Origin of the sequence: Amycolatopsis jejuensis (assembly GCF_000717335.1) — a bacterium.
In the GTDB taxonomy this organism is placed as follows: Bacteria; Actinomycetota; Actinomycetes; order Mycobacteriales; family Pseudonocardiaceae; genus Amycolatopsis; species Amycolatopsis jejuensis.
Genome location: NZ_JNYZ01000004.1, coordinates 56,710 through 111,349, shown reverse-complemented (window position 1 = coordinate 111,349; position 54,640 = coordinate 56,710). Strand labels below are relative to the sequence as shown.

Annotated in this window: 65 protein-coding genes and 3 pseudogenes (1 of these 68 cut by a window edge); 47 read left to right on the top strand and 21 right to left on the bottom strand. The window is 69.0% G+C overall.

Annotation, left to right across the window (positions count from 1 at the left end; translation table 11 throughout):
- The first annotated feature begins 61 nt into the window (after positions 1–61).
- The 3 genes from OO71_RS05265 to OO71_RS49900 are packed head-to-tail and all read left to right on the top strand — an operon-like array spanning position 62 to position 1,069.
- Positions 62–427, top strand: a complete 366-nt coding sequence (locus OO71_RS05265; RefSeq protein ID WP_033288488.1) for a F0F1 ATP synthase subunit epsilon — start codon at positions 62–64, stop codon at positions 425–427.
- Between the two features lie 25 nt (positions 428–452).
- On the top strand, positions 453–887 hold the full coding sequence (locus tag OO71_RS05260) for a DUF2550 domain-containing protein (RefSeq protein ID WP_033288487.1): 435 nt from the start codon (positions 453–455) through the stop codon (positions 885–887).
- A gap of 20 nt (positions 888–907) precedes the next feature.
- Positions 908–1,069, top strand: coding sequence for a hypothetical protein (locus OO71_RS49900; protein ID WP_156096181.1), 162 nt, complete (start codon positions 908–910; stop codon positions 1,067–1,069).
- On the opposite strand, the gene OO71_RS05250 is transcribed toward OO71_RS49900, so the two are convergent.
- Together OO71_RS05250 and OO71_RS05245 are read right to left on the bottom strand one after the other, a co-directional pair.
- Positions 1,042–2,100 carry an alpha/beta fold hydrolase gene (locus OO71_RS05250; RefSeq protein ID WP_033288486.1) on the bottom strand — a complete coding sequence of 353 codons (1,059 nt, stop codon included), beginning with the start codon at positions 2,098–2,100 and terminating at the stop codon, positions 1,042–1,044. The two genes, OO71_RS49900 and OO71_RS05250, sit on opposite strands and share 28 nt — an antisense overlap.
- The gene (locus tag OO71_RS05245; RefSeq protein ID WP_033288485.1) at positions 2,082–2,648 is read right to left on the bottom strand and encodes a cob(I)yrinic acid a,c-diamide adenosyltransferase; all 567 of its coding nucleotides are present in this window, start codon (positions 2,646–2,648) and stop codon (positions 2,082–2,084) included. Before OO71_RS05245 ends, OO71_RS05250 begins: the two co-directional genes overlap by 19 nt.
- Positions 2,649–2,709: 61 nt before the next feature.
- Between OO71_RS05245 and murA the strand changes: the two genes are divergently transcribed.
- Positions 2,710–3,984 (top strand): UDP-N-acetylglucosamine 1-carboxyvinyltransferase, encoded by a 1,275-nt coding sequence (murA, locus tag OO71_RS05240; RefSeq protein WP_033288484.1) that lies wholly within the window; start codon positions 2,710–2,712, stop codon positions 3,982–3,984.
- A gap of 76 nt (positions 3,985–4,060) precedes the next feature.
- Positions 4,061–4,381 (top strand): annotated as a pseudogene (locus OO71_RS48510) (Uma2 family endonuclease); the annotation flags it as partial.
- Between the two features lie 13 nt (positions 4,382–4,394).
- On the opposite strand, the gene OO71_RS05230 reads toward OO71_RS48510, so the two are convergent.
- Positions 4,395–4,985 (bottom strand): TetR/AcrR family transcriptional regulator, encoded by a 591-nt coding sequence (locus tag OO71_RS05230; RefSeq protein ID WP_033288483.1) that lies wholly within the window; start codon positions 4,983–4,985, stop codon positions 4,395–4,397.
- 90 nt (positions 4,986–5,075) lie between these two features.
- On the opposite strand from OO71_RS05230, the gene OO71_RS05225 reads away from it, so the two are divergent.
- The 3 genes from OO71_RS05225 to OO71_RS05215 are packed head-to-tail and all read left to right on the top strand — an operon-like array spanning position 5,076 to position 7,454.
- Entirely contained in the window at positions 5,076–5,465 is a 390-nt protein-coding gene (locus tag OO71_RS05225) for a nuclear transport factor 2 family protein (protein ID WP_033288482.1), read from the top strand.
- Positions 5,458–6,264 carry a Rossmann-fold NAD(P)-binding domain-containing protein gene (locus tag OO71_RS05220; protein WP_033288481.1) on the top strand — a complete coding sequence of 269 codons (807 nt, stop codon included), beginning with the start codon at positions 5,458–5,460 and terminating at the stop codon, positions 6,262–6,264. The genes OO71_RS05225 and OO71_RS05220 overlap by 8 nt, the downstream gene beginning before the upstream one ends.
- A complete protein-coding gene (locus OO71_RS05215) occupies positions 6,261–7,454 on the top strand; it encodes an alpha/beta hydrolase family protein (protein ID WP_033288480.1) in 1,194 nt (397 codons plus the stop codon). Before OO71_RS05220 ends, OO71_RS05215 begins: the two co-directional genes overlap by 4 nt.
- 6 nt (positions 7,455–7,460) lie before the next feature.
- Here OO71_RS05215 and OO71_RS05210 read toward each other — a convergent pair whose 3' ends face one another.
- The gene (locus tag OO71_RS05210) at positions 7,461–8,087 is read right to left on the bottom strand and encodes a LysE family translocator (RefSeq protein WP_033288479.1); all 627 of its coding nucleotides are present in this window, start codon (positions 8,085–8,087) and stop codon (positions 7,461–7,463) included.
- Positions 8,088–8,310: 223 nt separating this feature from the next.
- Here OO71_RS05210 and OO71_RS05205 point away from each other — a divergent pair, with 223 nt between their 5' ends.
- The 6 genes from OO71_RS05205 (at position 8,311) to ehuA (ending at position 14,298) form a co-directional block, all read left to right on the top strand.
- A complete protein-coding gene (locus OO71_RS05205; protein WP_342669912.1) occupies positions 8,311–8,643 on the top strand; it encodes a DUF6191 domain-containing protein in 333 nt (110 codons plus the stop codon).
- Between the two features lie 50 nt (positions 8,644–8,693).
- Complete coding sequence (locus tag OO71_RS05200) at positions 8,694–10,718, top strand: protein meaA (protein ID WP_084144718.1); 2,025 nt, start codon at positions 8,694–8,696, stop codon at positions 10,716–10,718.
- 534 nt (positions 10,719–11,252) lie between these two features.
- Positions 11,253–12,161 carry an ectoine/hydroxyectoine ABC transporter substrate-binding protein EhuB gene (gene ehuB, locus OO71_RS05195; protein WP_051791027.1) on the top strand — a complete coding sequence of 303 codons (909 nt, stop codon included), beginning with the start codon at positions 11,253–11,255 and terminating at the stop codon, positions 12,159–12,161.
- Between the two features lie 10 nt (positions 12,162–12,171).
- Positions 12,172–12,876: an ectoine/hydroxyectoine ABC transporter permease subunit EhuC gene (ehuC, locus tag OO71_RS05190; RefSeq protein ID WP_033288478.1), complete on the top strand. Its 705-nt coding sequence runs from the start codon at positions 12,172–12,174 to the stop codon at positions 12,874–12,876.
- A complete protein-coding gene (ehuD, locus tag OO71_RS05185; protein ID WP_033288477.1) occupies positions 12,873–13,529 on the top strand; it encodes an ectoine/hydroxyectoine ABC transporter permease subunit EhuD in 657 nt (218 codons plus the stop codon). The genes ehuC and ehuD overlap by 4 nt, the downstream gene beginning before the upstream one ends.
- A 4-nt stretch (positions 13,530–13,533) precedes the next feature.
- A complete protein-coding gene (gene ehuA / locus OO71_RS05180) occupies positions 13,534–14,298 on the top strand; it encodes an ectoine/hydroxyectoine ABC transporter ATP-binding protein EhuA (RefSeq protein WP_033288476.1) in 765 nt (254 codons plus the stop codon).
- A 4-nt stretch (positions 14,299–14,302) separates the two neighbouring features.
- On the opposite strand, the gene OO71_RS05175 is transcribed toward ehuA, so the two are convergent.
- Positions 14,303–14,848, bottom strand: a complete 546-nt coding sequence (locus tag OO71_RS05175) for a cysteine hydrolase family protein (RefSeq protein WP_033288475.1) — start codon at positions 14,846–14,848, stop codon at positions 14,303–14,305.
- 72 nt (positions 14,849–14,920) lie between these two features.
- Here OO71_RS05175 and OO71_RS05170 point away from each other — a divergent pair, with 72 nt between their 5' ends.
- Both OO71_RS05170 and OO71_RS05165 read left to right on the top strand, forming a co-directional pair.
- Positions 14,921–15,919, top strand: a complete 999-nt coding sequence (locus OO71_RS05170; RefSeq protein ID WP_033288701.1) for a GlxA family transcriptional regulator — start codon at positions 14,921–14,923, stop codon at positions 15,917–15,919.
- On the top strand, positions 15,892–16,665 hold the full coding sequence (locus tag OO71_RS05165) for an enoyl-CoA hydratase-related protein (protein ID WP_033288474.1): 774 nt from the start codon (positions 15,892–15,894) through the stop codon (positions 16,663–16,665). Before OO71_RS05170 ends, OO71_RS05165 begins: the two co-directional genes overlap by 28 nt.
- Positions 16,666–16,764: 99 nt before the next feature.
- Here the strand turns inward: OO71_RS05165 and OO71_RS05160 are convergent, their stop codons facing one another.
- On the bottom strand, positions 16,765–17,304 hold the full coding sequence (locus tag OO71_RS05160) for an NUDIX domain-containing protein (protein WP_033288473.1): 540 nt from the start codon (positions 17,302–17,304) through the stop codon (positions 16,765–16,767).
- A gap of 87 nt (positions 17,305–17,391) precedes the next feature.
- Between OO71_RS05160 and nucS the strand changes: the two genes are divergently transcribed.
- Positions 17,392–18,051 (top strand): endonuclease NucS, encoded by a 660-nt coding sequence (gene nucS / locus OO71_RS05155; protein WP_033288472.1) that lies wholly within the window; start codon positions 17,392–17,394, stop codon positions 18,049–18,051.
- A gap of 15 nt (positions 18,052–18,066) precedes the next feature.
- Here nucS and cutA read toward each other — a convergent pair.
- The 3 genes and pseudogenes from cutA to OO71_RS05145 all read right to left on the bottom strand — a co-directional run.
- Positions 18,067–18,189 (bottom strand): annotated as a pseudogene (cutA, locus tag OO71_RS48505) (divalent cation tolerance protein CutA); the annotation flags it as partial.
- A 58-nt stretch (positions 18,190–18,247) separates the two neighbouring features.
- Positions 18,248–18,493: a hypothetical protein gene (locus OO71_RS05150; protein WP_156096180.1), complete on the bottom strand. Its 246-nt coding sequence runs from the start codon at positions 18,491–18,493 to the stop codon at positions 18,248–18,250.
- A 214-nt stretch (positions 18,494–18,707) separates the two neighbouring features.
- Entirely contained in the window at positions 18,708–19,136 is a 429-nt protein-coding gene (locus tag OO71_RS05145; protein WP_033288470.1) for a hypothetical protein, read from the bottom strand.
- Between the two features lie 285 nt (positions 19,137–19,421).
- Between OO71_RS05145 and OO71_RS05140 the strand changes: the two genes are divergently transcribed.
- A complete protein-coding gene (locus tag OO71_RS05140) occupies positions 19,422–21,119 on the top strand; it encodes a sodium:solute symporter family protein (RefSeq protein WP_033288469.1) in 1,698 nt (565 codons plus the stop codon).
- Between the two features lie 10 nt (positions 21,120–21,129).
- Complete coding sequence (locus tag OO71_RS05135) at positions 21,130–21,393, top strand: hypothetical protein (protein WP_033288468.1); 264 nt, start codon at positions 21,130–21,132, stop codon at positions 21,391–21,393.
- On the opposite strand, the gene OO71_RS05130 is transcribed toward OO71_RS05135, so the two are convergent.
- Entirely contained in the window at positions 21,390–22,574 is a 1,185-nt protein-coding gene (locus OO71_RS05130) for an acyl-CoA dehydrogenase family protein (protein ID WP_033288467.1), read from the bottom strand. The genes OO71_RS05135 and OO71_RS05130 overlap by 4 nt on opposite strands.
- Before the next feature lie 146 nt (positions 22,575–22,720).
- Between OO71_RS05130 and OO71_RS05125 the strand changes: the two genes are divergently transcribed.
- The 5 genes from OO71_RS05125 (at position 22,721) to OO71_RS05105 (ending at position 27,964) form a co-directional block, all read left to right on the top strand.
- Positions 22,721–23,722, top strand: a complete 1,002-nt coding sequence (locus OO71_RS05125) for a DUF3558 domain-containing protein (protein ID WP_033288700.1) — start codon at positions 22,721–22,723, stop codon at positions 23,720–23,722.
- A 65-nt stretch (positions 23,723–23,787) separates the two neighbouring features.
- Positions 23,788–24,789, top strand: a complete 1,002-nt coding sequence (gene dhaK / locus OO71_RS05120) for a dihydroxyacetone kinase subunit DhaK (protein WP_033288466.1) — start codon at positions 23,788–23,790, stop codon at positions 24,787–24,789.
- On the top strand, positions 24,789–25,409 hold the full coding sequence (dhaL, locus tag OO71_RS05115; protein ID WP_033288699.1) for a dihydroxyacetone kinase subunit DhaL: 621 nt from the start codon (positions 24,789–24,791) through the stop codon (positions 25,407–25,409). Before dhaK ends, dhaL begins: the two co-directional genes overlap by 1 nt.
- On the top strand, positions 25,406–26,083 hold the full coding sequence (dhaM, locus tag OO71_RS05110; RefSeq protein ID WP_033288465.1) for a dihydroxyacetone kinase phosphoryl donor subunit DhaM: 678 nt from the start codon (positions 25,406–25,408) through the stop codon (positions 26,081–26,083). Before dhaL ends, dhaM begins: the two co-directional genes overlap by 4 nt.
- Before the next feature lie 114 nt (positions 26,084–26,197).
- On the top strand, positions 26,198–27,964 hold the full coding sequence (locus OO71_RS05105) for a 3-hydroxyacyl-CoA dehydrogenase family protein (RefSeq protein ID WP_033288464.1): 1,767 nt from the start codon (positions 26,198–26,200) through the stop codon (positions 27,962–27,964).
- Here the strand turns inward: OO71_RS05105 and OO71_RS05100 are convergent.
- From OO71_RS05100 to OO71_RS05090, 3 genes are all read right to left on the bottom strand, one after another.
- Positions 27,958–28,395, bottom strand: coding sequence for a GNAT family N-acetyltransferase (locus OO71_RS05100; protein ID WP_033288463.1), 438 nt, complete (start codon positions 28,393–28,395; stop codon positions 27,958–27,960). The genes OO71_RS05105 and OO71_RS05100 overlap by 7 nt on opposite strands.
- A 21-nt stretch (positions 28,396–28,416) precedes the next feature.
- Positions 28,417–28,599, bottom strand: a complete 183-nt coding sequence (locus tag OO71_RS05095; RefSeq protein ID WP_033288462.1) for a hypothetical protein — start codon at positions 28,597–28,599, stop codon at positions 28,417–28,419.
- Positions 28,600–28,667: 68 nt separating this feature from the next.
- Positions 28,668–29,222, bottom strand: a complete 555-nt coding sequence (locus tag OO71_RS05090; protein ID WP_245633568.1) for an Lrp/AsnC family transcriptional regulator — start codon at positions 29,220–29,222, stop codon at positions 28,668–28,670.
- 59 nt (positions 29,223–29,281) lie between these two features.
- Here OO71_RS05090 and OO71_RS05085 point away from each other — a divergent pair, with 59 nt between their 5' ends.
- On the top strand, positions 29,282–30,394 hold the full coding sequence (locus OO71_RS05085; RefSeq protein ID WP_033288697.1) for a trans-sulfuration enzyme family protein: 1,113 nt from the start codon (positions 29,282–29,284) through the stop codon (positions 30,392–30,394).
- Here the strand turns inward: OO71_RS05085 and OO71_RS05080 are convergent, their stop codons facing one another.
- Positions 30,395–30,604: an FmdB family zinc ribbon protein gene (locus OO71_RS05080; RefSeq protein ID WP_033288461.1), complete on the bottom strand. Its 210-nt coding sequence runs from the start codon at positions 30,602–30,604 to the stop codon at positions 30,395–30,397. It lies immediately after the preceding gene.
- Positions 30,605–30,650: 46 nt separating this feature from the next.
- Between OO71_RS05080 and OO71_RS05075 the strand changes: the two genes are divergently transcribed.
- The 3 genes and pseudogenes from OO71_RS05075 (at position 30,651) to OO71_RS51960 (ending at position 33,061) form a co-directional block, all read left to right on the top strand.
- Positions 30,651–31,775: an alkaline phosphatase family protein gene (locus OO71_RS05075; protein ID WP_033288696.1), complete on the top strand. Its 1,125-nt coding sequence runs from the start codon at positions 30,651–30,653 to the stop codon at positions 31,773–31,775.
- Positions 31,776–31,792: 17 nt separating this feature from the next.
- Positions 31,793–32,554: pseudogene (locus OO71_RS51965) on the top strand (SDR family NAD(P)-dependent oxidoreductase).
- A gap of 201 nt (positions 32,555–32,755) precedes the next feature.
- Positions 32,756–33,061, top strand: a complete 306-nt coding sequence (locus OO71_RS51960) for a hypothetical protein (RefSeq protein ID WP_084144716.1) — start codon at positions 32,756–32,758, stop codon at positions 33,059–33,061.
- 263 nt (positions 33,062–33,324) lie between these two features.
- On the opposite strand, the gene OO71_RS05065 is transcribed toward OO71_RS51960, so the two are convergent.
- Positions 33,325–33,888 (bottom strand): GNAT family N-acetyltransferase, encoded by a 564-nt coding sequence (locus tag OO71_RS05065; protein WP_051791025.1) that lies wholly within the window; start codon positions 33,886–33,888, stop codon positions 33,325–33,327.
- Here OO71_RS05065 and OO71_RS05060 point away from each other — a divergent pair.
- From OO71_RS05060 to OO71_RS05040, 5 genes are all read left to right on the top strand, one after another.
- Entirely contained in the window at positions 33,887–34,621 is a 735-nt protein-coding gene (locus tag OO71_RS05060) for an alpha/beta fold hydrolase (RefSeq protein WP_033288460.1), read from the top strand. The genes OO71_RS05065 and OO71_RS05060 overlap by 2 nt on opposite strands.
- 480 nt (positions 34,622–35,101) lie before the next feature.
- Positions 35,102–36,874: an aa3-type cytochrome oxidase subunit I gene (ctaD, locus tag OO71_RS05055; protein ID WP_033288459.1), complete on the top strand. Its 1,773-nt coding sequence runs from the start codon at positions 35,102–35,104 to the stop codon at positions 36,872–36,874.
- A 222-nt stretch (positions 36,875–37,096) separates the two neighbouring features.
- The gene (gene serB, locus OO71_RS05050; protein WP_033288458.1) at positions 37,097–38,326 is read left to right on the top strand and encodes a phosphoserine phosphatase SerB; all 1,230 of its coding nucleotides are present in this window, start codon (positions 37,097–37,099) and stop codon (positions 38,324–38,326) included.
- Positions 38,323–39,096 (top strand): aminoacyl-tRNA hydrolase, encoded by a 774-nt coding sequence (locus OO71_RS05045; RefSeq protein WP_033288457.1) that lies wholly within the window; start codon positions 38,323–38,325, stop codon positions 39,094–39,096. The genes serB and OO71_RS05045 overlap by 4 nt, the downstream gene beginning before the upstream one ends.
- The gene (locus OO71_RS05040) at positions 39,093–39,494 is read left to right on the top strand and encodes an OsmC family protein (protein ID WP_033288456.1); all 402 of its coding nucleotides are present in this window, start codon (positions 39,093–39,095) and stop codon (positions 39,492–39,494) included. Before OO71_RS05045 ends, OO71_RS05040 begins: the two co-directional genes overlap by 4 nt.
- Before the next feature lie 324 nt (positions 39,495–39,818).
- On the opposite strand, the gene OO71_RS05035 is transcribed toward OO71_RS05040, so the two are convergent.
- The 3 genes from OO71_RS05035 to OO71_RS05025 form a co-directional block, all read right to left on the bottom strand.
- Complete coding sequence (locus OO71_RS05035) at positions 39,819–40,151, bottom strand: hypothetical protein (protein ID WP_033288455.1); 333 nt, start codon at positions 40,149–40,151, stop codon at positions 39,819–39,821.
- 58 nt (positions 40,152–40,209) lie between these two features.
- A complete protein-coding gene (locus OO71_RS05030) occupies positions 40,210–42,261 on the bottom strand; it encodes an ATP-dependent DNA helicase (protein ID WP_033288454.1) in 2,052 nt (683 codons plus the stop codon).
- A gap of 83 nt (positions 42,262–42,344) precedes the next feature.
- Entirely contained in the window at positions 42,345–42,935 is a 591-nt protein-coding gene (locus tag OO71_RS05025) for a biotin transporter BioY (protein ID WP_033288694.1), read from the bottom strand.
- Positions 42,936–43,232: 297 nt separating this feature from the next.
- Here OO71_RS05025 and OO71_RS05020 point away from each other — a divergent pair, with 297 nt between their 5' ends.
- Positions 43,233–43,898: a hypothetical protein gene (locus OO71_RS05020; protein WP_051791024.1), complete on the top strand. Its 666-nt coding sequence runs from the start codon at positions 43,233–43,235 to the stop codon at positions 43,896–43,898.
- Positions 43,899–43,956: 58 nt separating this feature from the next.
- Here OO71_RS05020 and OO71_RS05015 read toward each other — a convergent pair whose 3' ends face one another.
- Complete coding sequence (locus OO71_RS05015; protein WP_033288453.1) at positions 43,957–44,532, bottom strand: isochorismatase family protein; 576 nt, start codon at positions 44,530–44,532, stop codon at positions 43,957–43,959.
- Between the two features lie 10 nt (positions 44,533–44,542).
- Complete coding sequence (locus tag OO71_RS05010; RefSeq protein ID WP_033288452.1) at positions 44,543–45,847, bottom strand: nicotinate phosphoribosyltransferase; 1,305 nt, start codon at positions 45,845–45,847, stop codon at positions 44,543–44,545.
- A gap of 74 nt (positions 45,848–45,921) precedes the next feature.
- Between OO71_RS05010 and clpS the strand changes: the two genes are divergently transcribed.
- From clpS to OO71_RS04995, 3 genes are read left to right on the top strand one after another with little or no spacing between them, the layout of a single operon-like run.
- Positions 45,922–46,221 (top strand): ATP-dependent Clp protease adapter ClpS, encoded by a 300-nt coding sequence (gene clpS / locus OO71_RS05005; protein WP_033288692.1) that lies wholly within the window; start codon positions 45,922–45,924, stop codon positions 46,219–46,221.
- Positions 46,218–46,775, top strand: a complete 558-nt coding sequence (locus OO71_RS05000; RefSeq protein ID WP_033288451.1) for a DUF2017 domain-containing protein — start codon at positions 46,218–46,220, stop codon at positions 46,773–46,775. Before clpS ends, OO71_RS05000 begins: the two co-directional genes overlap by 4 nt.
- Positions 46,772–47,764 carry a P1 family peptidase gene (locus OO71_RS04995; RefSeq protein ID WP_033288450.1) on the top strand — a complete coding sequence of 331 codons (993 nt, stop codon included), beginning with the start codon at positions 46,772–46,774 and terminating at the stop codon, positions 47,762–47,764. Before OO71_RS05000 ends, OO71_RS04995 begins: the two co-directional genes overlap by 4 nt.
- A gap of 8 nt (positions 47,765–47,772) precedes the next feature.
- On the opposite strand, the gene OO71_RS04990 is transcribed toward OO71_RS04995, so the two are convergent.
- Positions 47,773–47,958: a hypothetical protein gene (locus OO71_RS04990; RefSeq protein WP_051791023.1), complete on the bottom strand. Its 186-nt coding sequence runs from the start codon at positions 47,956–47,958 to the stop codon at positions 47,773–47,775.
- A 157-nt stretch (positions 47,959–48,115) separates the two neighbouring features.
- Between OO71_RS04990 and OO71_RS04985 the strand changes: the two genes are divergently transcribed.
- The 10 genes from OO71_RS04985 to OO71_RS04945 form a co-directional block, all read left to right on the top strand.
- Complete coding sequence (locus OO71_RS04985; protein ID WP_033288449.1) at positions 48,116–48,523, top strand: M67 family metallopeptidase; 408 nt, start codon at positions 48,116–48,118, stop codon at positions 48,521–48,523.
- A gap of 66 nt (positions 48,524–48,589) precedes the next feature.
- Positions 48,590–48,868 carry a MoaD/ThiS family protein gene (locus OO71_RS04980; protein WP_033288448.1) on the top strand — a complete coding sequence of 93 codons (279 nt, stop codon included), beginning with the start codon at positions 48,590–48,592 and terminating at the stop codon, positions 48,866–48,868.
- A gap of 3 nt (positions 48,869–48,871) precedes the next feature.
- The gene (locus OO71_RS04975; RefSeq protein ID WP_033288447.1) at positions 48,872–49,822 is read left to right on the top strand and encodes a PLP-dependent cysteine synthase family protein; all 951 of its coding nucleotides are present in this window, start codon (positions 48,872–48,874) and stop codon (positions 49,820–49,822) included.
- 181 nt (positions 49,823–50,003) lie between these two features.
- Entirely contained in the window at positions 50,004–50,678 is a 675-nt protein-coding gene (locus OO71_RS04970; protein WP_425388651.1) for a rhomboid family intramembrane serine protease, read from the top strand.
- Positions 50,675–51,475: a glutamate racemase gene (gene murI, locus OO71_RS04965; RefSeq protein ID WP_033288445.1), complete on the top strand. Its 801-nt coding sequence runs from the start codon at positions 50,675–50,677 to the stop codon at positions 51,473–51,475. The genes OO71_RS04970 and murI overlap by 4 nt, the downstream gene beginning before the upstream one ends.
- A 37-nt stretch (positions 51,476–51,512) precedes the next feature.
- Entirely contained in the window at positions 51,513–52,280 is a 768-nt protein-coding gene (locus OO71_RS04960) for an MBL fold metallo-hydrolase (protein ID WP_033288444.1), read from the top strand.
- Positions 52,281–52,317: 37 nt separating this feature from the next.
- A complete protein-coding gene (rph, locus tag OO71_RS04955; protein WP_033288443.1) occupies positions 52,318–53,094 on the top strand; it encodes a ribonuclease PH in 777 nt (258 codons plus the stop codon).
- Positions 53,091–53,699, top strand: coding sequence for an RdgB/HAM1 family non-canonical purine NTP pyrophosphatase (rdgB, locus tag OO71_RS48495; protein ID WP_084144715.1), 609 nt, complete (start codon positions 53,091–53,093; stop codon positions 53,697–53,699). The genes rph and rdgB overlap by 4 nt, the downstream gene beginning before the upstream one ends.
- Before the next feature lie 173 nt (positions 53,700–53,872).
- Positions 53,873–54,550, top strand: coding sequence for a response regulator transcription factor (locus OO71_RS04950; RefSeq protein WP_033288442.1), 678 nt, complete (start codon positions 53,873–53,875; stop codon positions 54,548–54,550).
- Positions 54,540–54,640, top strand: partial view of a sensor histidine kinase gene (locus OO71_RS04945; RefSeq protein ID WP_033288441.1) — the beginning only. The gene runs 1,675 nt beyond the window's last position; the window shows 101 of its 1,776 coding nt (coding positions 1–101); the start codon lies at positions 54,540–54,542; the stop codon falls past the right edge of the window. The genes OO71_RS04950 and OO71_RS04945 overlap by 11 nt, the downstream gene beginning before the upstream one ends.

Below are 54,640 nucleotides of genomic sequence, written 5' to 3'. Positions count from 1 at the left end.
CTCGTAACCGAAGCAAGACCTATTACACTCGGTGGTGACACCCCGAGCGAAGGAGTGCTACGTGGCTGAGATGTCCGTGGAGCTGGTGGCCGTCGAGCGCCGGCTCTGGTCGGGTACCGCCACCTTCGTGGTGGCGCAGACCACCGAGGGCGAGATCGGCATCATGCCGGGCCACGAGCCGGTGCTGGGCCAGCTCGTCGAGGGTGGCGTGGTCAAGGTCAACACCACCGGCGGCGACGTGCTCACCGCGGCCGTGCACGGCGGGTTCCTGTCCGTCACCGGCACCGGGGTGAGCGTGCTCGCCGAGAGCGCCGAGCTGTCCGACGAGATCGACGTGGCCGCGGCGAAGGAAGCCCTCAGTACCGGCGACGAAGCCGAGCGGACGAGGGCCACGGCCCAGCTCCGCGCGGCCGGGCAAACGGTCTGACCGGACGACGAGCAGGAGCCGGGCCGTGAAGATCGCAATCGTGGTGCTCGTGCTCCTGATCGTGCTGGTCGTCGTGGTCGGCTGGTACGGCCAGCGGTGGATCCGGATGCGCCGCGGCGGTGGCGTGAGCGTCGCGCTGCGGTGGCGTCCGGACAACCCGCGATCGAGCTGGCATCTGGGGCTCGGCCGGTACGAGGGCGAGAAGTTCGTCTGGTACCGCGTATGGAGCCTGCGGACCGGCCCGGACCGCGTCTTCCAGCGGGAAAACATGCAGATCGCCGACCGGCGCGACCCGTCCGGCTCCGAGGCGTACGCCGTGCCGGAAGGGTCCACGGTGCTGCGGTGTGAGTCGTCCGCCCAGGAGGCGATCGAGATCGCGATGGGGCCGGGTGCGTTGACCGGGTTCCTGTCGTGGCTGGAGTCGGCACCGCCCGGTCGCCGTCTGCCGCGAGCGTCCTGAGCGGCGTTATCCTTGGCGGTATGGACGCCCTCGAACGCGAAGACCGCGCGCGGCGGTGGGGGAAGCTGCCCGAGCCGGTACGGCCCGAGGACTTCACCACTACGCAGGCGGCCGATCCGGGCCGTGACTCCACGTGGGACGTCGATTACGAGCGTTACTGGGCCACTCGCGAATCCAACTGACGGTCCTTGATCGCGCGTACCACCTCGGTGAACTGCGTGGGTTTCTCGCCGTGCACGTTGTGGCCGCTGTCCACTCGCACCACCTCGACGTTGCTGATCAGGGACGCGATCCGCTGTGCGTCGTCGGCGTCGATGGCTCCCTGCAGGACGCCGTCGTCGCCGTACTTCCAGTTTGCGTGGATCAGCGTGGTCGGCGCTTCGATCTTGCGCAGGGTGGCCTCGTGGTCGAAGCCCTCGTCCCAGGTTCCGGTGTAGAACGCGTTGCCGAAGTGCGGGTCGTAGCTTTCGAGCGCGCGTTGCATGTCGTTCCAGCTCGGCGGCATGAACAAGAGCGTGATCGGCCGGTCCGGATGCTTTGCGTGCCGCGCCAGCCCGCCCCGGACGATGCGGGCCGCGCCGTCGCCGAAGAAGTCCCACAGCTTCTGGTGCGCGAAACTGTATGCGGGCCAATCGGTTTCGCCGGATTCCAGGTACGTGTGGCAGGTGGTGGCCAGGTCGACCCAGTTCCACGTTTTCTCCGCGCGCGGCAGGAGCGTGGTGAAGAGCGGTGGGTCTTCGAGCACGGCCGCGCGCACGAGGTCGGGACGGTGACCCGCGAGCCAGGCCGCCAGCTGCCCGCCGGACGAGTGCCCGGAAACGACGACCCGCGCCCGGATCACGTCCTCGACGAACCGCGCGAGGTCGGAGCCGATCGCCTCCGCCGTGTATTTCGACGGTGTCCGCGCGGATTGGCCGTGCCCATGGACGTCGACGGCGTACACCGTGAAGTCCGTTGCCAGCGCGGGCAGCACCCGGGCGTAACTACGCCAGTCGACGCCCTGCCCGTGGATCAGCAGCAGCGGCGGATTGGGCCCGGCCGGGCCTTCGGCGTAGTGGATCGTAGACCCGTTGATCACGGCTTGTTTCTCAGTGAAACCGGCGCGGCGGGTGCGGGCCAGCGCGAGGTCGTACGTTTTCAGGTTGCGCGCGGCCCAGCCACCGGCGAATGCGAGTGCCGAGAGGCCGAGCGCTGTCAGCCCCCGGGCTGCCACAGCACGTCACCTTCCGGGTTGGCCAGCCGCGCGAGGATGAACAGCAGGTCGGAGAGCCGGTTGAGGTACTTCGCGGCGACCGGGTTCGTGGTGTCCGGCTCGGCTTCCAGCAGTGCCCACGCCGAGCGTTCCGCGCGCCGCGAGACCGTGCGGGCCTGGTGCAGGTACGCCGCGCCGGGGGTGCCGCCGGGCAGGATGAACGACGTGAGCTTGGGCAGCCGTTCGTTGAAGTCGTCACACCAGCCTTCGAGCCGCTCCAGGTACGCCTCGGTGATGCGCAGCGGAACGTAGGGCGGGTTTTCCTGGATCGGCAGGCACAGATCGGCGCCGACGTCGAAGAGGTCGTTCTGGATCCGGCGCAGCACGCCGGTGATCTCGTCCGGCAGCGAACCGAGCGCAACCGCCAGGCCCAGCACGGAATTCGCCTCGTCGGTGTCGGCGTACGCGGCGAGCCGGGCGGACGTCTTGGGCACGCGGGAACCGTCGCCGAGGGCTGTGGTGCCGCTGTCGCCGACCTTCGTGTAGACGCGGTTGATGCGAACGACCATGGTCTCGACTCTACCGGCCCCGGTTCGGGCAAAAGCAGGCGAGAGGGCATGATTGGCGGCCATGAGCGAGCACTTCGACGTGCACGGCGGGGCACAGCTGGTCGGTGAGGTCGACGTCGTCGGCGCCAAGAACAGCGTGCTGAAGCTGATGGCCGCGGCACTACTGGCGGAGGGCACCACCACCATCACGAACTGCCCGCAGATCCTGGACGTCCCGCTGATGGGTGACGTCCTGCGCAGCGTGGGCTGCGAGGTGGAGATCGACGGCGACACCGCGCGCATCACCACGCCCGCCGAGCTGTCGCACCGCGCCGACTCGCCCGCGATGGGCAAGCTGCGGGCGTCGGTGTGCGTACTGGGTCCGCTGGTCGGCCGTCTGAAGCAGGCGGTCGTGGCGCTGCCCGGCGGCGACGCGATCGGCTCGCGTCCGCTCGACATGCACCAGAACGGCCTGCGCAAGCTCGGCGCGACGAGCACGATCGAGCACGGCTGTGTCGTCGCGAAAGCGGAATCGCTGGTGGGCGCCCAGATCTGGCTCGATTTCCCGAGCGTCGGCGCCACCGAGAACATCCTGATGGCGGCGGTGCTGGCCGAGGGCACCACGGTGATCGACAATGCCGCGCGCGAGCCGGAAATCGCCGATATCTGCACGATGCTCACCGAAATGGGCGCGAAAATCGAAGGCGCGGGCACGTCCACGCTCACCGTCCACGGCGTCGACCGCCTGCAGCCGACCGAACACCGCGTGATCGGCGACCGGATCGTAGGCGCGACCTGGGCGTTTGCCGCATCGATGACCCGCGGCGACCTCACTGTGCGCGGCGTGAACCCGCACCACCTCGACCTGATCCTCGACAAGCTCCGCCTGGCCGGCGCCGAGGTGACGACGTACGGGGAAAAGGGCTTCCGCGTGGCCCAGCCGGAACGCCCGAAGGCAGTGGACTGGGTGACCCTCCCGTACCCCGGCTTCGCCACCGACCTGCAGCCGTTCGCCGTCGCGCTGTCCGCGGTGTCCGAGGGCACGTCGATGATCACGGAGAACGTGTACGAAGCGAGGTTCCGCTTCATCGAAGAAATGATCCGGCTTTCGGGGGACGCCCGCACGGATGGCCACCACGCGGTGGTCCGGGGAGTGGAGAAGCTGTCGAGCGCCCCGGTCTGGGCGTCGGACATCCGCGCCGGCGCGGGGCTGGTGCTGGCGGGCCTGTGCGCGGACGGGATCACGGAGGTGTGGGACGTGTTCCACATCGACCGGGGGTATCCGCACTTCGTGGAGAACCTGAACCGGCTGGGCGCCCGGATCGAACGGGTGACGGGCGAACCCGAACGGGCATGAGGACCGGGGTCAGCGCGGCGGATTATGCGGCGTGGCCCGAGGAGCATTGCCGTGACATCGAAATCGTCGACGGAATGGTCCGGACCTGGTCGTCTACGACGCCGCGCTACCGCCGGACGCGGTGTTGCGGCCTGAGCATTGCCGTCTCGTGGTCGAGGTGATGTCGCCCGGATCGATCACCGTCGACCAGATCGACAAGCCCGCCGAGTACGCCGCTGCCGGGATTCCGCAGTTCTGGCGGATCGAGAACACCACCGACGACGCCGACGGGCTCGCCGTCTTCTGCTACCGCCTCGATGCGACCACGCATTCCTACGTTCCGACCGGTGCGCACCAGGGCGCACTGACCGTCACCACCCCGGTCCGCGTATCCCTCGATCTCGCGACCCTGCTCTGACCCAATACGCGCCTCACGCACCCAAAGCGCGCAGCAGCAGCTCCGTCACCTCGTCCAGATACCCCTCCGACGTCGGGGCCCGGCGGACGATCAGCCGCCAGTAGATCACGCCCGCGGCCAGGTCCTGGGCCAGTTCGATATCGGTGTCCGGCGGGATTTCGCCGCGGTCCAGTGCTCGGGTGAACATCGCGCGGTTGATCGTGCGGCGGGGGCCGCCGATGGTTTGGCGGGCGAATTCCGCCAGTTCCGGGTTGCGGCCGGCTTCGGCGATCAGGTCGGGCAGGATCCGGGAGAACCGCGGGTGCATGATCCACTCGAGCAGGGCGTCCAGGCTCGCCCGGACGTCGCCGCGCAGGGTGCCGGTGTCCGGGTCCACCGCGCGGGTCACGCTGAACTCCGCGACCACCGCGCCGACCATCTCGTCCTTCGACGGCCACCGCCGGTACAGCGCGCTCTTGCCGACCCCCGCGCGTTTCGCCACCGCTTCCATCGACAGCCTGCCGAAACCTGCCTCGGCCAGTTCGTCGAGGACGGCTTCGGTGATCGCGTTGGTGACCTCGGGCTGCAGGACCGCGGCCCCGGTCGGCGTCCGGCGTGATGTCATGTCCGGATTCTAACGGGTGGACGGGACGGTCCCGTCTCGTGTACCTTCACGTCGAGACGGTACCGTATCGTCCATTCCTGAGGAGTCACCGTGATCGACCGAGCTCTCGACCTGCTGGTCCAGCACGACATGACCGGTTTCACCGCCCTGTTCGCCGAGGACGCCGTGCTCGAGTTTCCGTTCGCCGCGCCGGGGCAGCGGGAGCGGGTGGCGGGCCGCGCCGCCCTTGCCGAGTACCTGCGTGGCTACCCGGACCTGCTCGACGTCCGCGAGGTCGTCGCGAAGACGGTGCACGAGACCGCCGACCCGGAGGTGTCGATCGTGGAGTTCGAGCTGGCCGGGATCGTGGTCGCCACCCAGCGGCCGTACCGGATGCGCTACCTCGCGGTGCTGACCGTCCGCGACGGCCTGATCCAGCACTACCGCGACTACTGGAGCCCGCTCGCCGCTGCCGAGATCCTGGGGACCACCGGTGTCTGACGTCCTCGTGCTGGGCTCCACCGGCACCACCGGCAGCCGGGTCGTAAGAGGCCTCAAAGCCCTTGGCGTGCCGGTACGAGCGGCCACGCGCACCCCGGCGCAACCGGGGCAGATCCGCTTCGACTGGGCCGACCCGGCCACCTACGGCCCGGCGCTCGACGGCGTGTCGGCGGTCTACCTCATCGTCCCTGCGGTGGCCGACCCGCGGCCGTTCGTCGAGTCGTTCCTGGACCACGCCCCGCGCACGCGGGTGGTCCTGCTCAGCTCGTCGTCGGTGCACGAAGACACGCCGGTGCTGGGCGCGCTGCCCGGCCTGGTGCGGCAGCGGCCGGGCTGGACGGTCCTGCGGCCGTCGTGGTTCATGCAGAACTTCGCCGGTGACCACCAGGTCGCGCAAGGCGTCCGGGCCGGTCGGATAGTCACGGCGACCGGCGACGGCCGCGTCGCGTTCGTGGACGCCGGTGACATCGCCGCGGTGGCGGTCCGAGCGCTCACCGACCCGGAGCCGCACAACACCGACCACCTGCTCACCGGCCCGCGCGCGCTCAGTTACGCCGAGGCTGCCGCGATCGTCGCGCACCACCTCGGCCGCCCGGTCGCGCACGAACCGGTTTCCGCAGGCGAATACACGCAATTCCTCGTCCGCGACGGGATTCCCGGGCAGTACGCGGCCATGCTCGCCTCGCTCGACGAGGCGATCCGCGGCGGCGCGGAGGACCGCGTCACCGACACCGTCGAGCGGGTCACCGGACGGCCCGCCCGTGATTTCGTCACGTTCACCCACGAGGAGATCCGATGAAGCAGCTGCTGTTCCACGACGACCCGCAGTTCTGGTTCGAAACACTGGCCGCACTCGGCCAGATCACCTACGGCGGCGCGGATTTCGGCGAGGTCATCGCCATCGCGTCGAAGATCGAGTCCGGAAACTACGACAGCTGGTACGACGCCTGGTTCGCGGGCGCAGAACGGCTTTCCGCGGAAGCTGCCAAGGCACACCCGATCAGCGCCCGCGACGCGTATCTGCGTGCCTCGACCTACTACCGCCGGGCCGAGTTCTTCTTGCACGGCAACCCGGAAGACCCGCGGATCAACGAGGCGTACGAGCGCAATGTCGAGTGTTTCCAGCGGGCGCTGGAGACGATCGACGGCGTCGACCCGATCGAGATCCCGTACGACGGCCAAGTGCTGCGCGGCTACTTCTACCGCGCCCCGGGCACCGGCCCGAAGCCGCTTGTCCTGGTGCACAACGGTTTCGACGGGGCAGCGGAGGACCTGCACTTCGGCGGCGCGACCGGCGGCCCGGAGCGTGGCTACCACGTGCTGACCTTCGACGGCCCCGGCCAGCCCAGCGCCGTCCACCGCGACGGGCTGAAGTTCCGGCCGGACTGGGAGCACGTCGTAAGCCAGGTGATCGACTACGCGATCGCCGACCCGGACGTCGACCCGGAGAAGATCGCACTGGTCGGCTGGAGCCTCGGCGGGATGCTGGCGCCGCGCGCGGCCGCGTTCGAACCCCGGCTGTCCGCGGTGGTGGCGGTGGACGGGCTCTTCGACGCGGCAGCTGCCGTCACCAAGCACCTGCCGTGGGACCGGGCGGAGGTCGTGCGGCGCGCGAATGCCCCGGCGGACCCCGAGCTCGACGACCTGCTGGCCGCCGGACGGGCAACTAGCCCCACCATGCGCTGGGCGTTCGGCCACGGCCGTTACGTGATGGGCGGCGCGACCGACCGCGAGTTCCTCGCGAAGTACCTGGAGTACCACCTCGGCGACGGCGTGGCCGAGCGCATCACGTGCCCGGTGCTCGTGTGCGACGCGCCGGAGGACCTGTTCTTCACCGGCGAGCCGCGGCGGCTGTACGACCACCTCACCGGCCCGAAGACGCTGCTGGAGTTCACGTCGGAGGAAGGCGCGGAAGCCCACTGCCACGTCGGCGCGCTGCGGCTCGCGAACGCCCGCATCTACGACTGGCTGGACGACGCGCTGCGGTAAGGCGGGTCAGGACTCGACGGCCAGCGCCGCACCGAACCCGACCAGCGCGGCGCCGGTCACCCCGTCCATCGCCCGGCGCACCCGGCGGCGGCTGAGCCAGGTACGGACCCGGTGCACGAAGAACAGCAGGATCAGCAGCCAGAGCGTGCCCAGCACGGTGACCGTGTATGCGAGCAGCAGCGCGTCCCACGTGGTGGTGCGCACCGGGTCGAGGAACTGCGGCAGCACCGACAGGTACAGCACCAGCACCTTCGGGTTCGTGATGTTCGACAGGAACCCTTCGCGCCACCGCCGGAAACCGCTGGCGCGCTTGCGCTGGACGTCCTCGACGGCGGCGTAGTTGCCGCGCCAGGCGCCGCGCAGTGCCTGGAAGCCGAGGAAGAGCAGGTACGCCGCGCCGACCCACTTGAGCGTGAGGAACACCGGTTGCGACCGCGCAATCACCACACCCAGCCCGAGCGCCGCGGCCGTACCCTGCACCGCATTGGCCACGGCGATGCCCGCCGTGGCGAGCAGCCCGCCACGCCCGCCGCCGGACAGCGCGTTCTTCAGCATCACCATCGTGTCCGGCCCGGGCGCGAGCACGATGAAGACCACGATCAAGAGATAGCTGCTGTACCCACTCCACGTCACAAATGCCCACGGTAGAACCCGGCAGGGGCTGCCGTCTCGCGGATTTTCGTCACAGCGGTGCGGCAACCTGAGCGGGCCGCGCTGGGTGTGGTTCGCCGACAGATACCGGACGCTGCCGCCGAGGTACCCGATCCTGCCGGAGCTCGTCGCCATCCACGGCGCCGGTCGCGTGGCGGACCTGATCGCGCGGAACGCTCCGCACCGTTCGGCCGTTGGGTGAAACATGCTGCTCACTCTGCTCGGCCTCGCGTTGCCGTTCGCGACCCTCGCACTGGTGGCGGTCGGCGTGTGGGAGCTGCGCCGGAAGCGGCGGCCGTCGCGGCTCAAGGCGCGGCTTTCGGCCACCTATCTCGACGAGGTGACCGCGTTCCTCTACGGTACGAAGCGCAACGAGCTGGAGCATCGCGACTCGGTGGAGATGACCCTCGACCAGGACGCGCAGGGCGCACCACCGCTGGGCAACGTGGACCTCGAGCGCGGGGTCGTCGTGTTGCATCCGGACCGCCCGTCCGAGTCAAGCTCATCCGACCGTGGCCGACTCCACACCGCAGAATAAGTTACCCACCCGTAGAATCGGTCGGTCGTCTCGGCGAAGAGAGGTGCCCTGTGCCGTACCCGACCGACCACGAACGCGACCGGCCGTGGGTGATGCGCACCTACGCGGGGCACTCGTCGGCCGCCGCGTCCAACGAGCTCTACCGGCGCAACCTCGCCAAGGGCCAGACCGGCCTGTCGGTGGCCTTCGATCTGCCCACCCAGACCGGGTACGACCCCGACCACGTGCTCGCCCGCGGCGAGGTCGGCAAGGTCGGCGTGCCGGTTTCGCACCTCGGCGACATGCGCCGGCTCTTCGACGGCATCCCGCTCGCCGAGGCCAACACGTCGATGACCATCAACGCACCCGCGATGTGGCTGCTCGCGCTGTACGTTTCGGTGGCGCGCGAACAGGCCGAGGCCGAGGGTCGCGACGTGGACGAGGTGCTCGCCAAGCTCACCGGCACCACGCAGAACGACATCATCAAGGAGTACCTGTCCCGCGGCACCTACATTTTCCCGCCGGGACCGAGCCTCCGGCTGATCACCGACATGATCGCGTGGACCGTGCACCACGTGCCGAAGTGGAACCCGATCAACATCTGCAGCTACCACCTGCAGGAGGCGGGCGCGACGCCGACGCAGGAGGTCGCGTACGCACTGTGCACCGCGATTGCCGTGCTCGACGCGGTCCGCGATTCGGGTCAGGTCGACCATGCCGACATGGCGAAGGTCGTCGCGCGGATTTCGTTCTTCGTCAACGCGGGTGTGCGTTTTGTCGAAGAAATGTGCAAGATGCGCGCGTTCACGCAGTTGTGGGACGAACTCACGCGGGACCGTTACGGCGTCGAGGATCCGAAGGCACGGCGGCTGCGGTACGGCGTGCAGGTGAACTCGCTCGGGCTCACCGAAGCGCAGCCGGAAAACAATGTGCAGCGAATCGTGCTGGAAATGCTGGCGGTTTCGCTTTCCCGTGGCTCGCGGGCGCGCGCCATTCAGCTGCCGGCTTGGAACGAGGCGCTCGGCCTGCCCCGGCCGTGGGACCAGCAGTGGGCGTTGCGGATGCAGCAGGTGCTCGCATTCGAGACGGATTTGCTGGAGTACGAGGACATTTTCGACGGCTCGCACGTCGTACAGGCCAAAGTGGACGAAATCGTGTCCGGCGCCCGCGAGGAAATTGCGCGGGTACAGGATCTCGGCGGCGCGGTGGCGGCGGTCGAGAGCGGGTACATGAAATCGCAGCTGGTTTCCTCCCTTGCGGAATACCGCCGCGGGATGGAGAACGGCGAGCGGATTCTGGTGGGGGTCAACAAGTTCGAGACCACCGAGCCGTCGCCGCTGCAGGCCGAGGGCGCGAAAGCCATCGAGACGATCGACCCGGCGGTGGAGAAGGCCGCGATCGCGGCCATCGAAAAATGGCGTGCGCAACGGGATGACGCGGCAGCGGCCGCGGCGCTCGATGCGTTGAAGGCCAAGGCGTCCACTTCGGACAACCTGTTCGAGGCCACTGTGGACTGTGCTCGCGCGGGCGTCACCACCGGCGAATGGTCGGGTGCGTTGCGCGAGGTGTTCGGCGAATACCGGGCGCCCACCGGAGTTTCCGCCGCGGTGGCGGCCGGAACCGGTGACCCGGAGCTGGAACGCGTCCGCGCGCTGGTCCGCCGTACCGAGTCCGAGCTGGGCGAGCGGCTGCGCATCCTGGTCGGCAAACCCGGTCTCGACGGGCATTCCAACGGCGCCGAGCAGGTCGCCGTGCGGGCCCGCGACGTCGGTTTCGAGGTCGTCTACCAGGGCATCCGGCTTACCCCGGACCAGATCGTCGCGGCCGCGGTGCAGGAAGGCGTGCACGTGGTCGGGCTGTCCGTGCTGTCCGGTTCGCACCTGGAGGTCGTGCCGCTGGTGGTCGACGGGCTGCGGGCCGCCGGTGCCGGGGACGTCCCGGTGATCGTCGGCGGCATCATCCCGCCGGACGACGCCGCGCTGCTCACCGAACGCGGAATCGCGCGCGTCTTCACGCCGAAGGACTACGAGCTCACCGACATCATGGCCGGGATCGTCGACCTGATCCGCGAACGCCACGGGTTGAGTGGGAAATAGCTGCTACTCTGCAATAGGCGGTGAATAACCCACATGCGTGAGTTGGAGTCGCCCCTGCGGATCGGTTGAACCCTCAAGTGAATGCGATGCAGGTCACGGCCGTACGGAATGAGTTGCGGCCGCCGGAAAGGCGACGGAAATTGACCAACGCAGCGCTGCTGCGTACGTCCCCCTGATCGGCCGTTGCCGCGCGCTGAACGGGGCATTGTTAGCTGAACGTGATCGTCACTGTTTGTGTTTTTCAAGTCCACTGTGGACAGTCAAAGCGGCCGGAAAACCTTGCATGAGCTGGAATTTCTCCGCGCGGCCCCGAGTGAGAATGCGGGAAAATCGGCCCGATCGTGCATCTCTAATCGGTAACAGAACCGTTCGGGTGCAGGAGAATCTTTGACCGCAAAGCCACCGGCACCTACGTTCGAGTCCTGTCGGCATCACCGCCGCCAGCTTCGCGGGGTGGGGTCCCTGGCCGGCGTGTGACCGGAAATCGCAGGTCGCGGACGAGTGACCCGATCAAGGGCGTAAGGGGCCGCAGACATGGTGCACGACGAGTGGAAGCGCCGGGATTTCTTCCGGCTGGCGGCGACCGGAGCGGTGGTGCTGGGCGGTGCGTCCTTCGTCGCCGCGTGTACCGAGGCGCCGCAGACCGGCGGCCAGGGCGCGGGTGGCGCGCTCGAACGAGCGAAAAAGGCGGGCACGATCAAGGTCGGCATCGCCGGGGAGATCCCGTACGGCTACACCGACGGCGGCAACGTCACCGGTGAGTCGCCGGAGGTCGCCAAGGCGGTGTTCAAGAGCCTCGGCATCGCGAAGGTGGACGCGACGCAGGTCGAGTTCAAGCAGCTCATCCCGGCACTCGCCGCCGGGCAGTACGACATGGTCGCGGCCGGGATGGCGATCCTGCCGGAGCGGTGCAAACAGGCCGCGTTCTCCGCGGTCGACTACGTCACGCCCACGGCTTTCCTGGTGCCGAAAGGCAATCCGAAGCAGGTGCTGAGCTTCGAGGACATCAAGGCGAAGGACCTCAACGTCGCGGTGCTGTCCGGCACGATCGAGCAGCAGGTCGCGAAGGCGTCCGGGGTCCCGGACAGCCAGCTGCAGACCTACGACGGCCAGCCGCAGATGTTGCAGGCGCTGCAGGCGAACCGGGCGTACGCGGGTGCGCTCACCGACATTTCGCTGAAGGCGCTGCTCAAGCAGAACCCGGGCGCCGCGCTTGAGGTCACCGCCGGTTTCGTGCCCGAGGTGCAGGGCAAGAAGCAGGTACAGGCAGGCGGGTTCGTGTTCCGCAAGAACGACAGCGACCTGGTGACCGCCTTCAACACCGAGCTCGCGAAGCTGCACCAGAACGGCCAGTGGCTCGAGATCGTCAAGCCGTTCGGGTTCACCAAGGACAACCTCCCGCCCGCCGACGTCACCACCGAGCAGCTCTGCTCGGGTTCCTGACGGGAGCCCGATGTTCGGCAACTTCGGACTGTTCGTCTCGACCATCGCCGACGGCCTGCTGCTGACGGTCGAGGCGACAGTCGGGGGCATCCTGCTCGCCACCGTCCTGTCGTTCCTGGCCGGGCTCGCGATGCTGTCGCGGTTCAGGGTGCTCCGCACGGTCACGCGGGTTTACGTCGAGGTGTGGCGCGGGACGTCCGAGGTGGTCCAGCTCTTCTGGATCTACTTCGTGCTGCCGGTGCTCACCGGGTTCCAGATCCTGCCGCTGTGGTCCGGGATCGTGGTGCTGGGCCTGAACTTCGGTGCGTACGGCGCGGAAATCGTGCGGGGTGCGGTGCAGGCGGTGCCGCGCGAACAGAAGGAAGGCTGTGTCGCGCTGAACTTCACGCCGGCGCAGCGCATGCGGCGGGTCATTCTCCCGCAGGCATTCGTCGACATGGTGCCGCCGTTCAACAACCTCTTCATCCAGCTGCTCAAAGGCACCGCGCTGCTCACGTTCATCACCGTGCCGGAGATGACGTACCAGGCGAGCCAGGTGCTGGTCACCAGGTTCACCGGGCAGGCCGCGCTGATCTGGACCATCGTGCTCGTCTTCTACCTGGTGCTGTCGCTCCTGATCACCGCCGGGATGAAGGTGCTGGAACGGCGGGCGGCGGCGCGGGTCGGGCGTGCGCCGGCGCGCCGCGCGGCCGTGCTCAGCGGGGCGGGGACATGAGCTGGGACTGGAACTACCTGTGGAAGGTACTGCCCTCGGTACTGGACGGGCTGCTGATCACGTTCGAGGCGACCGTCCTCGGCGCGCTGGTCGCCTACGTGCTGGGGCTGGTTCTCGCGATGCTGCGGCGGTCGCGGATCCGGCTGGTGAGCCGGATCGTGTGGCTGATCATCGAATTCGTGCGCAGTACGCCGCTCCTCGTCCAGCTGTTCTTCCTGTTTTTCGTGCTGCCGCAGTTCGGGCTCACGCTTTCGCCGCTCGCCGCGGGGGTGATCGGGCTCGGCCTGCACTACGCGACTTACTGCGCCGAGGTGTACCGCGCCGGGATCGACGCGGTCCCGAAAGGACAGTGGGAAGCCGCAGTGGCGCTGAGCCTGCCGCGGGCCAGGACGTGGTTCCGGGTCATTCTGCCGCAGGCGATTCCGCGCGTGCTCCCGGCGCTCGGCAACTACACCATCTCGATGTTCAAGGAAACGCCGCTGCTGCTGGCCATCGGGGTGCTCGACCTCGCGGGTGCGGCATTCGAGGTCGGTTCCCTCAATTTCCGGTACGTCGAACCCCTCACCCTGGCCGGCGTGCTCTTCCTCGTGTTGAGCTATCCGGCCTCCCTGCTCGTGCGATTCCTGGAGCGTCGTTTTGGCCTCAGCAGATGAACCGATGATCCGCTTCGACCGGGTGGTGAAGAAATTCGGCGACAACACGGTCCTGCGCGAGCTGGATTTCACCGTCGCGCCGGGGGAGTTCGTTTCGCTGATCGGGCCGAGCGGTTCGGGCAAGACCACCATTCTGCGCTTGCTGATGACCCTGGAGAAGGTCGACGGCGGCACCATCGAGGTCGGCGGGCAGCCGCTCAGCCACATGCCCCGCGGCGGTAAACTGGTCGCCGCCGACGAGAAGTACCTGCGCGAGGTCCGCCGCCGGATCGGCATGGTGTTCCAGCAGTTCAACCTGTTCCCGAACATGAAGGTACTGCAGAACATCACCGAGGCGCCGATCCGGACCCTCGGACTGTCTGCAAAGGACGCCGAGGCACGCGCGGTGGAACTGCTGGAAATGGTCGGCCTTGCGGAAAAGGCCGATGCGCATCCGACGCAGCTTTCCGGCGGCCAGCAGCAGCGCGTCGCAATTGCACGGGCATTGGCGATGCGCCCGGAAGTCCTTTTGCTGGACGAGGTCACGTCCGCACTGGACCCGGAACTGGTCGCCGGGGTACTGCGGGTACTCCGGGAAATCGCTACCACCACGGACATCACGATTCTCTGCGTAACGCACGAAATGCAGTTCGCCCGCGAGGTTTCGGACCGGGTGATGATGTTCGACCACGGCCAGGTACTGGAAGACGCGCCGCCGGAAAAGCTGTTCACCGACCCGGACCACGAACGCACGCGCGAATTCCTGCGCGCGGTCGTGGACCGGGAATGACCGGCTAGCCCAGGATTTCCCCGGTCGATTTCACCGTCGCGAACCCGCCGCCGTGCAGGTTGGTGGCGGTGGCGCGGCTGAGCTCGCCGGCGGTGAGGAGCGTGCCGTCCGGGCCTTCGAGGTCGAAGGTGTACGTGGCATCGAGGGCGAAAGTCACGTCGTAGCCGAGGTTTCCGCCCATCCGGGCGGTGGTTTCGCAGCAGAAGTTCGTCTGGATTCCGGCCAGCACGAAGCTGTCGATGCCGCGGGTTTTGAACCACGCGTCGAGGTCGACGTCCCCGAGGAACGCCGAGTTCACCTTCTTGCCGAACACCAGGTCCGGACGGGCGCCGTCGAGTTCGGCCTTGAAATCGTTGCCCGGCTGGCCGGGGCGCAGCGGCGAGCCGGGCTTCACGGAATCGTGGTGCACGAGCACGACCGGGTCGCGCCGGTCCTGCCATGCCTGCAGGAGGGCCTTGATGTTCGCCTCCGCGGCGGGATTGTTGCGCGGGCCCCAGAAGGACGTGTCGTCGAAGCCGCGCTGGACGTCGATCAGCAGAAGTGCGGTCATGACGTGCAGTCTGGTCCGGAATCACGCCCGCAGGGGAGTGGCAGAAGACGCGCTATGCGGTACTTTTCTGCCATGCGAACGATCGGGGTGCTGCTCCTGCCGGGCAGCCGGATGTTCGACCTGGCGGTGATCGCCGAGGTGTGGGCGCAGGACCGCACCGACAGCGGCATCGGCCCGTTCACCGTGCGCGTATGCGCGCCCGGGCGGGAACGCGCACGGGTGTCGCCGTTCGGGGAAGTCGTTGCCACGCATGGGCTTTCCGGGCTCGACGGCTGTGACCTCGTCGTCGCGCCGGGTCGCGACGACCCGCTCGCCGACGTCCCAGCCGCCGCTCGGGCCGCTCTCCGCCGGGCGCATCGATCCGGCGCGACGGTCGCGGGCCTGTGCTCCGGCGCCTTCACGCTCGCCGCGGCCGGGCTGCTCGACGGGCGCCCCGCCACCACCCACTGGCGAGACCTCGACGCGCTGGCCGAGGTCGCGCCGGCCGCAGACCTCCGCCGTGACGTGCTGTACACCGAACAGGACGGGGTGCTGACGTCCGCCGGAGTCGTCGGCGGGCTCGATCTGTGCCTGCACCTGGTCCGCCGCGACCACGGCGCGGAGGTCGCCGCCCGGCTCGCGCGCCGGCTGGTGATGCCGCCGGTCCGCGAGGGCGGCCAGCGGCAGTACACGGAATCTCCCTTGCCTGCCGGGAGTTCCCGGCCCGGTATTGCGTCCACAATGGACTGGGCGGTCGGCAGGATCGGTGATGACATCGGCGTACCCGACCTCGTCGCGCACGCCGGGATGAGCCCGCGGACGTTCCACCGCGAGTTCGCCGCCGCCACCGGCAGCACGCCCGGGCGGTGGCTGCTGGTACAGCGGGTGCAGCAGGCGCAACGGCTGCTGGAGACCACGGACCTGCCGGTCGCCCGGGTGGCCGAGCGGGCGGGGCTGGGCAGCGCCGCGAACCTGCGCCGGCGGCTGCGCGCGGAGGTCGGCGTGGGCCCGGACACGTACCGGCGGACTTTCCGCATCCCCGGCGGCGGGGTTACGGTCGGAGCATGGGCGAGTACGAGCACATCCTCGTGAAGCGGGACGGGGACACGGTCACCATCACGATGAACCGCGCGGCGCGGCGGAATTCACTGTCGGCCGAGCACCTGAGCGAGCTGCTGACGGCGTTCCGGGAAGCAGGCGAGTCGGACGCGACCGGCATCGTGCTGGCCGGGGCCGGCCCGGTGTTCTCGGCGGGCCACGACTTCGGGGACGTCGCCGCGCGGGACCTCATGGGGGTACGCGAGCTGCTCACCCTGTGCACCACCTTGATGCGCACGATGGAGTCGGTGCCGCAGGTGGTGATCGCGCGGGTACACGGGCTGGCAACGGCCGCGGGCTGTCAGCTGGTGGCGTCGTGCGACCTCGCGGTGGCCGCGGAATCCTCCGGTTTCGCCCTGCCCGGCGGCAAGGGCGGCTGGTTCTGCCACACGCCCGCGGTCCCGGTGGCGCGCGCGATCGGCCGGAAACGCCTGATGGAACTCGCGCTGACCGGCGACGTGGTGGACGCCGCGACGGCCCTCGACTGGGGCCTGGTCAACCGCGTGGTCCCGGACGCTTCCCTGGACGACGAAGTCGCCGCCCTGCTCGCCCGCGCGACTCGCGGCAGCCGAGCGAGCAAGGCGATGGGTAAGCAGACCTTGTACGCCCAGCTGGACCGCCCGGAAGCCGACGCGTACGCCATTGCGGTGGAGGTGATGGCGTCGGCTTCGCAGCTGCCCGGCGCGCGCGAGGGGATGGCGGCGTTTTTGGAGAAGCGAAAGCCCGACTGGACGGACTGATCCCCGGTCCCGCTACCCCAATGTGGCATTGGGTGCATCTGACGCACCGAACGCCACATTGGGTGCGTCGCATGCAACCAATGCCACATTGGGGCGCGTTCAGCGGCGTTCGTGGAGTAACAGGAGCGCGTACGCCGCTACTGATTGGGCGTCCGAGATTTCGCCGGTCGTGATCATCTTCTCGACCTCCGCGCGCGGGAACCATGCCGTGCGCATGTCCTGTTCCTCGTGTTCCCGTTCGGGTTCGCCCTCGGTGAGGCCGGTGGCGAGGTACACACGGCCGCGCTGGCTGCTGAGGCCCGGGGCGACGTCGAGCAGGCCGAGGTCCGTGATCGTGTCGGCGCGCAGGCCGGTCTCCTCGCGCAGCTCGCGGCGGGCGAGGTCGGCGGGCGCCGTTTCGGCGAGCCCGGGTGCGGTGCCCTGCGGAAACTCCCATCGCCGCAGGCCGAGCGGGTAACGGAACTGCTCGACGAGCTGCAGCCGGTTGCCGTCGAGAGGGATGACGAGGGCATAGGTCGGTTTGTCGACCACGCCGTAGACGCCGTCGCTGCCGTCGGCGCGGCGGATGGCGTCCTCGCGCACGGTCATCCAGTTGTTCCGATACACCTCACGGGTCGCGACACGCTGAATGGGGTCCACCTCACCAGTATCACCGAGCCTGTCCTACCCTCGGCGGGTGCGTCCAGTGCTCGCTTCGCCACAGATCGGTCCCGGGGGGTGGGCCCGGTGAGGCTCGTCGTCGCCCGCTGCCAGGTCGACTACGTCGGCCGGCTCACCGCGCATCTCCCGATGGCCAACCGCGTCCTCATGGTCAAGGCGGACGGCTCGGTGCTCGTCCACTCCGACGGCGGTTCGTACAAGCCGCTGAACTGGATGTCGCCGCCGTGCTGGCTCATCGAGGACCCGGACATCTGGACGGTGCAGAACAAAGCCGGGGAGAAACTCGTGATCACCATCGACGAGGTGATGCACGATTCGAAGCACGACCTGGGCGTCGACCCGGGCCTGCAGAAGGACGGCGTGGAAGCCCACCTGCAGGAACTGCTCGCCGAACACATCAAAACCCTCGGCGACGGCTACACCCTGGTCCGCCGCGAATTCCCGACAGCCATCGGCCCGGTCGACATCATGGCCCGCGACGCCGACGGCCGCTCGGTAGCAGTGGAAATCAAACGCCGCGGCGAGATCGACGGGGTGGAGCAGCTGACCCGCTACCTGGAACTCCTCAACCGGGACCCACTGCTGGCCCCGGTACAGGGGGTGTTCGCGGCCCAGCTGATCAAACCGCAGGCGCGCACCCTGGCGGAGGACCGGGGAATCCGCTGCGTGGTACTGGATTACGACGCTTTGCGGGGGACGGATTCGGACGAGTTCCGGCTGTTTTGATCGGCTGGGCACGTTCTACGCCGCCTGATGCCACTCAGCGGTTTCCATCCACCGCAGGTAGTCGGCAGAACCGCGCGCCAGCTCGACGGCGGTCACCTCCGGCTTGTCCCACGGATGCTCCGCGCGGATGTGCGCCTCGGCCGCGCCAACCTCGCCGAGGTGTCAGAAGTACGAGACCACCGGGCGGTGCCCGGTGCTATTTCCGGGCCAGCGCCGCCGCCGTGACCAGTGCCTGGCCGATCGCCGCCGCCTCGGACACCGTCATCCGGATCGGCAGCGGCCGCTCGTATTCTCCTTCGTCCACGTCCTTGGTGCCGCCGGACCAGTCCAGGAACACGGTCGGGGCGGCCTCGGTCACGAACTGCCCCACGCAGACCTCAGCGGTCAACGGGCGCACGTCCGTTTCCCAGTCCCGGCGCTCGGCCGCCGGGTACCGGGACATCCGGATCTCACTCCGATACTTCGACCAGTGCCGGCGATCCGGCACCGGATGGTCGTCGGAGTGACCGCCGGCGCACCACACCGGGCACGGCCGGGGCTGCCAGATCGGCGATCTCCTCGTCTTGCTCATGAGGTCGGACCTCTCATCTGATCAAGGCACCTCGGATGGTGATCCGAGAACGGCCAGGGTCGCGTCAGCTCAGCCGTCCGGCACCTCACGCCCCCGAATCGGCACCCCGCCGTTGATAAGCCTTCGCGTCGAACCACGACCGCACCGTGTCGTGGAACAGCGTCGATACCACCAAACCCGCCAGTACCAACCCGATCACCGCTTGCGGGCTGCCCGAGAACAGCGTGATCAACCCGCCGATTGCCGACAGTCCTTCGAACACCAGTAGCGGCCACCGGCCCCAGTCGTAGCCCAGCGTGATTGCCAGCCCGGACACCAGCAGGCCCACCGCGAACACGTACGACAGATACTCCGCGAGGTACAGCGCACCCATCACCTCCTGGCCGTGGTCTTGCCGGCTGCTGATCTCCACCTGTGCCAGCACCCCGAACGCGCCGTTCAGGAGAGCCTGCACGAATACGAACACGAGGGCGGCACGCAGCCGTCCGGGCATGGGCATGCGGAGTTCGGTCATCGCGGCGGGTCCTTTCCGATGTCACCGACAGTGCTCGCACGGTAAGCCCGCGGTGGCGGGACCCCTCCCGGAACGGGTGATTTCCGGGTTCCGGTGAGTGGTTCACCGGGGAAGCGACCACAACCGCACACCGGGCCGGAAACCTGGGGAAATCCACAGGTCGGATGCAGGTTGGTGAAAAACCGCGGTGTCGGGGTGACCTCTCGGAATCCATGCAGTACTGTGCCGCTCTGACGGGAACGATGGTGTTTCCTGTGGGAGAATGTTTGATTCGGAGGTAGCCGGGTGCCGATCCTCGCCGACGCGAACTTGCGGCTCGATGCGAGCCCGATCGACTACATCGAGCTGGCGTTCTACTTCGTGCTGGTGCTCGGCATCGGGTACCTGGCCCGCAGGCAGGTGTCGAGCAGTCTCGACTTCCTGCTGTCCGGCCGGTCGCTGCCCGCGTGGGTCACCGGCCTTGCGTTCATCTCCGCGAACCTCGGCGCGGTCGAGGTCATGGGCATGTCCGCCAACGGGGTCCTCTACGGCCTGCCGACCGTGCACTACTTCTGGATCGGCGCCATCCCGGCGATGCTGTTCCTCGGCATCGTGATGATGCCGTTCTACTACGGCTCCAAGGTCCGCAGCGTCCCGGAGTTCATGCGGCGCCGGTTCGGCCCGGCCGCGCACCTGGTCAACGGCATCAGCTTCGGCGCGGCGCAGATCCTCATCGCGGGCGCGAACCTGTTCCTGCTGGCCAGCGTCGTGAATCTGCTGCTCGGCTGGCCGCTGTGGGTGTCGATCGTCGTCGCCGCGGCCATCGTGCTCGCGTACACCGCGCTCGGCGGCCTCTCCGCCGCGATCTACAACGAGGTGCTGCAGTTCTTCGTGATCGTGGTGGCGTTGCTGCCGCTCACCATCGTCGGCCTGGTCAAGGTCGGCGGCTGGCAGGGACTGGTCGACAAGATCACGAACAGCCCCGGCGGCACCGCGCAGCTGCATTCCTGGCCCGGGGACAACCTCACCGGCTTCGGCAACAACTTCCTGTCCGTCCTCGGCATCGTGTTCGGCCTCGGCTTCGTGCTCTCGTTCGGCTACTGGACCACGAACTTCGTCGAGGTACAGCGCGCGATGGCGTCGAAGAGCATGTCGGCCGCCCGGCGGACCCCGATCATCGGTGCGTTCCCTAAGATGCTCGTGCCGTTCATCGTGATCATCCCCGGCATGATCGCCGGGGTCGTGGTGCCGGAATACCTGCGGGACAAGGGAATCCTGCTCGAGGGAGGCACCGCGCCGAGCGGCGTCACCGCCAACAACGCGCTGCTCCTGCTGATGCGCGACCTGCTTCCCAACGGCATCCTCGGCATCGCGATCGCCGGTCTGCTCGCGTCGTTCATGGCCGGGATGGCCGCGAACCTCAGCTCGTTCAACACCGTCTTCACCTACGACATCTGGCAGACGTACGTGAAGAAGGACAAGCCCGACGGCTACTACCTCAGCCTCGGCCGCAAAACCACGGTCGGTGCCACCGTGCTGGCCATCGGCACCGCGTTCGTCGCGTCGCAGTCCTCGAACATCCTCACCTACCTGCAGGACCTGTTCTCGTTCTTCAACGCGCCCCTCTTCGCCACGTTCATCCTCGGCATGTTCTGGAAGCGGATGACCGCGGCGGCCGGGTGGATCGGCCTGGTGGCCGGCACCGCGTCGGCGATCACGATCTGGGGCCTGTCCCAGGCGGGCGTGCTGGGACTGTCCGGACAGGGCACGAGCTTCGTGGCCGCCGGGACGGCGTTCGCGGTCGACATCCTGGTGAGCATCGGGGTTTCGCTCGCCACCCAGCCGAAACCGGAAGCACAGCTCACCGGCCTGGTGTACTCGCTGACCCCGCGCGACGCGCTCCGGCACGACGCCACCGGCGAGAACGCGGGCTGGTACCGCAAGCCCGGCCTGCTGGCCGGCATCGTCCTCGTGATCACCGTCGCTCTCAACATCATCTTCTGAGGAGGCCCGCATGTCCGAGAAGTCCTCGCGGCCGCGCAAGGCGGGCGCCTTCGACATCCGGCTGATCATCGCGCTGCTGCTCGGCGTCTACGGCGTGATCCTCACGGTCATGGGCGCCGGGTTCACCAGCGACGCGGACCGCGACAAGGCGGCCGGGGTCAACATCAACCTGTGGTCCGGGATCGGCCTGCTCGTCGTGACGGCGTTGTTCGTGCTGTGGGCGGTGCTGCGTCCGCTCGTGGTGCCGCCCTCCACCGAAACTGCCGACGACTAGCGGTCCGCGTCCACCAGGTCGAGAAATTCCCAGTGCCCGCCGGGTTGTGCGCCGCTGAGCCATTTCCCGCAGTTCTGCAGGGCGATCGGGCCGGACGTGATGTGCTGCGTACCGGTGGCGAGGTCACGCAGGAACCGGTCGATCGGGCCCCGCCGGATCGCGGTCGTCGCGGCCCAGCGGTGCACGGTCTGGCCCACCTCGTGTGCGGTCCGGGTCGTGTGGTTGAGCACCAGCCGGACCAGGGTTTCCTGCTCCGTGTCCAGCAACCGGCCGGAATCCAGGGTGGCTTCGTTGTCCTGCCAGACGTCGAGTGCCCACGCCCGTGCCGCGCGTAACCGGGCTTCGGCTGTCGCGTACTCGGCGTGGAACTGTGCGGTGTCGACGATGGCGCCCCGCGTGCCGAACCTGGTCGCCGCGTAGCGCTTCAGCTCGTCGAGGAGCCGCCGTCCGACCCCGAGCGCCCAGCCGGTGTGCACGACCGTGGTCATGTTCGCCTGGCCGATGCGGTAGAGCGCACCGCCGCTTACGGGATCCGTGATCGCCGCAGGGTAGGTGTGGGTTTCGGGGACGAACACGTCGGTGCAGTGGTAGTCGATGCTGCCGGTCGCGCGCAGGCCGAGGACGTCCCAGTTGTCGACGAGCGTCACCTCTTCCTTGGGCATGGCCAGCATCCGCATCTCGCGGGTGCCCTTGACCACGATCGCACTGTAGATGTGGGTGGCCAGCGCGATGCCGGAGGCGAACTGCCAGTTCCCGCTCACCAGGTACCCGCCGTCCACCGGGACCGCCCGGCCGGGCCGGCTGCCTTGGCCCGCCAGCACAGCGTGCTTGCCGTTTGCCACGTCGGCGAACAGGGCGCCCGCCACCTCGTCGCCTAGGTAGGCCGCGGTGGCTCCGGTGGCTCCCTGCAGCGCCATCATCGTCCACCCGGCAGACGCGTCGTAGTAGCTGAGCCGCTCGATCGTCCTGATCACCTGCCGTGGCGAGAACTCGTGACCGCCGAGGCTTTTCGGCAGTCCGGCCCGGACGAGCCCGGCCGAGAGCAGCGCTTGCGCGGTCTCGTCGGTGAGCGTTGCGAGCTTCTCGGCTTGGTCGGCGGTTGCTTCGATGGATGCACCGAGGGCATCGATCCGTTCGAGCAGGACCGGAAATTCGTCGCTGACATTGAGCTGGGTCGCCATGGGACGAGTTTGTCCCTTGCGGCCGGTGAAAGTGCCGCGTCCGGCCGGATCACGGGCGTCGTTACCCCGAGCGGTGCCCGAAGATCACTCGTGGATTCCGGAGTATCGGCACAAGACAGCCGCGACAATCGACTAGGTTGCCGGACGTGGTGCACGATCACCGGGCTGCCCGGTTCCCGAAGTTGTCCGCCCTGGTCGCCGTGGGTGCGCTGGTGCTGTCCGCGTGCGGCGGGCCGGATCTGGGCAAGGAGAACTTCGCGCGGACCACCGTTCCCGCGGCCGGGGACGGCGCCGCGACGTCCGGTCCGATCTCCGATCCCGCGGTCACCGTCGCCGTGTTGCGCGAGGTCCAGCCCTGTCAGTTCGTGGACCAGGGTGCGCTCGCGCAGCTGGGTACCGCGCAGGGCGATCCGGTCCCGTCGACCGTCCGGTTCGACGAGTGCCGCGGCAAGGCCGCCGATCCGGGCGGGAAGGTGATCACGGCGAACGTCGAGGTGGGCGGCATCGTGCTGTTCGCCTCGAACAAGACCACCGGCGCGGTGGGCGGGTTGCCGCAGGTCGAGGTGCCGGACCCGAGCGGCACCACCGGGTGTTCGGTCAGTGTCCTCACCGCGCGGAACCCGGACCTCGGGGTGTCCTTCCGCATCGACTACCCCGGCGGCGACGCGTGCGCGGCCGGGCGCAAGCTGGTCGCTTCGGCGGTCGAAAAACTGCACGGCAGCCCGCAGAAGTACCCGTCCAACGCCGGGTCGCTGCTCCCCGTCGACCCGTGCACGGTGCTCGACCCGAGCGCGGTCGACGCCGTCGTGATGGGGGCCAAGCCGCGTCCGGCCGGGTTGCATGCCTGCGAATGGGGTTCGGTGGACGGCCTGCGCGTGACGATGTTCCCCGGCGTCCAGCCGCGCGAGGGGGACGGCTGGCTCAAGGCCGACGTCGGCGGCATGAGCCAGGCGTACGCGAAGCAGGGCACCAGCAGCGGGTCGAGCTGCCAGGTCAAATGGCAGCACCGGCTGTGGGCGCCGGAGCGCGCCGAGGTGGTCCAGCTGGAGTACCGGAACCCGGACGTCCAGCCGGCGCAGGACGATCCGTGCGGCAAGGCGACCGGCCTCGCGAAGCAGCTGGCCGGGAAACTGCCCCGCCCGTCGTGAGTGCCTTCCCGGCGGTCCGGCACTAGGTTGGGGGCATCGACGACGCCGAGGTGCCGGAGGTCCGCATGAAGAAGATCATCAACGATCCGGCGGCCGTCGTCGCCGAATCGCTCAGAGGGCTCGCGGTGGCGCATGCGGACCTGCTGCGCGTGCAGGACGACCCGGCGGTGGTGGTCCGCGCGGACGCGCCGGTGGCAGGCAAGGTCGCGGTGGTTTCCGGCGGCGGGTCCGGGCACGAGCCGCTGCACGGTGGGTTCGTCGGCCCCGGCATGCTCGACGCCGCGGTGCCCGGCGCGGTCTTCACGTCGCCCACTCCGGATGCGGTACAGGCAGCTGTCACCGCGACCACCGGACCGGCGGGTGCGCTGCTGATCGTCAAGAACTACACCGGTGACGTGCTCAACTTCGAGACCGCCGCCGAACTGGCCGCCGCGGAAGACCTCGACGTGCGCAGCGTGGTCATCGACGACGACGTCGCGGTGAAGGATTCCACGTTCACCGCCGGGCGGCGCGGCGTCGGCGGCACCGTGCTGCTGGAGAAGATCACCGGCGCCGCGGCCGAGCGCGGTGCCTCGCTCGACGCGGTGGAAGCGTTGGCGCGCAAGGTGATCGGCCAGGTCCGGTCGATCGGGGTGGCGCTCACCGCACCCACCGTGCCGCACGTCGGCGAGCCGAGTTTCGACCTCGGCCCGGACGAGGTCGAGTTCGGCATCGGCATCCACGGCGAGCCCGGCCGCGAGCGGATTCCGGCCGAACCGGCCGACGCGCTGGTCGCCCGCATGGTCGAGGCGGTGGTGTCCGACCTGCCGTTCGAGGCGGGGGACAAGGTGCTGCTGTTCACCAACTCGATGGGCGGCACGCCGCAGCTCGAGCTGTACCTCGCGCACGGCATTGCCGAGCGGCTGCTCGCCGAACGCGGGATCGTGGTCGAGCGCAGGCTGGTCGGCCCGTACATCACGAGCCTCGAAATGCAGGGCATCAGCCTGACCCTGCTGAAACTGGACGACGAGCTGACGCAACTGTGGGACGCGCCGGTGCGCACCGCCGCCCTGCGCTGGGGGATGTGATGGGCTGCACCGCCGAAGGGCTCGCGGCCGCGTTGCGTGCCGCCGCCGAGGTGATTGCCGAGCATCGCACCGAGCTGATCGAGCTCGACCGCGCAATCGGCGACGGCGACCACGGCGAGAACCTGAGCCGGGGCTTCACCGCGATCGTCTCGGCGCTGGAAACGCAGGTCCCGGCGACCCCGGCCGCTGTCGCGAAACTGGCTGCCACCACGTTGATCTCGAAGGTCGGTGGCGCGGCGGGACCGTTGTACGGCACGGCTTTCCTGCGGGCGTCGGCAAAACTGGGTGACGCGGCCGAGATCGATGTGCCGCTCCTGCTGGACGCCTTACGGGCGGCGCTGGAGGGTGTACAGGCGCGGGGCAAGGCGGTCGGCGGCGACGCGACGATGGTCGATGCGCTGATCCCGGCGCTGTCGGCAGCCGAAAGCACGGGTGGCTCGGTCGCTGACGTGCTCGCCGCAGCTGCCGACGGAGCAGACCGCGGCGCAGAGTCCACAGTGGACTTGATACCGCGTAAGGGCCGGGCGTCGTACCTCGGCGAACGCGCGGTCGGGCACATGGACCCCGGTGCCCGCTCGACGGCGTTGCTGCTGCGCGCCCTCGCGGAGGCGGCCCGGTGACCGTCGGAATCGTTCTCGTGTCGCACAGCGCGAAACTGGCCGAGGGGCTGGCCGAGCTGGCTGCCCAGATGGCGCCGGACGTCCGGATCGTCCCGGCCGGTGGGCTGCCCGACGACGGCGGTATCGGCACCGACTACGACGAGGTCGTCGCGGCTACCCAGCGCGCCGACTCCGGCGACGGCGTGGTGCTGCTGTACGACCTGGGCAGCGCGCAGATGACCGCTGAGCTGGCGGTGGAGTCGCTGGCCGGGCCGTCGGCGGCGGTGGTCGTGGACGCGCCGCTGGTGGAGGGCGCGGTGGCGGCGGCTGTCGCAGCGCAGGGCGGGGCAGATCGCAAGGCAGTGGGCGAGGCCGCGGCGAGTGCCGGGTTCGCACCCGACCTGGAGCTGGCGGAGCCGGCCGGGGAAGGCCTGGTGGAGAAGGAGTTCACGCTCACCAACGACGTCGGGCTGCATGCGCGTCCGGCTGCCGTACTGGTGCGTAGCTTGGCGGCGTTCGAGGCCGAGGTCTCGGTGCGGCTGGGTGAACAGGAGGCCGACGCGCACAGCGTGCTCGCGCTGATGTCGCTCGGTGCCCGCCACGGTGACCGGATCGTGGTCCGCGCCAGTGGCCCGCAGGCGGGTGAGGCGGTCGCAAAGGTGGCCGAGCTGGTGGAGACGAACTTCGGCGAGTGACCCGGGTTGCCGACCGGGTGACTTCGGCCGGACTGACTCGATTCGGTAGTGCTTTCGGGGGTCCCGCGTGGCACAGTGAGCGGAAACTACCAGCGGGTAACCTCCGGAGGCCTTGTGGCACGGGAAATCTCGACGGTCGGCGTCGTCGGTCTTGGCACGATGGGGGCAGGCATCGCGGAGGTGCTCGCGCGCAGCGGGCTCGACGTGGCCGCCGTGGAACTCGACGAGGCCGGGGTCGAGCGCGGCCTCGCGCACCTGCGGCATTCCACCGAACGGGCGCTTGCGGGCGGGAAGCTCGACGCGGCCGCGCGGGAGCAGCTGCTCGCGCGCGTGCGGTGTTCCACGTCGCTCGCCGATCTGTCCGAAGTGGACCTGGTGGTCGAGGCGATCCCGGAGAACCTCACCGCGAAGGCCGAGGTGTTCGCCCAGCTGGACAAGGTGACGCGGCCGGACGTGGTGTTCGCGTCCAATACGTCGTCGCTGTCCATCACCGAGATCGGCGTGCACACGGCGCGGCCCGGCAAGGTCGTCGGGATGCACTTTTTCAACCCGGCGCCGGTGCTGAAGCTGGTCGAGGTCGTGCGCACGGTGGTGACCGAGCCGGACGTCGTCGCCGACGTCGTGGAATTCGCGCAGCGGCTGGGCAAAGCGCCGGTGGTGATCGGCGACCGGGCCGGTTTCATCGCAAATGCGCTGCTGTTCGGCTATCTCAACCACGCGGTGCGGATGTACGAGCAGCGGTACGCGACCCGCGAGGACCTCGACGCGGCCATGCGGTTCGGCTGTGGGTACCCGATGGGCCCGCTCGCGCTGCTCGACCTGATCGGGCTGGACACGGCGTACGAAATCCTCGATACGATGTACCACCAGTCCCGCAACCGGCTGCACGCGCCGGCGCCGCTGCTGAAGCAGATGATCACCGCGGGGCAGCTCGGACGCAAGAGCGGGCACGGTTTTTACGCCTACGATGCGCCGGATTCGCCCGTGGTGGTGGATTCCGCTTCGGCGTCCACTGTGGACTCTTCGGACGCGCGTGAGGTGCGCTCGGTCGGCGTGATCGGCACCGGGACGATGGCCACCGGCATCGCTGAAGTGTTCGCGAAGCGCGGTTTCGACGTCGTACTGCGCGCGCGGAGCATGGACAAGGCCGAAGCGTCGGTGGCGAAGGTGAAAAAGTCGCTCGACAAGGCTGTGGTGAAGGGAAAACTGTCCGAAGAGGACGCGGTGGCCGCGCTTTCGCGGATCCGGCCGGTGACCGAGTTCGAGGAACTGGCCGACGTCGACCTCGTGGTGGAGGCGGTGGCCGAGGAACTTTCGGTGAAGCAGGCGGTGTTCGCGGCGCTGGACGACGTCGTCCGCCCGGGCGCGGTACTGGCGACCACCACGTCGTCGCTGCCGGTGATCGAATGCGCGGCGGCGACGTCGCGGCCCGGTGACGTGGTCGGCCTGCACTTTTTCAACCCGGCGCCGGTGATGAAGCTGGTGGAGATCGTGTCCACGATCGCGACCGCGCCGGACGTCACGGCGACCGCGACGGCCGTGTGCGCCGCGGTGGGCAAGCATCCGGTGCATTGCGGCGACCGCGCGGGATTCATCGTGAACGCGCTGCTTTTCCCGTATCTCAACGACGCGGTGAAAATGCTGGAGGCGCATTACGCCGAGGCGGACGACATCGACACGGCGATGAAGGTCGGCTGCAGTTTGCCGATGGGGCCGTTCGAACTGCTGGACGTGGTCGGGCTGGACGTTTCGCTCGCGATTCAGCGCACGTTGTTCAACGAATTCCGCGAGGAGGGTTTCGCTCCCGCGCCGCTGCTGGAACACCTGGTGACGGCGGGTCGGCTCGGGCGCAAAACCGGCAAGGGCTTCAAGGATTACTGACGGCGATAGGTGTAGAGGATCAGGCCCGGGTGGAATTTCCCCACCCGGTCATACAATTTGCGGGCCGGGGCGTCTTCGAGGGTGTTCCAGTAGAGCGCCGGGAAACCGTGCTCCTCGGCGTCCCGGGCCACCCACTCCACCAGTGCCGTCGCAACACCTTGCCGCCGGACTTCGTCCGTGACGAACAAATCCGCGAGATAACACCGCCCGGTCTTCCAGATACTGGCGTGGAAGAGGTAATGCGCGATGCCGACCATTGCGCCGTCCAGCCGGGCGCCGATCCCGCGGATGTGTTCGTCGCCGAGCAGGCGGCGCCAGGTTTCCGCGTAACTGTTGTCGCTGCGTTCGACGTCGAAATAGGCGTCTTTGCCGCGCGCGAGCTTTTCCCAGCCGGCGCGGTCGGATTCGGTCAGGAAGCTGATCTCTGCCACCCGGCCGATTCTGCCCTCTCGTTACCTGGCGGCCAAGCTGATTCCCAGCCAGATCGCGCCGATCACCGCGGCTCCGGCGAGCGCGGCGAGCAGGAGCAACCAGGTGGCCGGTGCGCCGGGCCTGCTGGGCAGCCGCAGGGGTTGCGTCGGCGGTCCGAGGTATTCCGGGGAATGGTGTGCGGCCGGTCCGGTCGTGCTCGTCATCGCGGTTCCTCCGTCCTTCGACCGGCGAATCCTTCGTGGTGGGCGAGTCGCATTCCCGGCGAATTCCGTTACCGGTTCCGGCGGCGGATTCCGGCGCCGCCACCGGATCGAGAGAAATCGTCGCGCTCGGTGCGCGCATGGTGCTGCGGAGTCGCCGGTGGCAGCAGCGGACCGCCTTGCCAGTGCTGGAAAACGAGGTTCGTGTGGACCCGGGCGACCTCGTCGCGCGACGTCAGCTCGTCCAGTACGAGCCGCTGCAGTTCGGCAGCCGACGTGGTGGCCACGTGCGCGAGGAAATCGTCCGGACCGGTGAGGTGGTAGACGGCGCGGATTTCCGGCAGCGCCAGCAGGTGCTGCACGAACTGCTCGACCAGCGGCCTCCGGTGCGGCCGGACCTGCACGAACAGGAAAGCCTCCAGTGGGCGGCCCAGCTTCGCGGCGTCGACCTGCGCGTGCTGGCCGGTGATCACGCCGGTCTCGCGCAGCCGTGCCACGCGGTCGAGACACGTCGAAGGCGCCAGGCCGACCGCTGCCGCCAGCTCCTTGTTGGACGTCCGGGCATCGTTCTGCAGCACCCGCAGGATCTCGAGATCAACCGGACTGAGTTCGACTTGGTCGGCCATTGCCGAATTCTATCCGATCATGTTGCGTCCGGCCCGGTGATTGACCGACCGTGGCGACCATGACTTCCGCCTTGCGCACCCGAGCCGTCCACGCCGGTCGCGACGATCTCGCCGACCTCGGCCTGCACGCCGTCCCGCTCGACTTCTCCACCACCTACCCCGCGCGGGACAGCGCGGCGGAGGCTCGCCGCATCGACGAGTTCGCCGCGGGCGCGGACGTCACCGGTATTTACGGCCGGATCGGCAACCCGACCGTCGCGCGCTTCGAAGAGGCGCTCGCGGAACTGGAGGGCTTCGACCACGCGGTGGCGTTCGCGAGTGGCATGGCTGCGGTGTCGGCTTGCTTGCTTTCCGCGGTGTCGCAAGGGAAACGGCACGTCGTCGGGGTACGGCCGCTGTATGGCTGCACGGATCACCTGCTGACGACCGGCCTGCTCGGCACGGAGGTCACCTGGGCTTCTCCGGACGAGGTGGCAGCTGCGCTCCGACCAGATACCGGCCTGGTTTTCGTGGAGACCCCGGCGAACCCGACGTTGAGCGAACTCGACATTGCCGCGCTGGCTGAGGTGGCCGGTGACGTTCCGGTGCTCGTCGACAACACCTTCGCGACACCGGTGCTGCAGCGTCCAGGGCGGCTCGGCGCGCGGATGGTGTTGCACAGCGCCACGAAGTTCCTCGGTGGACACGGTGACGTGATGGGTGGCGTGGTCGCGTGCGACGCGGAGGAAGCTGCGCGGCTGCGGTCACTGCGCTTCGCGACTGGCGGCGTACTGCATCCGCTGGCCGGGTACCTGCTGCTGCGAGGGCTGTCAACGTTGCCGCTGCGCGTGAAAGCCGCGTCGGAGACGGCTGCCGTGCTGGCGTCGCGGCTGGCTACGCATCCCGCGGTGCGCGTCGTGCATTATCCGAAGCTGGGCGGACCGCTGGTCGCCTTCGAGGTGACCGGCGATCCGCATGCGGTGGTGGGCGCGGTCCGGCTGATCACGCCCGCGGTGAGCCTGGGCAGCGTCGACACGCTGGTCCAGCACCCGGCGTCGCTGACGCACCGGATCGTGGCCGAGGACGACCGCACCGGCTCCGGGATCACGCACGGCCTGCTGCGGCTGTCGGCCGGGCTGGAGGACGTCGAGGATCTGTGGCTGGATCTGGATCAGGCGTTGAAGAGTTCTTGATCAGCCGCAGCAGCCGCCTCCGCAGCAACCACCGCCGCCTCCGGACGGGGCGGGGGCGGCCGACGCGCCGGTGAGCGCGACGGTGGTGAGCAGCTTGACCGTGTCGGTGTGGCCTTCGGGGCACCGCGCCGGCGCGCTCGACTCGCTCATCGGACGCTGCAGTTCGAAGGTGCCGGTGCAGTCGCGGCAGCGGTACGCGTAGGTGGGCATGGTGGTGATTATCGCTGCCGAGGCGGGTTGGTGGGAAGCTGTGTGGGTGGATGTGCCCCAGTTCGCGGATCTCCCGCACCTCGGCCAGGTCGTTCCTGCACTGCTCGGCTCGCTCGGCGTGCCCGGCGAAGGGGGTGGGCTGGAGCTGCCGGAAGCGAGAAGCGCGTGCGTGCTCCTGATCGACGGCCTCGGCTGGCAGCTGCTCGCCGAACACGCCGCCGACGCGCCGGTGCTCACCGAACTCGCCCGCCGCCCGCTCCGGGTCGGCTTCCCGTCGACGACGGCGGCCGGGCTCGCGGCCATCGGCACCGGCTTGGCGTCGGGCGAGCACGGGATGGTCGGGTACACCTTCGAGGTGCCGGGCGCGGGGGTGCTGAACGCGCTGCGCTGGCGCTCGCACGAAGACGGCAGCGACCTGCGGGGCGCGCTGCCACCCCGCGAGGTCCAGCCCCTGCCGACGACGTTCGAACGCGCCGCCGCGGCCGGGCTCGACACTGCCGTGGTGTCGTCCGCACACTTCGCCAACACCGCCATGACTCAGGCGACGCAGGGCGGTGCGAGGTACGCCGGAGTACACGCGCTGGGCGACCTCGCCGCACGGACGTTGGAAGTCCTGTCGTCACGGGCGTTTTGCTATGCGTACCACAGCGAACTCGACCTGCTGGGGCACCTGTACGGCCCGGGCTCGCTCGCGTGGCGGATCCAGCTGCAGCACGTCGACCGTCTGGTGGAGTCCATTGTGGACGGTCTGCCCGCCGGTGCGTTGCTTGCGGTGGTCGCGGACCACGGAATGGTGGCGGTGTCGGAAAAGCTGAACTTGGAAGACACGCCCGACCTGCTGGAAGGCGTCCGAGCCTTCGGCGGCGAGGTACGGGCCCGCCATGTGTACACCGAGCCTGGCGCAACGCCCGACGTCCTCGCCGCGTGGCGCTCGGTGCTGGGCCCGCGAGCGTGGGTGCTACCGCGAGACGAGGCAATCGCCGCAGGCTGGTTCGGCACCTCAGTGAGCGACCGAGTACGCCCGAGAATCGGCGACGTCGTCGCAGCGGCGACGGGGACGTTCGGCATGGTCCGCGAGCTGGCGGAGGCCATGGAGTCAAGCCTGATCGGCCAGCACGGGTCACTGACCGAGGGGGAGCAGCTGGTACCACTCGCGCTTGCGCAGGGCTGATCTTTGCCATTTCGGCAATGTCCTTTGCCGATCTTCGCTGTGATGGTCTTTCGTGGGGTTCGTCCCGGCTTCGATTGGAGATCCACCGTGCCCCCGGTAGCCCTGGTCACCGGCGCCACCGCGGGCATCGGCCGAGTCATACTGGCTGCTCGAGGGATTGGACGTCTTACTCCACGGTCGCGACCCCGCGCGTGGCCGGAATCCTCCGCGAGGATCCGTTCCGCTGTGCCCGCTTCGAACGCGCCGACCTGGCCGCCCCGGCGGAGGTCCGCCGCTTGGCCGCCGCAGCCGGTGAGGTCGACGTCCTGGTGAACAACGCGGGGATCTTCCGCTTCGCCTCCACCGCAGACACCTCCTTCGACGACCACGTCGAGGTCAACCTCTGGTCACCGTTCCTGCTGGTACAGGCATTGGTGCCAGGCATGGTCCGCCGAGCTCGCGGCGCAGCGGTGAACGTGCGCAGCGGCGCGGCATCGGTCCCCGGCGCGGGAAACGGGGTGTACGGCGCGTCGAAGGTCGCTCTCTGGAGTCGCTGACGAGGACGTGGGCAGCAGAATTCGGCCCGTCCGGAGTATGCGTGACGCCGTAACAGCCGGCCCGACGCGCAGGCAGCTTTTGGAGACGCCTTCGAAGCAGCCGGCTGAGCGGTAGCCCTGCAACGCCTGGCCGAGGCCCAGGAAATCGCCGAGGTGATCGCCTTCTTGGCCTCCCCGAACGCGAGTTACGTGAACGGCGCAGTCCTCCCGGCACTAGGCGGCATGGCAGCGTTGGGTGGTTGACGGACCCGTCCCTCCGGTGGGTGGGCGGTCTCCGTCGCCTTTTGCTCGTGCCGTCGTTCTCTTGCCGCCCACCGCACCGTGCCTTGGCGGGCCACTTTCCTCGGCCAGCTATTCCCTCGGCGGGCCGTTCCCTCAGTCAGCCATTCCCGCACTTGTTGGCCCACCCCACCCCATGATCGACGGCCGGTTACCGTTTTACCCGTGCCCCGACGCAATCTCCCCGGCCGCGGCCGTCGCAGCCGGGACGAACGCCCCGACCCGGGCACAACCAGCGGCTGGGCACAAGCCGAATCGGGCCCGGACGGCGACTGGCTGGTCCGGACCGTACCGGGCTCCCACGCCACGAAAACCTACCGCTGCCCAGGCTGCGACCACGAAATCCGCCCGGGCACCCCACACGTAGTCGTATGGCCCGCCGACGAAACCGGCTCGGTCGCCGACCGCCGCCACTGGCACCGCCCTTGCTGGGACGCCAGAACCCGCCGCCGCCCCAACCGCCGCCGGTGAACGGTGCAGTGCCCGGAGGCGATGGTTGCCCCATCCCGGCCGCGACCTCGGCCCGGCCGCAGCCCCGGCTCAGCCCGGCTCTGCGGCAACCCCGACCCGGCCGCAATCCCAGCCCAGCCCGGCTCTGCGGCAACCCCGACCTGGCTGCAATCCCGGCTCAGCCGGGCTCTGCGGCAACCCCGGCCCGGCTGCAATCCCGGCTCAGCCCCAGCCATGCTCAGGCGACACCCCAGCCCAGCCACAACCCGATCCACCGCAAACCCTCACCGGCGGAAATGCCGCGAAAGTGCCCCCTCGTAGTCCTCCTCCACGTACTCCCTGAAGCCCAGCTTCTCCACCACTCGCAGTGACGGCTTGTTCGCCACCGCGACACTGATCAGCACCGGCACCCCCGCCACCTCGCGTTCTGCCCACTCCACCGCCGCTCGCGTGGCCTCCTCCGCGTAGCCCTTTCCCCACGCCGACGGGCGGAAGCGGTACGCCAGGTTCAGCACCTTCTCGCCGTGGAAGTCCCGCACCCGGACTCCCGTCATGCCGATCACGTCAGCCCCGTCCGGAACCTCCGGACTGCCTCGTTCCCGGACTGCCAGGTACCCGTACCCGAACTCCGCCCAATGTGCGAGCCAGCTGTCGAAAACGAGCAGCGTGCCCGCGACGTCCGGCGGGTCCGGGTTGAACCGGTTCGTCCGCGGGTCGGTCTGGATGTCCACCACGGCCTGCCGGTCGGCTTCCACGAACGGCCGCAGCACCAGCCGTTCCGTCACGATCTCCCTCACCCCTCCGACCCTAACCACGACCACCGACAAAAACCGCCACAATGCCGCCATGACCGAACTGCCGTTGGTGCTCCTGCACGCCTTCCCGCTCGACGCCCGCATGTGGGACCCGGTCCGCGCGCCGCTCGCGGAACGCCTCCGGGTCATCACACCGGACCAACGAGGCCTCGGCCGGAGCCCGCTACCCGACACCACCGCCGAACCGGACCTCGCCGACGCGGCCCGCGACGTTGTCGCGCTTCTCGACAAGCTCGAGCTCGACCAGGTCGTCCTCGGCGGCTGTGCGATGGGCGGTTACGTCGCGATGGCCGTCCTCCGCGCGGCGCCCGAACGCGTCGGCGGTCTCGTCCTCATCGACACCAAAGCCACTGCGGACACGCCCGAGGCCGCGCAGACCCGGCTCGACGTAGCGGACCGCGTCGACGCCGAAGGGACTGCCTGGCTCGCCGACGCCAACCTGCCGATCCTTGTCGCCGACAGTGCGCCCGAAGCCGTCGTAGCGCGCGTACGCGAACTCATCGACTCCCAACCACCCACAGGTGTCGCCTGGGCGGCCCGCGCGATGCGTACGCGTCCCGATTCCGTCGACCTGCTTCGCGAGACAGCCGTGCCAGCGCTCGTGATCGTGGGGGAGCGTGACGCGACCACGCCGATCGAGGCCGCGAACACGATGGTCGACGCGCTGCCCGGAGCAACGCTCGTCGTGCTGCCTGACGTCGGCCACATGACGCCGCTGGAAGACCCGACCGGCGTGGTCGAAGCGATCCTCGGCTGGTACCCCTGAAGTACGCGTCCGGCAAATCACCATGATCCGGATCGCGCGGCATCCAGTGCCAGAGCGTGACCGGTCGCCCCGCGACGAAACAGTGCCCGGCCGGGGGATCCACGGCAGGTGAGACGACGCGCACACCACGCTCGGTGACGAAGGCCGAGGCGACGACATCGTACGAGAACCGGGTCGCCGCAGCAGCCGCCTCACCGCGGGTACGCGCGCCGCCAGCGGACCCATCCTCACCAGCACGTTCGAGTGCTCACGGATGACCTCCGCGGAACCGGCAGGCAGTCCGCGCACCCGGCCGGTGGCGAGCGCGGCGGAGACCGCCACGGCGTGGAATGGGGCTGCCATGCGGTGATCTGAGCAGCCGGTGCGAGCGACTGTCGGTACCGAGGGCTACGATCCCCCTAACCGCCCGGATCCAGGCCCGCCTGGCCCCGAGCGACCCGGACGATTGACCACCACAAGGTTGCAGTGTTGGAGGCAGGAGTGACGGCCGTAGCCCCGAAGCCGATCGCCACGCGCCCGTATCCCGCGCGCGAGTCGGTAAAGGGTTCGTACCTGCTGCGGTTGTTCCGCACGACGGACCACAAGCAGATCGGGATCATGTACCTGGTCGCGTCATTCGCCTTCTTCATGGTCGGCGGCGCGATGGCCATGCTGATCCGCACGGAGCTCGCCCAGCCGGGGCAGCAGTTCCTGTCGCAGGAGCAGTACAACCAGCTGTTCACCATGCACGGCACGGTGATGCTGCTGCTGTACGCCACGCCGAGCCTGTTCGGCTTCGCGAACTTCATCCTGCCGCTGCAGATCGGCTCGCCGGACGTGGCGTTCCCGCGGCTCAACGCGTTCTCGTTCTGGCTCTTCCTCTTCGGCAGCCTCATCGTGCTGTCCGGCTTCCTCACCCCGGGTGGTGCCGCCGACTTCGGCTGGTTCGCCTACACGCCACTATCGGACGCGATCCATTCGCCTGGCGTCGGCGCTGATCTATGGATTGCCGGGCTGGCGGTGTCCGGTCTAGGCACAATCCTGGGCGCCGTCAACATGATCACGACAGTGGTCTGTCTGCGCGCGCCCGGCATGACGATGTACCGGATGCCCATCTTCACCTGGAACATCCTCATCACGAGCATCCTGATCCTGCTCGCGTTCCCGATCCTCACCGCGGCGCTCTTCGGGCTTCTTGCCGACCGGCATCTGGGCGCGCACGTCTTCGACCCGGCCAACGGCGGGGTCATCCTCTGGCAGCACCTCTTCTGGTTCTTCGGCCATCCCGAGGTGTACATCGTCGCGCTGCCGTTCTTCGGGATCGTGTCGGAAATTTTCCCGGTCTTCAGCCGAAAACCCGTGTTCGGGTACAAGGGCCTGGTCTTCGCGACGCTGTCGATCGCGGCCCTGTCCGTTGCCGTGTGGGCGCACCACATGTACGCCACCGGCGCGGTGCTGCTGCCGTTCTTCTCCTTCATGACGTTCCTCATCGCGGTGCCCACCGGCGTGAAGTTCTTCAACTGGATCGGCACGATGTGGAAGGGCCAGCTGTCCTTCGAGACGCCGATGATCTTCTCGATGGGCTTCATCGTCACCTTCCTCTTCGGTGGCCTCACCGGCATCATGCTGGCCGCGCCCGCGATCGACTTCCACGTGTCGGACAGCTACTTCGTGGTGGCGCACTTCCACTACGTCCTCTACGGCACGATCGTGTTCGCCACCTTCGCCGGGATCTACTTCTGGTTCCCCAAGATCACCGGCCGGATGATGGACGAGAAGCTCGGGAAGTGGCATTTCTGGACCACGTTCATCGGCTTCCACACCACCTTCCTGGTGCAGCACTGGCTCGGCGCGGAAGGCATGCCCCGGCGGTATGCCGACTACCTGGCCAGCGACGGGTTCACCACGCTCAACACGATCTCCACGATCGGCGCGTACATCCTCGGGGCGTCCACGCTGCCGTTCCTCTGGAACGTGTTCAAGAGCTACCGGTACGGCGAAATCGTCACGGTCGACGACCCGTGGGGCTACGGCAACTCGCTCGAATGGGCCACGTCCTGCCCGCCGCCGCGGCACAACTTCACCGAGCTGCCGCGGATCCGGTCCGAGCGCCCGGCGTTCGAGCTGCACTACCCGCACATGGTCGAACGGCTCCATGCGGAGGGCGAGATCGGCTTCTTCGGCAAGGCCAAGCACGTCGCCGCGCCGTCGCAGAAGCTGGTCGACGCCACGATGCCGGGTGACCACAGCAAGGACAACGCGAGCGAGCAGTAAAGCCCGCACGAGTTCCAGGCGCGTGCCCGGTCGAGGCTTCCTCGGCCGGGCACGCGCCTTTTTCCTGCCCCGAGCCGGTCCCGGGTCCCCCGTTCGTGGTGCTCCCGGTGTGAAGCAGGGCACGCGGGCGTTCTGCCGCCGCGTCCGGGAGGCCAGACTGGGCGGTGCCGACTCGCCGTGGCCGGAACGTCGGTACCGAGACGAACGAGGGATAGCGAACCAGTGACCCAGACTCCCGTCCTCATCACCACGACCGGTCCGGACAAGCCCGGCGTCTCGTCCGTCCTCTTCGCCGTGCTCACGCGGCACGACGTGGACGTGCTCGACGTCGAGCAGGTCGTGATCCGCGGGCAGCTCGTGCTCGGCGTGCTCGCGGGCGTCTACCGTGACCCCGAGGGGCTCCAGGAGTCCGTGGAGCAGGCGATGGCGACGGTCGGCATGCAGGTCGAGGTGCGGATCGGCGACGCCATCGGCGTGGACCCCTTCGCGCTCGGCCGGCGCGATTCCTCGCACGTGCTGGTGGTGCTCGGCCGTCCGGTCACTGCCAGGGCGTTCTCCGAGGTCGCGCGGCGGCTGGCCGGGGTCGGGGCGAACATCGACTCCATCCGCAGCGTCGCCGACTACCCGGTGACCGGCCTGGAGCTGTACGTTTCCGTCCGCGAGGACACCCAATCCGCCGACGCCGAGCTCCGCTCCACCCTCGCCGACGCGGCGTCCGAAGCCGGGATCGACGTCGCCGTCGAACGCGCGGGCATTACCCGGCGGGCGAAGCGGCTGGTGGTCTTCGACGTCGATTCCACGCTCGTACAGGGCGAAGTAATCGAGATGCTCGGCGCGCACGCCGGGGTCGAGGACCAGGTCCGCGAGATCACCGACGCCGCGATGCGTGGTGAGCTGAACTTCGCCGAATCGCTGGAGCGGCGCGTATCCCTGCTGGCCGGGCTGCCCGCCACGGTGCTGGACGAGGTCGCCGCGGCCATCGAGCTGACCCCGGGTGCCCGCACGACCGTCCGCACGCTCAAGCGGATGGGTTTCCAGTGCGGCGTCGTGTCCGGTGGGTTCACCCAGGTCATCGACCATCTCGTCGACGATCTCGGGCTCGATTTCGCGGCCGCCAACGAACTGGAGGTCGTGGACGGCAAGCTCACCGGCCGGGTCGTCGGCGACATCGTCGACCGAGCCGGAAAGGCGACCGCGCTGCGCCGGTTCGCGGACGAGTACGGGATTCCGCTCGAAGCGTGTGTTGCGGTCGGCGATGGGGCCAACGACATCGACATGCTCGCCGCGGCCGGGATGGGCGTCGCGTTCAACGCCAAGCCCGCGCTCCGGGAGGTCGCCGACACTGCGTTGTCGCATCCGTATCTGGACGCGGTGCTGTTCGTCCTCGGCGTCACGCGTGCAGAGGTGGAAGCGGCAGACGCGGCCGACGGGCTCGAATTGGTCCGCCCGTGAGTTCCGTTCTCGAACCACTGCGCAGCCGGTACGCCTCGTGGCTCGGCCTGCCCGCGGAGGCCACGGCCGACACCTCCGACGAGGACCCGGACGAGGTCCGCGCCATGCCGGTGATCCTGCGGATCGAACGGGCCGAGCCGCCGGGCCGCACTGCGCTGCTCGAAGCGGCAGCCGCGGCGGCGCTGGCGGCGTGCCTCGACGAGCGTTCTGCACCCGGCGGCGAATGGTCCGAGCCGGTGCACGCGTGGCTCGACAACCGCATCCGCAAGGTCGCGCGCCGGGCCCGCGGTGCGCATTGGCAAGCCGTGCTCGACCTGCCGGGGATCACCGTGAACGTCGACGGCGCCGAAGCGCGAGCGCTGGTCCCCGGGCTGGTCAAGGATGCCCCGAAAGAGGTCTCGCGCCTGCAGATCTCCGGCAGCGAACTGCCCGCCGACACTCCCGGCGCGCCGCCGTCCGACGTACCGCTGCTGATGCTGAACCCCGACGTCCCGATGACAGTCGGGAAAGCGTCCGCACAGGTCGGACACGCGACGATGATCCTGGCGTCGTTGCTGTCGGACGCCGAGCTGGCGACGTGGGCGGACCGCGGCTACCGCGTCGCGGTGCGCACGCCCAGTCCCGGGCGGTGGAAGGAACTCTGCCCGATCGACGACCCGGAAGCGGGCTGGCGCGAGAACCGGGTGGTCGCCGTGCGCGATGCGGGTTTCACCGAGGTCGACCCCGGCACGATCACCGTGCTGGCACAGCAACCTGGAGGGCACCGATGACCCTGGAAGTACAGCGCGAGGGCACGCACAGCTTCGTCGGCCGCAACGAACGCGGCGCGGAGGTGCGGATCGGTCGCCGCGGCGCGGAAGGTGCCTTCTCCCCGGCGGAACTCCTGCAGATCGCCGCGGCAGGCTGCGCGGCGGTGACGGCGGAAGAGCTGATCACGCGCCGGGTCGGCGAGGACGCGAAGTTCCGGGTGGGCGTGACGGCGGACCGGCGGGAGGGTGCGTCGGAGCTGGACGCGGTGCATCTTGCGTTCGACGTCGACGTGTCCGCGCTGGACCCGGCCCAGCGGGAGGCGTTGGCGGGCGCGGTGGATCGGGCGATCGAGCGGTTGTGCACGGTGAGCCGGACGCTGAAGAAGGCCATCCCGGTGACGGAGACGTTCCCCGGCTGAGCGGCGGAGCAATCTGCCCTTCGACCTGGCTTGAGCGCCGAATCCGGGCTGCCGCACGGCGCAGCGTGGGCGGCGGGTCAGTTTGGCGGCGTGACGTTGCTTGAGCGGCGGATCGGTCTGCCGCCCGGCGCAGCGTGAGCGGCAGTTCAGCTTTGCCGCGCGGCGGATCGGGTGTCCCGCACGGCGCAGCGTGAGTGGCGGTTCAACTTTGCCGCGCGGCGGATCGGTCTCCCGCACGGCTCAGCGTGGGCGGCGGTTCAGTTTTGCCACCCGACATACCTTGAACGGCAGATCAAGCCAGCCACCCGAAGCAGCAGTGGCAGCTCAGCTCTGCCACACCACGTAAGCCTGATCCGCGTCCGTCGTCATCGCTTCGATGAACTTCTCGTTGTCGAAACCGGGCAGGGTCTGCAGGCGTTCGATGAGGGCGTCCGCGGCCGGGTCGCCGCTCGGGACTGCCGTGCCCTTGCCGTCGTTGCCTACGAGCATGAAGAAGACGTCTTCGTTCCAGGGGCCGTCGGGGATGACTCTCACCATGACGGACTGCAGCTCCGACCACGTCACAGCCTCTTCGCTGCCATCGGCGAGCGTGCGCCGCACCCCGGTGTCGTCGACACTGACGGTCCGGGATCGTGCGCTGGACGAATCCTGGGTCAACCGGTGCTCCCTGTCGTGAACGTTTGGTTCACCGTACCCGCCTGCCTCGTGCCCTTCCTCACGCGGGCGCGGCCGCGTCGAGTCGTTTCAGTGCATCGCGTGCGACCTGCGGATCCGTGGTGGGCCAAAAGGGTGGCAGCGACGCGCGCAGGAATCCGCCGTACCGGGCGGTGGCCAGCCGGGAATCCAGCACCGCGACCACCCCGCGGTCGGTGACCGAGCGGTGCAGCCGTCCGGTTCCCTGCGCCAGCAGCAGCGCCGCATGCGTGGCCGCGACCGTGAGGAATCCGTTGCCGCCCCTTGCTTCCACTGCTCGCTGGCGGGCCGAGGACACCGGGTCGTCGGGGCGCGGGAACGGAATCCGGTCCACCACCACGAGCTGCAGCGACGGCCCCGGCACGTCCACGCCCTGCCACAGCGTGAGCGTGCCGAACAGGCAGGTGCGCGGGTCTTCGGCGAACTTCCGGACCAGCAGTGGCGTGGCGTCGTCGCCCTGGCACAGGATCGGGTGGTCGAGCCGTTCGCGCATCGCCTCCGCGGCCTGTTTTGCCGCGCGCATCGAGGAGAACAGGCCGAGCGTGCGCCCGCCTGCCGCCTCGACCAGCTCGGCCAGTTCGTCCATTGTGGACTCGGCGAGACCGTCGCGGCCCGGCGGCGGCAGGTGTTTCGCGAGGTACAGGATTCCGTTGCGGCGGTGGTCGAACGGCGAACCCACGTCGAGGCCGGTCCACTTCGGCCCGGTGTCCTCGTCCGACGGCGCTTCCTTGTCGGTGGCCGTGCCCGGCGATTTCTCGACGCGGGCGCCACCCGGCGGCAGACCCCATTGCCGCGCCATCGTGTCGAACTCGCCACCGAGGGTGAGCGTGGCCGACGTGAGCACCGTGGTGTGCTGGTTGAACACGCGTTCCCGCAACAACCCGGCCACGCCGAGCGGCGCTACCTTCAACGCGGGCGGCCGCGGGTTCGAGGAGTAGCGATCCCCGGTGACCCACACGACGTCGCGCTGGTGCGCCAGATCGTCGTCGTACGCGTCGAGCAGCCGCACCGCGGTGTCGTGCACCTCATCGAGCAGCGACCGCGCCAGCTTGCGCGCGGTGGCCTCGCCGACCTCCTCCTTGCGATCCGACCCCAGCGCGGTGAGACATTCTTTCGCCGCGTCGCGCACCGCCGGAATCGCGCCCTGCAACGGCCGCGGCAGTGCGTCGAGCCGCCCGGCCGGGATGTCGTCGAGGATCAGCGCGAGCCCGTCGGACGACTCCAGCAGCCGGTCGGCGATCGCCGCGTCCATCAGCTTTCCGCACCGGCGCGCGGCGGCCGACACCATGGAGCTGGTGAGCTCGCCGGTGGCGACCGACGTGACCCGGTCGACCAGGTCGTGTGCCTCGTCGATGACCACCAGGTCGTGGTCGGGCAGTACCTGGTAGCCCTGCAAGGCGTCGATGGCCAGCAGCGCGTGGTTGGTGACGACCACGTCGGAGCGCCCGGCCTCGGCCCGCGCGCGTTCGGCGAAGCAATCGGTGCCGATCGGGCACTTCGCGGCACCGAGGCATTCCCTTGCGGTGACCGAAACCTGCCGCCACGCCTGCTCGGACACGCCGGGGACGAGCTCGTCGCGATCGCCGGTTTCGGTGTCCGACGACCATTCGTGCAGCCGCGTGACTTCCTTGCCCAGCCGGGACACCACGAACGGGTCGAACAGCTGCGCGTCGTCGGGCTCCTCCGGCGCGCCGGTGTCGAGCCGGTGCAGGCACAGGTAGTTGCGGCGGCCCTTGAGGATCGCGAACGTGGGCTCGCGGCCGAGCATTTTCTTGAGCGCCTTCGCGAGCCGCGGCAGATCGCGGTCGACCAGCTGGCGCTGCAGCGCGATGGTGGCCGTGGAGACGACGACCGTCTTGTCTTTCTCCACCGCGTGCCGGATGGCCGGGACCAGGTACGCCAGCGATTTGCCGGTGCCCGTTCCGGCTTGCACGGCGAGATGCTCGCCGGTGCGGATGGCGTGGCCGACGGCGTCGGCCATCTTCACCTGGCCGGGGCGTTCGGCGCCGCCGACGGACTCCACCGCGTGGGTGAGGAGTTCGAGGACGCCGGGGAAATCGGTTCGGGCGGGCACAGGCAGACACGATAGCCGCCGGGTCCGACAGGATGTTCGATCCCGGCGCGAACGGGCCGTTCGCGCCGGGATCGGCTACCGGCTCAGTCTTCCTTGCGGAACCGCGAAACCGCGACCCACACGAGCGGCAGCACACCCGCGGCGACCACGGTCTTCAGCACGTCACCCACGAGGAACGGCACCACGCCCTTGCTGAAGGCGGTGGCGAGATCGAACCCGGTGACGGCCATCAGCCACGGCACGCCGAACGCGTAGATCACGATGTTTCCGGCCACCATGGTCCCCGCCGTGCGCAGCGGGGTGCGGTCACCACCGCGGCGGGCGAGCGCGCCGACGAGCGCACCGGCGAACACGAACCCGACGATGTACCCGGCCGAAGCGCCGGACAGCCCGGACGTCCCGCCCTGGAACCACGGCACCCCTACCGCGCCCACGAGCAGGTACAGCAGCAGGGACGCGGCACCGCGGCGCATGCCCAGCGTCGCGCCGACGAGCAGCGCGGCGAACGTCTGGCCGGTCATCGGGACCGGCGTGCCCGGGATCGGGATCACCAGCTGCGCGGCCGCGCCGGTGAGCACGGCACCGCCTGCCACCAGCGTCAGATCGCGCACCAGCGCGCCGGGCACGAGGTCGGCCAGCACCTGACGGCGGCCGGCGAGGGACAGCGTGGACACGGGACCTCCAACCACGAAAAACGGACGTCCCGGCAGGCTATCGCCGACCGGCCGGACGGAACCGGACAAGTTGCGTTCCTCACCAAGCCGGACCGAGCCGAGCCGAGCCGGACCGAGCTGGACCGAGCTGGACCGAGCCGGATCGAGCCGGACCAAGCCGGACCAAGCCGGACCGAGCCGGTCCAAGCCGGGAACCGAGCCGGTCTGCACCACACGTCCGGGTGAGGTCGGAGTTGCGACGTTTGGGACCCCTGCCGCGCTGCCGATGTCGAAGCACGGGCGAAGGGAGACAGGTCGATGCGCGGACGGGTCCTGCTGGTCACCGGGGCACTCATGGCTTCAACTACCGCGGTGGCGCACGCCGAACCCCCGGTCACCTCGACCGGCTGGGGTTCCGCGGGCAGCGCCGACGTACTGGTGGACACCCAGCACGTGGTCACCGGGGAACTGGCGCGCTGCGACGCCGACGGACCGGCGTCCGCGCGCACCACCGGCGGCGAGGCGGGCCCGGCCGCGGTGTTCGGCTTCGGCGGGGCCACCTGTGCGCGGAAGGGGCCGGTGGCGTCGGTCCAGACCGGCGGCCAGCGCTTCGAGTCCGACCTGCTCAAGCACTACGGCGGGCCGGTGCTGAAGGTGCGTACGTACGCCGTGGGATGCGCGACCACCGACGATTCGGGCAGCACCGGCTCGATGTCGATCGGCGAGGTCACGGGCTTCACCGTGCCGTCGTCGATCCCGGCGAACTACCGGATCACGGTGCCTGGCGGCGAAGCAGGCACGGCGCTGGCCACGATCACGCTCAACGAAACCGTGACACCACAGCCCGCCGACGGCAGCCTCGTGACGCACGCCGTGCACATCAAGCTGTTCCCGCAGGGCGGTCCGGCGAGCGGCGACATCTATCTCGGCACCGCCGCCTGTAACCCCTTCGGCAAACACCCCAATGTGGCATTGGGTGCGTGAGATGCAACCAATGTGGCATTGGGTGCGTCAGATGCAACCAATGCCACATTGGGGTGCTTCAGGCCGGGGGCAGCGCGGGGGTTCCCGTGTAGTGCACGCCTGCTTCGTCGAAGTCCTTCAGCGTCGCGTCCACGGTGGGCTGTGAGCCGCCCACAGTCAGGTCCAGCAGCACGCGTACGCGGAAGCCTGCGCGCGAAGCGTCGAGAGCAGTGGCGCGCACGCAGAAGTCGGTAGCGATGCCGACGACGTCGACTTCGCTCACTTCGTGCGCGCGCAGCCATTCGTCGAGCGTCTTGCCGTCGCCGGACTTCCCTTCGAAGCCGGAGTACGCAGCGTCGTACTCGCCCTTCGAGAACACCGCTTCGATCGGCACCACGTCCAACGCGTCGTGGAACGACGCACCCGGCGTACCGGCAATGCAGTGCGGCGGCCAGCTGGTGTTGAAGTCGGGCGTGTCACTGAAGTGGTCGCCCGGGTCGATGTGGTGGTCGCGCGTGGCCACGATGTGCGTGTAACCCCCGCCGGACATGTGCTGCGAGATCGCGTCGGCCGCCGCCGCCCCGCCGGGCAGGCCGAGCGAACCTCCTTCGCAGAAGTCGTTCTGCACATCCACCACGATCAGCGCGGTCCCCATGATCGGCTCCCTACAGAAACGTCGTCGGTATCGCGGGCTCGCCGTGCGAGAGTTTCAGGCCCTCCCACGGCAGGCTCACCTGCGCGCGCCGCAGCCGGGCGCGCGCGTCGTCCAGCGTGGGCAGATCATCCTCCGGGCGGCCGCCGCGCACCAGGGGAATCTGCAGGTCGACGTCGTTCTCGCCGGGTTCCGGCCGACCGCTCGCGGCGGTCCAGACGACCTCCTCGACGGCGGTCCCGCTGCTGCGGTGCCTGCGCAGTGCCAGCTTACGCCCGCCGCGGGATTCCTTGTGCACACTGCGTTTCGCGACCGGCCGCCCGTCGACCTCGACCAGCTTGTACACCATTCCCGCGGTCGGCGCGCCCGATCCGGTGACCACCGAGGTACCCACGCCGTACGCGTCGACCGGTTCCGCGCGCAGCGCCGCGATCGCCTGCTCGTCGAGGTCGCCGGACACGACGATCCGGGTGTCCTTCGCCCCGAGCGCGTCGAGCTGGTCACGGGCTTTGCGGGCGAGCGGGCCGACGTCGCCGGAGTCGATCCGGATCGCGCCCAGCTCCGGACCCGCGACGCGCACCGCCGCCTCGATGCCCGCGGTGATGTCGTAGGTGTCGACGAGCAGGGTGGTGTCCGACCCCATTTGGCTGACCTGGGCGCGGAAAGCGGCTTCTTCGCTGTCGTGCAGCAACATGAACGCGTGCGCGACAGTGCCGCGCGTGGGAATTCCGTAGCGGCGTCCGGCTTCGAGGTTGGACGTGGTGGCGAATCCGGCCAGGTACGCGGCGCGCGCGGCGGCGACAGCGGCGTACTCGTGCGTACGGCGGCCGCCCATCTCGATGATCGGGCGTCCGTGCGCGGCGCCGGACATCCGCGCGGCGGCCGACGCCACTGCGCTGTCGTGGTTGAGGATCGAGAGGACGAGCGTCTCCAGTACGACGGCTTCGGCGAAACTGCCGCTCACGGTAAGGATCGGCGAGCCGGGGAAGTACAGCTCGCCTTCGCGGTAACCGTCGATGTCGCCGCGGAATTCGTAGTCCGCGAGCCAGGACAGCGTCGCCGGGTCCACGACCGCGGTCTGCTCCAGCACGGTCAGTTCGGCATCGGTGAACCGGAAGTCGGCGATCGCGTCGAGCACGCGCGCGGTGCCCGCGACGACACCGTAGCGGCGGCCGTCGGGCAGCCGCCGGGCGAAGACCTCGAAGACGCAGGGACGATCGGCGGTCCCGTCCGAAAGGGCGCTCGCCAGCATGGTCAGCTCGTAGTGGTCGGTGAGCAGCGCCGTGCTGGCGCCGGTGACCGGCTCGGGTGAACCCATGGGGCCAGCCTATTCACCCACATGGCCGGACCTGGCGCGGCGTACCGGGTGACGGCCGTGACACCATGGGGTTCATGTCCACGCCTGTCGCATCCGAACAGACGCAGGTTGATCCACTCGGGGCCGAGCTGGCCGACACCGACCAGCCTTGGCGGACGATCGTGTGGAACGATCCGGTCAACCTGATGTCGTACGTGACGTACGTGTTCCAGAAGCTGTTCGGCTACAGCCGGGACCACGCCACGAAGCTGATGCTCGACGTGCATCACAAGGGCAAGGCGATCGTGTCGTCCGGCTCGAAGGAGAAGGTGGAGACCGACGTGGCGAAGCTGCAGGCCGCGGGACTGTGGGCGACCATGGAACAGCCCTCGTGAAGGCCTGGCGGCGCAAAGGCGACACCATCCTCGCGGGGTTCGAGCAGCAGGAGGCCGCGGTGCTGCGCGGGCTCGTCGGGCAGCTGGAGGACATGCTCAGCGCGCGTGCCGAGGAGGCACCGCAGGACGAGCTGGCCGAGCTCACCGGTATCCGTACCGGTCCCGCCGAATCGCCGGACGACCCGGTGCTCTCGCGGCTGCTCCCGGACTTCCACCGGCTCGACCCGGACAACCCCAGCCGCGAGGACCTCGATTCCGCCGCGGCGATGCGGTCGCTGCACGAGCCGGAACTGCTGGAGAAGAAGGTCGGCGTCGCGAAGGTCGTGCTCGACACGCTGCCGCGCGACGGCGGCTCGGTGAAGCTGACCTTCGAGCAGGCCGACGCCTGGCTCGGCGCGCTCAACGACGTACGCCTCGCGCTCGGCACCGCCCTCGACGTCACCGAGGACATGCCCGACGAGCTCCCCGACGACGATCCGCGCGCCCCGCACCTCGGCGTCTACCACTGGCTGACCTGGGTGCAGGAGACGCTGATCCAGGCACTCACCGCATGATCACCGACGTCCCGGGCGTGCTCGTCGGGCACCACCAGCGGCTCGGCGACGGCTGGGCCACCGGGACGACGGTGGTGCTCGTCCCGGACGGCGCGACCGGCGCGGTCGACCAGCGCGGCGGCGCGCCCGGCACCCGCGAGACGAACCTGCTGGAGCCGGAAAACCTGGTGCAGCGCGTGAATGCGGTGTGCCTGTCCGGCGGGAGCGCGTACGGCCTCGGCGCGGCGGACGGCGTGATGCGGTGGCTGGCGGAGCGGAATCTCGGCTTTCCGGTCGGCGCGCAGCCGCATGAGGTCGTGCCGATCGTGCCCGCAGCGGTGCTGTTCGACCTGCCGCGCAGCGAGTGGGGCAACCGGCCGGACGCCGATTTCGGTTACGCCGCTTGCGAAGCAGCCACTTCCGGCGCGGTTTCGTTGGGTACGGTCGGCGCAGGTACCGGCGCGGTGGTGGGCTCGCTGAAGGGCGGCATCGGCACGGCGAGCGAGGTCGTGGGAGAGGTGACCGTCGGCGCGATCGCTGCGGTGAATGCGGCGGGCGAGGCGGTGGATTTCGCGACCGGCCGCGCGTTCGCCGGAGACCACGAGGTCGACGGCGAGTTCGGCGTCCGCTGGCCGGACCGGCCGGGCACGGTACCCGGACAGCGCACGGACTTGAACACGACGATCGGCGTGGTGGCCTGCGACGCGAACCTGTCGAAGGCCGAAGCGCGACGGCTCGCGGTTGCAGCGCAGGACGGCCTGGCGCGCGCCGTGCGTCCGGCACACAGCATGTTCGACGGGGACACGGTGTTCGCGCTGGCCACGGGCGCCCGGGAGCTGCCGGGTCAGGAGGGTTCGTTCGCGGCGGCGGCCCGCGCTGGCGCTCTGGACGCACTGTGCTCAGCCGCGGCGCGCGTGTTCGCGCGGGCGATGGTGCACGGGTTGCTGTCGGCCACGGCTGCCGCGGGGGTTGCTTCGTACCGGGACGTGTGGCCGGAGGCGTTCGGCTGAGCCTGGCGTTAGCCGAACGGGTCGCGCGGGGCGCGTAACTCCAGGTCAGCGGCATGTACGACGGCTGCGTACTCCTCGTCGATCTCCAGCACCATGCCGCCGAAGGACACCGTCGGCCCGAGTGACGGGTGCACTTCCGCCGGGCCCAGCTCGGTGGCGCGCGGCAGCTGCTCCCATACCGAGACCGGCTTCATCCGGCGGAAGGTGCTGCAGGCCTGTCACCTCGCCGTCGGCGAGGAACGCGCGGCAGTGTTCGCGTACTTTCGAGGACACCGGCATGTCCCCGGATCCGGTGATGAGCTGTAGATCTCACAGTCTGGACTCGCTGCGTCCACCACCTAAGATGTCGGTGTGCTCCGGATCCGCCGTGAACTCGTCGACGAGATCGTCGCCCACGCTCGCCGTGACCACCCTGACGAGGCTTGCGGGGTGATTGCGGGACCGGCCGGCTCCGACCGGCCCGAGCGGTTCATTCCCATGCTCAACGCCGCGCGGTCGCCCACGTTCTACGAGTTCGACTCGGCCGACCTGCTGAAGCTCTACCGCGAGATGGACGCGAACGACGAGGTCCCGGTGGTGATCTACCATTCGCACACCGCGACCGAGGCCTACCCGTCCCGCACGGATGCGAACATCGCCGCCGAGCCCGATGCGCACTACGTGCTCGTCTCCACGAAGGACCCCGATTCGCACGAGTTCCGCTCGTACCGGATCGTGGACGCCGAGATCACCGAGGAGCCCGTCGAGATCGTCGATTGAGCTGCCGGAATAAAGCGCGGCGTCCGATGCGTCTGCGTGTAGGAACCCACCCGGAGGTAAGAACCCATGGCCGTGACCGTGTCCATCCCGACCATCCTGCGCACCCACACCGGCGGCGAGAAGTCCGTCGAGGCGGCGGGCAAGACGATCCTCGAGATCATCGACGACGTCGAGTCGCGGCACGCCGGGATCAAGGCGCGCCTGGTCAAGGAGGAGAAGCTGCACCGCTTCATCAACGTCTACGTCAACGACGAGGACGTGCGCTTCGCCGGCGGGCTCGACGCCGAGGTGAAGGACGGCGACACCGTCACGATCCTGCCCGCCGTGGCCGGCGGCGCGCGCTGACCCATGACCCGCTACGAGTCCCTCCTCGACGCGCTCGGCGGCACCCCGCTGGTCGGGCTGCCGCGGCTGTCGCCGACGGACGACGTGCGGCTCTGGGCGAAGCTCGAGGACCGCAACCCCACCGGCTCGATCAAGGACCGGCCCGCGCTGGCCATGATCGAGGCCGCCGAGCGCGACGGCACGCTGCGCCGCGGGTCCACGATCCTCGAGCCGACCTCGGGCAACACCGGCATCTCGCTCGCCATGGCCGCGAAGCTCAAGGGCTACGGCCTGGTGTGCGTGATGCCGGAGAACACCTCCACCGAGCGCAAGCAGCTGCTGCAGGCCTACGGAGCGCGGATTGTGTTCTCCCCGGCCGCGGGCGGCTCGAACGAGGCCGTGCGGCGGGCCAAGGAGCTCGCGAAGCAGAACCCCGACTGGGTGATGCTGTACCAGTACGGCAACCCGGCCAACGCGGACGCGCACTACCGCGGCACCGGCCCTGAACTGCTCAAAGACCTGCCCACGCTCACGCATTTCGTCGGCGGGCTCGGTACCACCGGCACGCTGGTAGGGGTCGGGCGTTACCTCCATGAGGTGAAGCCGGACGTGCAGATCATTGCGGCCGAACCGCGGTACGGCGAGCTGGTTTACGGCTTGCGGAACCTTGACGAGGGGTTCGTGCCGGAGCTGTATGACCCCAGCGTGCTGAACGGCCGGTACTCCGTGGGTGCGTACGACGCGCTTCGCCGCACGCGTGAGCTGCTGGAACATGAGGGAATCTTTGCCGGGATTTCCACCGGGGCGGTGCTGCACGCAGCGTTGGGGGTTGCGGAGAAGGCGGCGGCGCGGGGGGAGAAGGCGGACGTTGCGTTCGTCGTGGCCGATGCCGGGTGGAAATACCTGTCGACGGGGGCGTACTCCGGGTCGCTGGATGAGGCTGCGGAGCGGCTCGACGGCCAGCTCTGGGCTTGATCCACCCAGCTGCACCCCTCAGCCGGAACTTGCCGGTTCGGGGTGGTGGGTCTCAAGGCTGTGAAGGGAACCTTCACGGAATCAGATTCCGTGAAGGTGGCCTTCACGGCGTTGCCGCCGAGGCGAAGATCAGGGAATTCACCCGAGGTCGTTCGCGGGTGGCGGACGTAACCTGAGAGGCGTGAGCACACTGCCTCCTCTTCCGACTCCGCCCGCTGCCGGTGGTGATGCCGGCAAGCCGGTGGACGTCTCGAAGCGCATCCTGCCGCCCAATCCCAAGGCTGCGGCGATCGTCGCGCTCGGGTTCACGCTCGTGCTCTACCTGGTGGAACTGCTCGACGTGATCCTGCCGGGCGACTTCACCCACGGTGGCATCCTGTCGCGGCAGGCGTCCGGGATCGACGGTGTCCTCTGGGCCCCGCTCTTGCACGCCGGGTGGTCGCACCTCTTCTCCAACACCGTGCCGGTGCTGGTGTTCTCCTTCCTCGCGATGGCGGCGGGCATCGGCCGCTGGGCGGTGGTCACCGCGATCATCTGGGCCGTTTCCGGGCTCGGGGTGTGGCTCGTCGGACCGGCGAACGCCTACACCGTCGGCGCGTCCGGGCTGGCTTTCGGCTGGCTGGCGTACCTGCTGGTCCGCGGCATTTTCCACCGTTCGTTCGGCCAGATCGTGGTGGCGGTCGTGCTGCTGGGCGTGTGGAGCGGGATGCTGTGGGGCCTGCTGCCGGGCAACCCCGGGATCTCGTGGCAGGGGCACCTCTTCGGCGCGCTGGCCGGGGTCCTCGCCGCTTGGCTGACCTCCCGCGGCGAGCGGACGAAGGCGCGCAAGGTGGAGCCGGGTAATCTCGGGGCGTGAGTTCTCCCGGCGCGCCCATCGGTGTTTTCGATTCCGGCGTCGGTGGGCTTACCGTCGCCCGCTCGATTCTCGAACTGCTGCCCGCGGAACAGCTGCGCTACGTCGGTGATACCGCGCGCAACCCGTACGGCCCGCTGCCCATCGCCACGGCGCGCGAGTACGCGCTGTCCGCGCTCGACGACTTGGTGGACAGCGGCGTGAAGGCGTTGGTCATTGCGTGCAACACTGCGTCTGCGGCTTGCCTTCGCGACGCGCGCGAGCGTTACGACGTGCCGGTGATCGAGGTCGTCCTTCCCGCCGTACGTCGCGCTGCGATTGCCACGCATTCCGGACGGGTCGGGCTGATCGGCACAGAGGGCACTGTGCGTTCGAGGGCGTACGACGACGCCTTCGCCGCAGCACCGGACGTACGGCTCACCAGTGTCGCTTGCCCGCGCTTCGTGGACTTCGTCGAGCGCGGCATCACCACCGGACGGCAGATTCTCGGCCTGGCACAGGGGTATCTGCAGCCGCTGCTGGAGGCCGAAGTGGACACGCTGGTGCTCGGCTGCACGCATTACCCGCTGCTGTCCGGCGTGCTGCAGATCGTGATGGGGCAGGACGTCACGCTCGTGTCCAGCGCCGAGGAGACCGCGAAGGACCTCTACCGCACCCTGACCGAGCTCGACCTGCTGGCCACGGGCGACGAACCACCGCGGCACGAGTTCCTCGCCACCGGCTCGCCCGAGCCGTTCACGCGCCTGGCGCAGCGGTTCATGGGGTTCGCGCCGGGTGCCCTCGCCCCGGCGAGCGCGTGAGCCTGGTGGACCCGGCAGGCGGCGCTAGGGTGGCGGGGTGCGACTGACGATCCTCGGATGCTCGGGCAGCGTCCCCGGGCCGAACGCTGCTGCGTCCGGGTATCTGCTGGAGGCGGAGGGGTTCCGGCTCGCGCTCGAACTGGGCAACGGTGCCTTCGCCCAGCTGCAGACCGTGCTCGACCCGTTCGACCTCGACGCGCTCGTCCTGTCGCACCTGCACTCCGACCACTGTGCCGACGTCAACGCCCTCACCGTGCTTCGCCGCTACCACCCCGCGCCGCCATACCCCGCACGGCCGCGTCAGTTGCCGGTGTACGCGCCGTCTGAAGCGCCTTCGCGCCTCGCGCACGCGTACGCAGCCGACGCAGCGGAGCGGGCTGGAACTGATCTGTCTGACGTGTACGAGTTCCACGCCCTGCGAGAAGAGACTGTGCAGATTGGACCGTTCGACGTCACGGCTGCTGCTGTTTACCACCCGACACCGGCCTTCGGGCTGCGCATCGCGTACGGCGGCAGCATTCTCGCGTACACCGGCGACACCGGACAGTGCCGCGCGTTGGGCGAGCTCGCGGACGGCGTCGACGTACTGCTTTCCGAAGCGTCGTGGACCGACGCCGCAGACCGGCCCGAGGGCGTCCACCTGTCCGGCAAAGAGGCCGGTGAGCTGGCGAAAGAGGCCGGAGTCGGGCGGTTGCTGCTCACTCACATCGCGCCGTGGACCGATCGGAACGCGGTGCTGGCCGAGGCCGCGGCGGTGTTCCCGGACACCGAATTGGTGACCCAAGGCGCTGTGTACGACCTCTGATCACGAAAGTGTCGGGGGTAGGTCTTAGAGTGCACGCGTGGCTAGAAAAGATGGCAGGAACGACGACCAGCTGCGCGACGTGAAGATCACCCGCGGGTTCCAGAAGTGGCCTGCCGGGTCGGTGCTCATCGAGTTCGGCAACACCCGGGTGCTGTGCGCGGCGAGTGTCACCGAGGGCGTACCCCGCTGGCGGGCGGGGTCCGGGCTGGGCTGGGTCACGGCGGAGTACGCAATGCTCCCGTCGGCGACGAACACGCGCGGTGACCGGGAGTCGGTCAAGGGGCGCATCGGCGGCCGGACGCACGAGATCTCGCGCCTGATCGGCCGGTCGCTGCGGGCCTGCATCGACCTGGCCGCCCTCGGCGAGAACACCATCGTGATCGACTGCGACGTCATCCAGGCCGACGGCGGCACCCGCACCGCCGCGGTCACCGGCGGCTATGTCGCGCTGGCCGACGCAATCACCTGGCTGGGCGCAGCAAACCGGCTGAACGACCCGCAACCACTGTCGTCGTCGGTGGCCGCGGTGAGCGTGGGTGTGGTCGACGGCCGGGTGCGCCTTGACCTGCCGTACGAGGAGGATTCCCGCGCGGAGGTCGACATGAACGTGGTCGCCACCGACGCAGGCACCCTCATCGAAGTACAAGGCACCGGAGAGGGTGCCACCTTCGCCAGGTCCACTTTGGACCGAATGCTCGACCTGGCCTTGGCCGGCTGCGAGGAATTGACGCGCCGGCAGAACGAGGCGCTGGCCCTGCCGTACCCGGGAGAGCTCCCGGAACCGCGCCCCGGCAAGAAGAAGGGCACGAAGTGACGAAGCTGCTACTGGCCACGAGAAACGCAAAGAAGCTACAGGAACTGCGTCGAATCCTGGAAGCAGAAAGCATCGAGGGCATCGAAGTAGTAGGCCTGAACGATGTCGACGATTTCCCGGAAGCCCCGGAAACGGCCCCGGACTTCGAAGGCAACGCGGCAGCAAAAGCACGAGATGCCGTAGCCGCCACCGGCTTGCCGTCCATCGCCGACGACTCAGGCCTGGCAGTAGACGCCCTCAACGGCATGCCCGGCGTCCTCTCGGCCCGCTGGTCCGGCAAACACGGCGACGACGAAGCAAACCTCAACCTGGTACTGGCCCAACTGACGGACACCCCACCGGAACGCCGAGGCGCAGCCTTCATCTGCGCCGCAGTACTGGCCCACCCGACCGGCGAGAAAACCACAGTACGAGGCGAATGGCGAGGCACCCTCACCACAAAACCAAGAGGCACCAACGGCTTCGGCTACGACCCCATCTTCATCCCGGAACACGAAACACGGACAAGCGCAGAACTACCACCGGAAGAAAAAGACAAGAGCTCCCACCGCGCACAAGCACTACGCGCACTTATCCCAGCACTAAAAGCACTAGCCGCACACTAACCACGACGACCGACAGCCCAGCCCCCGCCCTGCACCCCGATACGAAGCCAAAAACACGGTCTGGGGTTGCTTGTCAAGGCATCTTTCCCGCCTTGACAAGCAACCCCAGACCGTAGTCACAATCCCGGCTTCGGGGTGCGCTCCCAACCGCCCCCAACACCCAACCCGAACAGATGGCGACCATAACCGTAGCCGAAGACGACCCCAAACAATCCGAACTCATCCGCCTCTACCTGGAACGAGAACACCACACCGTAACCGTCATCCCCAACGGCACCGACGCCCTCGCCGCCACCAGAGCCGACCCGCCGGACCTCCTCATCCTGGACGTCATGCTCCCGGGAACCACCGGCCTCGACATCTGCCGGACCCTCCGCGCGGAATCCGACCTCCCCATCCTCATGCTCACCGCGAGGTCGACCGAAGATGACCTCCTCCGCGGCCTCGACCTGGGCGCCGACGACTATGTCACCAAGCCGTACAGCCCAAGGGAACTCATGGCGCGGGTCCGCACCCTCCTCCGCCGCACCGCCCCCAAAGAAGGTCCCACCACGGTCGGCACCCTCACGATCGACTCGATCACCCACGAAGTCACCGTGAACGGCAAACGAATAGAAACCACCCCCGGAGAATTCCGCCTGCTGGAGGTCATGGCCGCCCGCCCCAACCAGGTGTTCACCCGTGGCCAGCTCCTCGAGCACCTCCACGGGTACGACGCCTACATCACCCAGCGTGCCATCGACGTCCACGTCATGAACCTCCGCAAGAAGATCGAGCAAGAACCCCGCAAACCCACCAAGCTCCGCACCGTCTACGGCGTCGGCTACAAGCTCACCGAAGATGCGCCGTAGCCTGCTGATCCGCCTCATCGCGGTGTCTGCCCTCATCGCCGTCTGCGCCATCGCAGCCACGGCCTGGCTGGCCGCGCGCACCACCTCCGG

Bases quoted from the DNA above. Each gene is read 5' to 3' on its own strand.
- OO71_RS05215 (WP_033288480.1), top strand. From the start codon at position 6,261: ATGAAGCAGCTGCTGTTCCACGACGACCCGCAGTTCTGGTTCGAAACA.
- OO71_RS04950 (WP_033288442.1), top strand. From the start codon at position 53,873: ATGGCGACCATAACCGTAGCCGAAGACGACCCCAAACAATCCGAACTC.
- OO71_RS05065 (WP_051791025.1), bottom strand. From the start codon at position 33,888: ATGGCGGCATTGTGGCGGTTTTTGTCGGTGGTCGTGGTTAGGGTCGGA.
- OO71_RS05085 (WP_033288697.1), top strand. From the start codon at position 29,282: ATGACTTCCGCCTTGCGCACCCGAGCCGTCCACGCCGGTCGCGACGAT.
- ehuA (WP_033288476.1), top strand. From the start codon at position 13,534: ATGATCCGCTTCGACCGGGTGGTGAAGAAATTCGGCGACAACACGGTC.
- murA (WP_033288484.1), top strand. From the start codon at position 2,710: ATGAGCGAGCACTTCGACGTGCACGGCGGGGCACAGCTGGTCGGTGAG.
- OO71_RS05130 (WP_033288467.1), bottom strand. From the start codon at position 22,574: ATGGCGACCCAGCTCAATGTCAGCGACGAATTTCCGGTCCTGCTCGAA.
- OO71_RS05080 (WP_033288461.1), bottom strand. From the start codon at position 30,604: ATGCCCACCTACGCGTACCGCTGCCGCGACTGCACCGGCACCTTCGAA.
- dhaK (WP_033288466.1), top strand. From the start codon at position 23,788: ATGAAGAAGATCATCAACGATCCGGCGGCCGTCGTCGCCGAATCGCTC.
- ehuC (WP_033288478.1), top strand. From the start codon at position 12,172: ATGTTCGGCAACTTCGGACTGTTCGTCTCGACCATCGCCGACGGCCTG.
- OO71_RS05170 (WP_033288701.1), top strand. From the start codon at position 14,921: ATGCGAACGATCGGGGTGCTGCTCCTGCCGGGCAGCCGGATGTTCGAC.
- ehuD (WP_033288477.1), top strand. From the start codon at position 12,873: ATGAGCTGGGACTGGAACTACCTGTGGAAGGTACTGCCCTCGGTACTG.
- OO71_RS05205 (WP_342669912.1), top strand. From the start codon at position 8,311: ATGCTGCTCACTCTGCTCGGCCTCGCGTTGCCGTTCGCGACCCTCGCA.
- OO71_RS05090 (WP_245633568.1), bottom strand. From the start codon at position 29,222: ATGGCCGACCAAGTCGAACTCAGTCCGGTTGATCTCGAGATCCTGCGG.
- OO71_RS04990 (WP_051791023.1), bottom strand. From the start codon at position 47,958: ATGAAGCCGGTCTCGGTATGGGAGCAGCTGCCGCGCGCCACCGAGCTG.
- ehuB (WP_051791027.1), top strand. From the start codon at position 11,253: ATGGTGCACGACGAGTGGAAGCGCCGGGATTTCTTCCGGCTGGCGGCG.
- OO71_RS05145 (WP_033288470.1), bottom strand. From the start codon at position 19,136: ATGACCGAACTCCGCATGCCCATGCCCGGACGGCTGCGTGCCGCCCTC.
- OO71_RS05230 (WP_033288483.1), bottom strand. From the start codon at position 4,985: ATGACATCACGCCGGACGCCGACCGGGGCCGCGGTCCTGCAGCCCGAG.
- OO71_RS05175 (WP_033288475.1), bottom strand. From the start codon at position 14,848: ATGACCGCACTTCTGCTGATCGACGTCCAGCGCGGCTTCGACGACACG.
- OO71_RS05015 (WP_033288453.1), bottom strand. From the start codon at position 44,532: ATGGGGACCGCGCTGATCGTGGTGGATGTGCAGAACGACTTCTGCGAA.
- OO71_RS04975 (WP_033288447.1), top strand. From the start codon at position 48,872: ATGACCCGCTACGAGTCCCTCCTCGACGCGCTCGGCGGCACCCCGCTG.
- dhaL (WP_033288699.1), top strand. From the start codon at position 24,789: ATGGGCTGCACCGCCGAAGGGCTCGCGGCCGCGTTGCGTGCCGCCGCC.
- OO71_RS05150 (WP_156096180.1), bottom strand. From the start codon at position 18,493: ATGTCCCGGTACCCGGCGGCCGAGCGCCGGGACTGGGAAACGGACGTG.
- OO71_RS04980 (WP_033288448.1), top strand. From the start codon at position 48,590: ATGGCCGTGACCGTGTCCATCCCGACCATCCTGCGCACCCACACCGGC.
- OO71_RS49900 (WP_156096181.1), top strand. From the start codon at position 908: ATGGACGCCCTCGAACGCGAAGACCGCGCGCGGCGGTGGGGGAAGCTG.
- OO71_RS05165 (WP_033288474.1), top strand. From the start codon at position 15,892: ATGGGCGAGTACGAGCACATCCTCGTGAAGCGGGACGGGGACACGGTC.
- OO71_RS05020 (WP_051791024.1), top strand. From the start codon at position 43,233: ATGCGCGGACGGGTCCTGCTGGTCACCGGGGCACTCATGGCTTCAACT.
- OO71_RS05245 (WP_033288485.1), bottom strand. From the start codon at position 2,648: ATGGTCGTTCGCATCAACCGCGTCTACACGAAGGTCGGCGACAGCGGC.
- OO71_RS05060 (WP_033288460.1), top strand. From the start codon at position 33,887: ATGACCGAACTGCCGTTGGTGCTCCTGCACGCCTTCCCGCTCGACGCC.
- OO71_RS05095 (WP_033288462.1), bottom strand. From the start codon at position 28,599: ATGACGAGCACGACCGGACCGGCCGCACACCATTCCCCGGAATACCTC.
- clpS (WP_033288692.1), top strand. From the start codon at position 45,922: ATGTCCACGCCTGTCGCATCCGAACAGACGCAGGTTGATCCACTCGGG.
- OO71_RS05040 (WP_033288456.1), top strand. From the start codon at position 39,093: ATGACCCTGGAAGTACAGCGCGAGGGCACGCACAGCTTCGTCGGCCGC.
- OO71_RS05135 (WP_033288468.1), top strand. From the start codon at position 21,130: ATGTCCGAGAAGTCCTCGCGGCCGCGCAAGGCGGGCGCCTTCGACATC.
- OO71_RS04995 (WP_033288450.1), top strand. From the start codon at position 46,772: ATGATCACCGACGTCCCGGGCGTGCTCGTCGGGCACCACCAGCGGCTC.
- OO71_RS05010 (WP_033288452.1), bottom strand. From the start codon at position 45,847: ATGGGTTCACCCGAGCCGGTCACCGGCGCCAGCACGGCGCTGCTCACC.